This is a genomic window from Streptomyces sp. NPDC004065, assembly GCF_044903565.1.
Taxonomy (GTDB): Bacteria; Actinomycetota; Actinomycetes; order Streptomycetales; family Streptomycetaceae; genus Streptomyces.
In genome coordinates, this window is record NZ_JBJDQT010000021.1 from 24,274 (window position 1) to 81,761 (window position 57,488).

Here is a 57,488-nt window from a genome sequence, read left to right on the forward strand (position 1 = left end):
CCGGGCCAGGCGGGCGGGCCGGGCGAGGCCGGGCAGGGGGCAGGCGAGGCGGGCGAGGCCGGGCAGGGCCAGGCCGAGGCCGGACGGGGCCAGGCCGAGGCCGGACGGGGCCGGGCGGGGGGGCAGGCGAGGCGCGGGCGCCCGGAGCCGGGCCAGGCGGGCGGGCCGGGCGAGGCCGGGCAGGGGGCAGGCGAGGCGGGCGAGGCCGGGCAGGGCCAGGCCGAGGCCGGACGGGGCCAGGCGGGGTCAGCGAAGGGCTTCCGCGACCTCCCGCGCCGCGTCCACGACGCGCGGCCCCACCCGCTCCGGTACGGAGTCCGCCAGCATGACGACGCCGACGCTGCCCTCCACCCCGGTCACCCCGATCAGCGGTGCGGCGGCACCGCAGGCGCCGGCCTCCAGTTCGCCGTGGGTGAGGGTGTAGCCGGGGTCCACCGAGGGCCGGCGGCGGGCGGCGAGGATCGCCTTGCCCGCGGCGCCCCGCTCCAGCGGGTGCCGGAAACCGGCGCGGTAGGCCACGTGGTAGTCGGTCCAGGTCGGCTCGACCACGGCCACGGCGAGTGCCTCCGAGCCGTCGACCAGCGTCAGGTGGGCGGTGGCTCCTATGTCCTCGGCCAGCGACCGCAGGGCCGGCAGCGCGGCCTCGCGCACCAGCGGATGCACCTGCCGGCCCAGCCCCAGCACACCGAGCCCGACCCGGGCGCGCCCGCCCAGATCACGGCGCACCAGTGTGTGCTGCTCCAGGGTGGCGAGCAGGCGGTAGACGACGGTCCTGTTGACGCCCAGTTTCTGGGAGAGTTCGGTGACGGTCAGCCCGTGGTCCGTGTCGGCCAGCAGCTTGAGGACCCTGAGTCCCCGGTCGAGCGTCTGGGAGGTCTCCGCGGTCACGACGCCCACTCCTTCAGTGGTGAGGTCGGCGGACCCTCCGCGCGGCGGTGTACGTCACCGAGTCCCGTCAGTGACGCGCAACAGAGGCCGCCGATCGGCCGGCGGTCCGGGCGGCGGTCCCGGACCCAAGTCGCTTCACGGCTGCGCTCCGCGGCGGCGCTGCCACGGGGCGTGTGCGTAGCGGGACAGTAGCGAAGCCGGTTCGCTGAGCGGAAGCCTTCGTCCAGAATCCGGTCACCACCCCGCATGGATCACCAGCGTTTGTCCCGAAACGCCCTGGCGAGACCATCACTTCGGGACAGGGCGAAGTGCCGCGGGGGCGGAGCCCCGCCCGGGGTCCGGGGTGAAGCCCTGCGTGGGGTGCAGGGGCGCAGCCCCGCCGGGGTGCAGGGGCGCAGCCCCGCCGGGGTGCAGGGGCGCAGCCCCGCATGGGGTCCGGGGCGCAGCCCCGTGGCGGTGCCGTCTTGGCCCACCGAGTCGGGCGGGCCGGATGGGGCAGAGGGGGGGTGCAGGGGGCGCAGCCCCCGCCCGGGTCTGGGGCGGAGCCCCAGGGACGGGAGCCCTCACCCCACCGAGTCGGGCGGGCGGGTGGGCAAAGCCGGATGGGGCAAAGAGGGGTGCAGGGGGCGCACCCCCCTGCCGGGGTCCCGGGGCGGAGCCCCGGGCAAAAGAACCCTCACCGCATCCGCGTAGCCCACTCCCGCACCTTCTCGATCCGCTGCCGCAACTGCCCCGCCGTGGCCTCCGCGCTCGGCGGCCCCCCACACACCCGCCGCAGCTCGGTGTGGATCACCCCGTGCGGCTTGCCGCTCTGATGGACGTACGCCCCGACCAGCGTGTTCAGCTGCCGGCGCAGCTCCATCAGCTCCTTGTGCGTGACGACCGGCCGCCGCTCGGCGGGCAGTTCGAGCAGGTCGGCCTCCGCGTCCGGCTTCCTGCGGCTGTGCGCGATCTGCCGCGCCTGCCGCTTCTGCAGAAGCAGTTGCACCTGCTCGGGCTCGAGGAGCCCGGGGATGCCGAGGTAGTCCTGCTCCTCCTCGCTGCCCGGGTGGGCCTGCATGCCGAACTCGGCGCCGTCGTAGAGGACGCGGTCGAAGACGGCGTCGGACTCCAGCGCCTCGAAGGGCAGCATGTCCTGCTCGCCGGTGTCCTCGTCCTGTTCCCGGTTGGCCTCGTCCATCTCCTTCTCGGACTCGGCGTACGGGTCCTCCTCGCCGTCCTTCTTCGGCTTGTCGAGGGCGTGGTCGCGCTCGACCTCCATCTCGTTGGCGTAGGTGAGCAGGTCCGGGATGGTCGGCAGGAACACGGACGCGGTCTCCCCGCGCCGCCGGGACCGTACGAAGCGGCCGACGGCCTGGGCGAAGAACAGCGGGGTGGAGATGGTCGTGGCGTACACCCCCACGGCCAGCCGGGGCACGTCGACGCCCTCGGAGACCATGCGGACCGCGACCATCCACCGCTCGTCGCCGTGGCTGAACTCGTCGATCTTCTGGGAGGCGCCGGCGTCGTCGGACAGCACGACGGTGGCGGCGCTGCCGGTGATCTCGCGGATCAGCTTGGCGTAGGCGCGGGCGGAGTCCTGGTCCGAGGCGATGACGAGGGCGCCGGCGTCCGGGATGGCCTTGCGGACCTCGGTCAGCCGCTGGTCGGCGGCGCGCAGCACGGCCGGCATCCACTCGCCGCGCGGGTCGAGGGCGGTGCGCCAGGCCTGGCTGACGGCGTCCTTGGTCATGGGTTCGCCGAGCCTGGCGGCGACCTCGTCGCCGGCCTTGGTGCGCCAGCGCATGTTGCCGCTGTAGGAGAGGAAGATGACGGGGCGGACGACGCCGTCGGAGAGCGCGGAACCGTACCCGTACGTGTAGTCGGCGGCCGAGCGCCGGATGCCGTCGGCGCCCTCCTCGTACGCCACGAAGGGGATGGGGTTGGTGTCGGAGCGGAACGGCGTGCCGGTGAGCGCGAGCCGCCGGGTCGCGGGCTCGAACGCCTCCAGGCACGCCTCGCCCCACGACTTGGAGTCACCGGCGTGGTGGATCTCGTCGAGGATGACGAGGGTCTTGCGCTGCTCGACGCGGTTGCGGTGCAGCATGGGGCGGACGCCGACGCCGGCGTAGGTCACCGCGACCCCGTGGTACTGCTTGCCGAGCGGGCCGGCGCTGTACTCCGGGTCGAGCCTGATGCCTATCCGCGCGGCCGCCTCGGCCCACTGCTTCTTCAGGTGCTCGGTGGGCGCCACCACGGTCACCTGCTGCACGACGTGGTGGTGCAGCAGCCAGGAGGCGAGCGTCAGCGCGAAGGTGGTCTTTCCGGCGCCGGGGGTGGCGACCGCGAGGAAGTCGCGCGGCTGCTCCTGGATGTACTTCTCCATCGCCCCCTGCTGCCAGGCACGCAGCTTGCCGGCGGTGCCCCAGGGGGCACGCCCGGGGAAGGCGGGCGACAGGTGATGCGAGTGGGACGAGCTGGCGGCGGTGGTAGTCACGGTCTCCGGTTCGCTGTGCTGGGTGCTCGGCTACGTATGACAACCGGGCCACCCTACCGGTGCGCCCGCCCGTCACCCGGACCGACGACACAGCGCCGGCCCGGGTGCGACAGGCGTCACAGTCAGCGCGCGAAGTGCGGCAGCTGGGCGGCGATCTTGGGTACGTCCAGAGCGCCCTGGCACACGTCCAGCACGAAGCGCTCGGCCTCGTCCACGTCGAAGGCGTCGTCCAGCGGGTGACCGTTGAGGTGCAGGAACACCCGCGTCGCGTACCAGGCGATGCGCTTGTTGCCGTCCACGAGTCCGTGGTTGCGCGCGAGGGACTCCATCAGCGCGGCGGCCTTCTGCCGGACGTCCGGGTAGGCGTCCTGGCCGAAGACGCTCGACCGCGGGCGCGCCCGGGCCGAGTCCAGGAGTCCGTAGTCACGCACCTCCTCCGCCCCGAGCCGCTACCGAGTCCCGGCATGGACCCGCCGCGTGACCCACGCGCCCAGCAGCGCCACTCCCGCCATCGGCAGGAACACCGCCGCGAAGGCGGCCGGGTGGGAGGTGGAGCCGGAGGCCGTCGCGGTCGTGCGGGCCACCGTGCCGCCGCCCAGGGCGGCGAACGCGGCGCCGCCCACCGCGAGCAGCAGGACGTTGGACAGGGCGTCGGAGATCTGCAGGGCGGCGGAGTTGGCGCCGGCCTCCTCGGGGGCGGACAGCCGCAGCAGCAGCACGCTGGTGGAGGCGATCACCAGGCCCATGCCGAAGCAGCCGAAGCCCCAGGCGACGGCGACCGTCCAGACGGGGACGGCGTGCACCAGGACGCTGGGCGCGGCGGCGATCGCGGCCGCCACCAGCACCATGCCGAGGGTCATCAGGCGTTCCCGGTACGGCGCGACGCGCGGCCGGGACTGCACCCAGGAGCCCAGCGCCCAGGTGGCGCCGCCCGCCGCGAGGGAGAACCCGGCGAGCGTCGGGGACAGGCCCCGCTGGGTGACGAGCATCAGCGGGACGAAGGATTCGGCGGCGATGAAGGAGCCCGCCGCCACCCCGCGCAGCAGCACCACGGACGGCAGCCCGCGCACCGCCCGGTAGGTGCCGCGCGGCAGCAGTCCCCGTACGGCGGGCACCAGCAGCACCGCTCCGGCGAGGCCCGGCGGCAGCGAGGCCCACCGCAGGTCCTGCGCGGCGTACTGGAGCAGTCCCGCGCCGAGCGAGATGCCGAGGGCGAGCCGGATGCGGCGCGCGTCGAAGGACGGCCGCGCGCCGCCCTCCTGCGCGCCGCCCACCGGTCCGGACGCCCGCCGCCGTATCTGGGGCAGGGCGAGGGCCAGCGGGAACACCACGAGCACGGGGATGCCGACGAACACCCAGCGCCAGCCGAGGTGCTCGGTGACCGCGCCGGAGGCGAGCGGGCCGACGATCGACGGGACCACCCAGCCCGCCGCGAACGCCGCCATGATCGCCGGGCGCAGCCGCTCGGGGTAGGCCCGCCCCACGACTACGTACAGCGCGACGATCACCAGTCCGCCGCCGAGGCCCTGTACGGCGCGGCCCAGGATGAACACCCACATCGCGCCGGCGGTCCCGGCCAGCAGCAGCCCCGCCGCGAACGCCCCGATCCCCGTGGTCAGCGCCCCGAGCGGGCCGCGCCGGTCGGACCACTGCCCGGCGAGCACCATCCCGAACAGGCTGGTGGTGAAGTATCCGGAGAAGGCGAACGCGTACAGCGGGACCCCGTCCAGTTCCCGCGCGGCCACCGGCATGGCGGTGCCGACGGCGGTCGCCTCGAAGGCGATCAGCAGGACGACGGAGACGATCCCGACACTGAGCGCCCGGTGGGGCCGGCTCAGCACGGTGTCGGTGGCCGGGTCGTGCTGCTGTGCCTGGCCGGGGGCGTCCGCGACGCCGGTGTCGCGGGGTTCAAGGACGGTCATGGCCGCCAGCGTAAGGCGCGCAACCGCCTTTGACCCCTGTCAGGAGTCCCCCGCCGCCTGCGACCTTGGTCGTACGACCCCCCGTTCGTGAACGGCGTATGGCAGTCCCGTTGCGGCCCGGCCCCTTTCCTTGAGCCTCCCCCGCCGCCCGCCCTACGGTCGTTCTCGACACGGCCGTGTGCCCGAGTGGTTCAGGGACTCGCCTGCAAAGCGAGTTACGCGGGTTCGAATCCCGCCACGGCCTCAAGTGCCTTGACCAGGGAAGTAGAAGGGGCGCCCGGCTCATCGAACCGGGCGCCCCTTCGGCTTCCGTCTCAGTTTCCGTCGCAGTTGGTCCACGCGAAGGCCAACGACGCCGCATCCGCCTCGTCTCTCGACCTTGTTTGGCGAACCGCCCACACCCGCCCGGCGGGCCCCCTAGGCTGCCATCGGGTGGCCGTACGCCATGCCAACCAGTCCCTCAGATCACGCCGTTGCCCGACTGACGGGCTTTGATCTGGAGGTGACTCTTGGAAGGCAAGCCGTGCGAACAACCCCCCTCCGAACCGGACCGGGAGACCGAGACGGCCAAGGAGGAGGCGCCCGAACCGTCTCAGAAGACTGAGACGACGAAGGGCGGGACACCGGAGCGGTCTCGGGAGACCGCGACGGTGAAGGAGGAACCCGAACCGTCTCAGGAGACCGAGACGGCGAGGTGGAAGAAGGGCCCAAGCTGGGCCGTGGCCTCATTCGCGATCAACCTGTTGCGCTTCTTGCACGACTGGTGGAACGGCAAATGAGTAACCACGACCTCAGCTCAGGCCCTACCCACATGACTGCGTGAGCAGTCTTCCTGCCCAGAGGCAGGGTGGTGCGTCATAGCCCGACGCACCGGAGGCCGCACGCCGAATGGCGCTGCGGCCTCCGTCTTTGGGGGAACAGCGTCTGAGTGAAGTGAGGCTCCGGCCTGGTGGCGGTCCAGTGCCGGCCTGTTCTGGTGTTCCTTCGCTCCGTGGTCTTCTCTGGTCGCTCTCCAGAGATCTTGCAATCAGGTGCCTTGGCGGGTGACACGAGGTTTGCACGGTCAGCGTAGCGGTCCTTCCTCCCTCGCGAGGGAGGAAGGACCCACAAAGTTGATACGAGACCCGCGCGGCCGCGACTCATCCACGAGTCACAATGACGCTCTGCCCAGCACAGACAGGAGGTCTGTGAATCGTTTTACGCACCTTCGTCCAGCCGCACGCTGCCCAACAGTGTCAGTGTCCAGTGCCCTCGTCTGAAGACCAGATGAGGCCGTCGACCTGTCGGGCGACATCTCTGCGGACTGTGTCGACCATGTGCTGATATCGCGCGGCCATGGCCGTGGTCGACCAACCCATGAGCCCCATCACCGCCCGTTCGGGAACGCCGAGGATGAGGAGGACCGTCGCGGCCGTGTGGCGCGCGTCGTGCAGACGCCCGTCACGGACGTTCGCCTCTGCCAACAGCGCCTTCCACTCAGCCCAGTCCCGACGGTGGGACGGGCTACGACCGTACTCATCCGGGAACACCAGGCCGTTTTCCTCCCAGCTCTTCCCGGCCGCCTCTCGCTCTGCTTCCTGAGCCTTGAGATGAGCCCGCAGTAGGTCAACGAGCTGTTCCGGGAGACCGACCGCACGGCGGCCGGCCCGTGACTTGGTGGTCGAGATCTCCGGGTTGGTGCGTCGCCTCTGCGGGCAGTAGCCTGCGGCCTTGCGTCCGCAGGGTTCCACGCACCCGTGTGCGTACTGCGGCCGGTGGCGACTACGGCGGACTACCAGGAACCCACCGTCAAGGTCCACGTCTTCCCACTTCAGGGCCAGCACCTCTCCTTGACGCAGTCCGAGGGCGAGGGCGACAGCCCAGCGTGCGGAGTTGCGGTGCTGGGCGGCGGCCTTCAGCAACCGCTGTACCTCTTGGACGCTGTAGGGCTCCACCTCGTACTCGCCCGTCTTGGGGGCCTTGGCCAGCAGGACCGGATTCTTGCCGAGATGACCGCGCCGTACGGCCTCGTTTAGGGCGGTCCGGAAGGTGCGGTGCACCTGGTGGGCGGTTGCGGGCTTGCTGCCGTTGGCCTGCATCTTCGCGTAGAACGCCTCGATGTGCTCGGGCTTGAGCTTGTCGAGCCTGTGAGCGCCCAGCCCGGGGATGAGGTGCTTCCGAACGGCGACGCCATACCCCACCATCGTGTTGTCGTTGACCGCGAGGGGGGCAACGTTCTCAATCCAGTGCGTCAGCCAGGCCTTTACCGTCCAAGGCTTCCCCGGCTTACGCACAGTGCCGGCGTCGCGCTGACGCTCCAGCTCCCGCACGGCGGCGACGACTTCCCCCTTGGTCTTCCGCTCGACGTGGCGACGGTCTGGCTTGCCGTCGTCGCGGACGCCGACCGTGACCCGACCGTGCCACTTGCCGTCCTTGCCGAAGTAGATGGAGCTGCGTCCGTTCGGCTGTCGGGTGCGCTTCTCTTTCTCTGCCACAGGCAGGCTCCTGTTCATGGTGTCGGGATGGAGGCCGGGGCGGCAGGCTGTCCTTGTCCGGGAGTGCCGCCGCCCCGGTCGGCGTCAAGCTGCGCGCTGGGCGGTGCGGAGACGCGTGACGAATGCGGGTACGGCGTCGGCCGGCACCCGGCGCAGATGGCCGACCTTTACGGACTCCAGCGCGCCGGAGCTCACGAGGTTGAAGCACGTGGTCCGCCCGATGCGGAGTCGGCGGGCGGCCTCTTCGACCGTGAGGAGAACCAGCGTCGGGTCGTCGTCGGTGGGCGCCGCGAGGGTGCTGTGCTCGCTCAAGGCTCACTCCTCTTGTGCTGCGTTCGCGGGAGATGCCGCCGCACAAACCGCGTTATCCGCAGAAACCCCGGCCCGGGCCGGTGACCTGCGGTGATGCGGTTCGCGGTCGGCATCGGCGTGGGGCTCGCAAAAATCCGCGATATTCCGCAAAAATCCGTGGCGCCCTGCGCGCAGCGGTACGCGAGTCCACGGACGCGGGTTTGTGCGGAATATTGCGGGATAGTGCGGCGGGACCTCGCCAGGCACTGCCGAGAGGTCCCGCCGTTGGTCAGCGGCCCCGTCGAGGTTTTTTGCGATTTTGCGGTTTGTGCGACGGGGTCGGGAGGGGAGACCGGCTCACCGGCCGCCCTGCCGCAGGACGGGGTGCACCTGCAACCGGGGCGCCGGCGGCCTACCGCGCTTGCCGGTGCGCTCCGGCTGATAGGTCCGCAGGTACCCGTGGTCTTCCAGCAGAGCGAGGGCCGGTTCCAGGTCCGCGATGGTGGGCACCTCAGCGCGCGACAGAACCGCGAACAGGTCGCGTCGGCTCACGTCGTCCCACCCGTTGTCCCTGAGCGCTTCCAGCACGCTGCGGGCGCGGGACAGGACAGGGTCGGCACCCATGACGTCGAACACGGCAAGGGCGTGGGCCGTGTAGTACTCCCCCAGCTCGATGGCCGCGCGCATGGTGGCCTCTGAGACCGGGCGGGCGTAGCCGTTGCCCAGGTGCTCGGCAAGGTGCAGCAGCGCGGCCATGCGGGCGGTCGCTCCGGCGAGCTTTCCGGCCCAGTTCGAGATGTGACCAAGCTTGCCGCCGCGCGCCTTGAGCTGCGGTTCGACGTGCTCTTGGTACTCGATCAGTGCCGCGTCCGCCTCGGGGCTGAGCTGGATGACGGCCGGGTCGGTCCACTCCGCCAATGCCAAGGTGAGGTTGATGACGTTGGCGGTGTAGGTGGCGGCCGTCTGCTCCGGGACCGGGTCGGTGATGACCTTCCGCTCACCGACCGTGGACGGGGGCAGGGAGTACAGGAAGCGGGCCAGCAGTCCGCGCCCATCGAACCCCTTCACCTTGCCGATGTCCCGCAACACGTCCGGCTGGACGGCGAGGCCGATGGTCAGGGCGGGGGTGTCGATGTACTCGCGGCGGGTCTGCCGGTTGACCCTCAGCCGGTCCCCGGCGTGCCCCTTGAGGAACACTTCCATGTTCGGGGCGCCGGAGTAGCGGCCGGCGATGATGTCGAAGATGCCGCCCTCGGCACTCATCACCGACAGCCGACCGCCCTGCTCAGCCATGAGCGAGGTGACCGTCTCCGGGGTGGAGTCGTCCGCCAACAGGACCGGTTCGGCCGGGACGGTAAGCGTGTCGGCGGTCTGCGCGAGACCGACGGCGGTGGCCACCATCTCGTCACGCTTGTCCGCGTCGGCGGACGCGGCCTTGGCGGCGGCCTTGTCGGCCGCTTCCTTGGCGAGGCGGGCGGTCAGCTCAGCCTCGACGATGACCGGCTTCATCGCGGCCTTGAGCTGCTTTTCCGCCTCGTACAGCGGGTCCGTCAGCAGGGCGAAGACGGCGGACTTGCGGTTGGCCGGCGGGAGCGCCACCACGGTGTAGAGGTTGGTGGGCTCACGCCAGTTGCCGCGCACGTGGACGACGGACCGGCCGCCCGCGGCCGTGGCGAGCACGGCGAGGGCGATCGATCCGGCGAGGTCTACCGGGGTCTGCGTCTCCTCGGCGACTGCCGCCACAAAGTCGTGCAGCCACGCGGGGAAGACGTGGACCGGGAACGGCGGACGCTCGCGCCGGCCGGTGAGGGGAATGGGGTCTTCCCACACGTCCGGTGCGGTCTCGCCCTCGGGCGGTGCTTCGAGGGTGGACAGTCCGGCCCACAGGTCGGGGCTGTCCACAGGCTGTGTGGTCATGCGGCTGCCCTCCCTTCGGCGGCGGTGGTGGTGTGCGGGCAGATACCGACGCGGGCCGTGAGCTTCATGACGGCGGCGCGGCCACGGGCCCGCTCGTGGTGCCCACAGCAGCAAAGCCAGTCGGCGACGGGCGGTTCGGTAAACCGGACTTGCAAGCCCGGCTGAATGCCGGTGATGGTGACCGGCTGCGGGTCAAAACGAACAGCAGAAAGGACGCCCTTACGGGCGACGCCCTTCGGTTCGCCCACGGACGTCCGTGGCGCGACCCGTACGGCGCCCTGCGGCCCGTTCGCGTGATTACGGGATGCCTTGTTCATGCCGCTCGCTCCGAGGCCGCCTCAAGGCCGTTGGCGACCGCGCGGCGCGCGTACGCCTCGGGGACTCCGACGGAGACGGCGGCGGCCACGATCTCTTCCCCGATGGCTTCCAGCCCGCACGGCCCCGGGCAGTCCGCGTGCTGAGCCGCGAGGAACCGGGCCACCCCGAACGCCTGTGATCCAGCGCCCGATTCGATGCGGGAGCGCACCTTGGCGAGGCCGCGTTCCAGACCCGTGCGTACGTAGCGCTCGGTGTGGCGGCACCCGGTGGCAACCGTCCGGTCCCAGGTGGCGGGGAGAGAAGAGACCACCTCGCCCGGCGCGGGGGTGGTCTCTTCCTTCACCGCGAGGGCACGGACGACCCTCGGCAGGTCCGTCATGGTGCCGCTGCCGGGCCCCAGCCACCGGGCGTAGGACATAAGCGACTTGACGTCCACACCGGGCCGGACGGCGTTGTGCGAGGTCATGGCACCCCGGTAGATCCAGTGCTGACCGCGTGTGGTCGGCACGGTCCGGGTGCAGGGCAACGTCTCGCGGGCCCACGAGACGGCCGCCGCGTTGTCGAGGTCCACCACGGTAAGCCCGGCCCCGCCGGGGTGGTAGCCGACGCAGACGGCCTCACGCCACGCCGACGCCCACGCGGGCGAGAGGATCACCTGCGGGTCGGTCGTGGCGGCGGCCCACGCGTGGCAGGGAGCGGGGCACCGGCAGGGACCGGCGTTCTTCATGTTCGGCCGCCCACCACAGGCGCCGCCCGCGCACGCACGGCAGTTCCCGAACGGCACCTTCCCCTCGCGCAAGGGCAGCACGGGCACGCCCGCCGCCGCGAGGTCCAGCGCGGTTCGCAAGGCGTTCCCGTCCGGGTGATTCCCGCCGCCGGGGCGCCGGGTCTTGCAGTCAGGTGTCATCCTGTAGGTCTCCTGTTCTGCTTCGTCGGGATTGGGAGACCGAGGGCGGCGGGCTGTCCTTGTCCGGGAGTGCCGTCGCCCTCGGGCGTTGCTAGTGGTCGGGGTCGGGGTGCATCAGGCAGTCCCCCTCGCCGAAGTCGTCGCACACGCAGCAGGCGCGCAGGGCGTACTGCTCGCGGACGTAGCCGCGCGGGTCCCTCTCAGCCCGTTCCACTGAGAGCGGTTCGAGGTGATCGCGGTCGGTGTCCAGCAGGAACACGGCCGCCGCTTCGGCGGCCTCGGTGGCGTCACCGAACGGCGGGGCCGGTTCGTCCATGAGCGCGATGCGATCCAGCAGGGCGGCCTTGCGTAGGTAGTAGTCCCGGTGCAGTTCCGTGAAGCACTCCGCCGTGGCGATGGTGTTCGTCACCCACGCCATCTCGCGGAGGACGCTCGGGGCGAGCGCGTACGCCCGTTCCGGGCTCGGGAACGGCTTGGGGGCGGGGCGGTGGTGGGCGGTGACGTACAGGCGGGTGCGCTTGCCGTCGCGGGCGGAGTACTGCCGCACGTCCCCGGTGATGAACGCCGCGTTGAGGGCGCTGGTGATGCGGTCGGTGTCGGCCGGATCGCAGATGACGCGGATGTCGAACACGGAGGTTCCTCCTTCGTCAGCTGTGGAAGTGGCTGCGCTTGATGACGGCCTTGCGGATGTTGACCGTGGTCCCGCTCCGGTGGCCGCTCGTGCTGAACACCTGCACCGCCACCCAGCCGCCGAAGATGACGGCGGCGAGGATGACGAGCTGCGTGATCAGCGCGGTGAAAGCGGTGATGAACGCCGTTAGCAGGAACAGCCCGCCGCACACGGCGAGGAAGCCGACGCCCCCGAGGGCGATGTTCACGGCCGCGCGGGAGACGGGCGGCTTGGTGGCGACCGGGTCGGGCTTGGCGGGCTCGATGGCGTAGCCGGTGACGAGGCGGCCGTCGGGCAGGACGACGCTCGCCACAGCCGGGATGCTGTCCGGCTGTACGGGCAGCAGCGGCGCCGTGGGCGCGAGCGGGGCGGGGTGGTGGACTTCGACGGCCGTGGCGTTGAGCATGGCCGGGTGGCGGTTGGGGTGCTTCATGACTGGGTGTCCCCTTGTCAGTGGCCGAGTTGGGCGATGGCATCGGCGGACGCCTGCACGAGGTTGCGGATGGGCTCGTAGGCGCCGGTCCCGGCGGCGAAGAAGCCGAACAGGAACAGGACGATGGCCGCGCCGCCGCCGGCCGACTTGGTCTTGACGGCGAGGGCGGAGGCCGCGCCGAACAGCAGCACGGCGGAGATGCTGAGGACCACGTGTGTCTCCTTCGGGGTTCAGTCGGTGGTGCCGGCGCGGTAGATGCGCGCCCAGCGGTTGTAGAGCCAGCGGCCGACGCGGATGCGCTTGCCGGTGGCGCGGCAGCGGCGGCAGTCCTTGCCGCGCTTCATGCGGCCCTTGCGGTCGGTCTTCATCTCGAAGCCCCAGCCGTGGCACTTGCGGCAGTTGCCGAACGGCGAGGCAGCACACACCGCGACGTAACACAGCGTGACACCGAACAGCAGGGTGATAGCGAGCAGGATGGGGGTCATGAAGGGCCCTCCGGGGCGGTTTCCAGGGGTTTCCGCAGTTGGGCCGCTATCCGCTAGCTGCCTGATCAGGAGCCGTTTGGGGCGCTAGCGGGGCCGCTAACGTTAGCGGGGCTTGCCGCTATCGTTAGCGGCCCCGGAGCCTCAGCCCGCGTCCCGGTTTCCGTCACGCTCCGCAATCGCGGTCGTGATGTGGGCGCGGGTGATGCCGCGCCGGTTGACGACCTTGCCGTCGACCCGGCGGCCCACCTGCACCGTGCTCACGCCGTGCGGCTTGAGCGCGGCGGCCAACGCGTCGGGGTCCCAGCCGTCGTAGACCTCGGGGCGCAGCTCGGCGAGCCGGGCGACGACGGTTTCGGACCACACCTTGGCCTCGCTCGCAGGGACGACGGCGAGGATGTCGGCCAGCAGGTCATAAGCGGAGCCGGTGACTTCCTCCGGTGCCTCACCGAGCGCGTAGCCGGACAGGAGTCCACCCTTCTCGCGCGCCTTGCGGGCGCGTGCGGCGATCGCCTCGGCGCCGGGGGCGTCGACGTAGACCGAGGCGACGATACGGGCATCGGCGCCCTCGCCGACGAAGTAGTGAATGCCCTTGTCGCCCCAGGCGAACATGGTGGCGCGTACCCCGCGCTTGTACTGCGAGGTGCCTAGCACCATGTCGTTCTCGGTCTGGCCCATGACCTTGAGGCACCACCGGGCCGACGCGTTCGCGCTGATCCCGGTGGGCAGCGACTTGGCGTCCGGGCGCTGCGTGGCCAGGAGTACCACGATGCCGGTCGCCGGGCCGCGCTTGACCAGGTCGGTGGCGATCTCCTCGAACTCCTTGCCGTGGTCGGGGTGCTCGAACAGCACCTGGCACTCGTCGACCCCGACCACGATCGGGTGCAGCCCGAGCGAGCGTTTGTCGGCGAGCTGGCTGGTCACCTTGGACTCGGGGCAGATGTCCCGGGGCAGGGAGCGGATCACCTTTGTGCGGCGGCGCAGTTCCTCGCGCAGGGCGCGGAAGTCGGCGAGTGCGTAGGCGATCGACTCGTCGTCGTCGTCGCCGGCGGCGTGCCGGTGGGAGACGGCGTTGCCGACCGGGTCCAGGTCGCCGGTGCCCTTCATGTCGTAGGTGTGCAGCTCGGCGCGTGGGTCGAGTGCGGCGATGAGCAGCAGCAGACGCAGGAGGAACGTCTTGCCCATGCGCGGGATGGCGCCGATGACGCCCGCGATGTACATGAGCGTGACTTCGACCCAGCGTCCGCGCTGGTCGGTGCCGTAGGCGACGGGCTTGAACAGGTCCACCGTGCCTGACTTGGCCAGCGGCCACGCGGGCTTCTTGGCCTTGTTCATGTCCTGATCGCCCACCCACAGCACCAGGTGCCCGGTGTGCTCATCCGGCACCGCCTCGGGCCACACACAGCCCAGCGGGCGGCGCAGACCCGAGGCGAGGCGTTCGCGCCGCTCGATGATGTCCGTCACCGTCACGCCGAACGGCAGGTTGCCCTCGGCGCGCCAGCCGGGGCCGTCGCGGGTGATTGGGGCGGTGAACTCGAACCCGTCCCGGCCCTTGGCCTGGGCTTGGCTGATGGCGGAGATACCGAGCGAACCGAGCGCGCGCAGGACGATGTCCGACGTGAGCTTGGTCGCCTTGGGCAGTTCCACCGCCCGGTGGATGACGGGGTCATCGGCCTTGCGGCCGGCGGCACCGAGGGCGAGCACGACCGCGCTCACCGAGACCGCCTGCAGCCAGGCGGGGGCGAGTACGTAGATGGCGAGCGCCGTGGCGAGGCCGACGAACAGCGCGAGCACGGTCACGAGGATGCGCAGCCGTACCCGGCCGTCGCGCTGCCGGGAGAGCTTGAGGTATTCGGCCGCGTCCTCGCGGCGCACCGCGGCGAGGCGGACCGGCTCGCCCTCGCGGTCGGCCACCCACCGCATCGTGCCGCCGACGAATCGGGCCGCGCCGGTCGGGGCCTGGAAGGTGAGCCGGGCTGCGTACACCGGGGCACGCAGGGCGTGGTAGGCGATCGTGTGGGCGTAGTGGCGGGCCACCCATGCCGACGCGGTCCGCAGCTCAGCCACCGACCGCAGCCAGATCGGGATGACCGGTCGGCGCCGGGCGGCGGCGAGTCGACCCAGGTAGCCGGGACCGGTCGCGGTCGGGGTCGGCTGGTCGACCATGACGGGGGCGGTCGGGTCGTCCGCCTCGGGGCCGGTCGACTCCCGCGCCGCGCGGGCCTTGTCGAGGTCGACCACGTCGGCCCCGCCTTCGGCGGCCATCTCGGCTTCCAGCCGGTTGAACAGTTCGTCGTCGTCGGGATGCTTCACTGAGAGTCCCTTCCAGTGGGAGGAGAGGCGGGACCCGACCGGCGCTGTGGAAGGTGAGCGGTCGGGCCCCGCCGGGTTCAACGGGGGGCTCGCCGGGCGAGCGGCGAGGCTCAGGCGGCGCGCTGTTCGGGGTAGGCGCAGGTCCCGCACATGCCGAGCGAGAGCGGGATGACGTATCCGGCGTCCGCGCCGCACTCGGGGCAGCGGCGGCGGGCGCGCATCATGGCCGCGTGCGCACGCCACCTGCCCGGCGTCATCGGCCGCACGGGAAGTGCCCGATCGATCCGGTAGAGGTAGGCGGTCAGCGGCTCGCGCCGGCGGCGCGGACGGAGGATCTGCGCCGCCACGTCCTGACCGCCCGGCCGTAGCCCCCGACTGCGCAGTTGGCGGCGGGTGGCCAAGCCATCGGGAGCGCAGCGCCACGGATAGGTGGGGATGCCGAACCGCTCGCCGTCGGGGTCGAAGCAGTCGGCGAGGGTCAGCCGCGTCACGCGGCCACCGCTCCGGCGTCACCGTCGGCACGGTCGGCGCGCTCGGCAAGGAGCGTGTCCCGCAGCATCCGGGCGTTCGCCGGCGAGGTGCGCACCGTGCGGCGGATGCCCTCGGCAGTGATCTGCGCGTCCGGCCAATCCGCGGTTGCGGCGCGTGCCTCATCGAGCAACTGCGCCGCCGTGCGCTTCGGTCGGGGCGACCGGGCCACCTCGGGAACCCTGCCGGTCGCCCGCCGGGGGCGAGGGGAGTCGGCCGACACCGCCCGAGGCTTGCTCGACTCGACCGGCGCCCGATCGGCCTTCACCAGGTCGACCGGAGCAGCGATCGCCGGGGCGGGCTTGAGCGGGAGAGTCGACTTGGCGAAGTCGACCGGCACCGGATCGGGGATCGGCAGTCGAGTCAGCACTACGGAGGGTGCCGGGGTCGATTCCGGCAGGTCAGCCGTAGACCGATTCCTCATGATCTCGGTAGATTCCTCCGCATTCGCGATCCCGCCGAACATGGTGGACAAGGCGGCGTTCGCGCCGTCCGCCACCCGATCGCGCTGCACGTCCAGCAGCCTCGATCCGAGCGCCACGTCACCGACGCCGACCCTCCGCGCGAGCCGCCACGACTTCCGGTCCGACCGCTTCCGTACACGCGTGTCCGGGTGGTTGGCCGCGCGGGCGCGGTGGTAGGCGAGCGCCTGGACGACGGCGGCGGCCTTGCGCTCGGCCTCGGCGTCACGGCCGTCGGTGTGCACGACGATGCGCCGCGCGAGGAACGCCATGCCCTCGGCGGACACGCACATGCCCATGGGGGTCACGGCGTAGATGACGGTACGGCCGGCGTCGGGGCCCGCCATCGCGGCCATGACCGAGGCGGCGGCCGGCAGTGCCCACAGCCCGACCCTGATCGGCCACGGGGACGACTGCCCGAGCATGGTCAGTCCCAGCAGGACCAGACCGAGAACGGCGGTCGCGCCCTCACCGGCCGCCACCGCTCCCAGCGCGGTGCCCTTGCCGTAGGCGTGGCCGATGTTGCTGAACGTGCCGATACCGCCGGCCACGCCGGTCAGCAGCATGGGCACGAACGCGGCCGTCAGTACGGTCTTCTGCGTCTTGGTCAGCGGCTTGCGTCCGGTCATCACGCGGCCTCCCTTCGAGCCGTTCCGGGGCGCCCGGTGCGGCGGCCCGCCGTGGTGGTGTGGGTGAGCGCGGGGCCGTCTGCGATGCGCCATCCGCCACCGCTGCGCTTGGCCTCGTACATGGCCTCATCCGCCCGTCGCAGCGCCAGCGACAGGGAGGGCGCCGGGAGGTCAGCGGTCACGCACGCGCCGATCGAGGCGCCGACGGCGAGCGTCATCCCCTGGTAGGCGAACGGGGCAGTCACCTCGCCGTGCAGACCGCTCAGCAGCCACGGCAACGGCGCGGGGTCCGGCAGCGGCACGGCGGCGGTGAACTCATCCCCGCCAAGCCGGGCGGCCACGCTGCCGCGCCGGTCGCTGAGAGCGTCGGTCAGGCTCGCGGCCGTGGCGAGGATTGCCGCATCTCCAGCCGCGTGCCCGAACACGTCGTTGAGGTGCTTGAACCCGTCCAGGTCCATCACGATCACGCCGTGCGGGCCACGGGACAGCGCACGTTCCGCCCGCCGCTCGAACGCGGCCCGCGTCGGCAGACCTGACAGCGGGTCCCTGCGTGCGGCGGCCAGCCGGCGCCGCATCGCCACACCGTGCCAGGCCCACCCCGAGGCGAGCGGGGCCGCCGAAGCGATTGCTGTCAGAACGTCGTTCATGCCGCACCTCCCAGCGTCAGCAGGATGGCGATGACGAGCAGGGCGCCGCCCACGCAGGTCAGATCGACAGCACGGCGCAAGCCGGTGAACTTCGCCACCGCAAGCCGGGACGAGCCCGCGATGTCGGCGGCGAGGTCACCGGAGACTGCGGCGGGGATCTCCTGCGGGGTGAGCGTGGCCCACAGCGGGAAGCCGTGCCGGCCGCTCAGGTTCGGACGCACCGAACGCAGCAGCAGGACGGCGGCGGCTACCAGCAGCGCCATCCCGAACCCGCCGACGATGCGGGTGGGGAGAGTCAGGGTGACGTCATTGGCGACCGTCCAGGCGCCCGCCAATACCGCGCCGACGAACGCCAGCAGCAGCGCGGTCTTGTTGTCGGTCCGCGCGATCTCCGCCTTCACCTCGGAGTGCGCAGCCCTCAGAGCATCGGTGTGGCTCATGCCGCTTCCCCCGTTCCCGGCCGGTGGCCGCGAGCGGCGCGCAGGAACGGCACCGTGTGGGTCAGGGCGTCGGCGTACAGGGCGTCCCAAGCGGCGATCTCGTCACCGGCCTCGCCCTGCTCCCGCAGGTCGGCGAGCACGTCACGGGCCGCATCCTCGCGGGCGGCGCGCTCGGAGTCCGTCTCCGGCTCCAGCGGCCCGCGGAACAGCTCGATGTCGATGCCGAGCGCCAGTTCCGCGAACTCGGCGTGACTGACGGCCTCTTGGCCAGCGACGAAGGTGCGCATGCGCATGGTGGATCTCTCCATTCGGGTTCGTCGGGAAGGTGCGGGGCGGTCGGCTGTCCTTGTCCGGGAGTGCGACCGCCCCGCGATGCACGGGGAGGAAGACCGGGAGCGGCGGGCTGTCCTTGTCCGGGAGTGCCGCTGCATCGGTGTTGATGGCCGCCGCGAGTAGCGGCCGGCCAAGTGCCCCGGGCCGGATTCGATCCGGCGCCCTCGCGGCGTGATGCCGGGGCGAGATGTCTCCTTCGGGGGTGCCGCGCCCGTATCAGGTAGCGCGGCATGACCCCGTTGTAGGCGTATGGAGACGTGACCTTTCGGCCTAAGCCCTCCCGAATGCCCAGGGTCGGGTGCGCCCTCGGCCCGCTCTGTCCCGGGCCCCTTGGGGTCGCGTCCGGTGGACTTGGCCCCCATTGGTCGTGCTTCGGTGCCACACACCGCAATGCGTGGTGTGTATTACCTACCACTCACGTTGGCAGAAGGATTCCGCGCCGTCAACCCGTGGCTTTCGACTCGGACCCGCCGACCTGTCCCGTGCGGTGGTGATTCAACTGTCCCCATCCGGGGCCCGGTTCGGGAGCGAGTACTGGGGGGTGCACTCGTGCACTCCTAGGTGCGAACCCTCTGCACCCCGGGGCTGACCTGCGTAGAGTGACGATGAGTCAAGCTGGTACTACGGCCGCACTCTGGGGGTCCCATGGCAGACCGGAACGCCAGACTGGCCGCGCTCATGCAGGAAGGCGACTTCTCGCACAAGTCCCTTGCTCGCGCGGTGGTCGCCGCTGCCGCTCGGTCGGGTGAAGACATCACCTGCGATCACACGTACGTCTCGCGGTGGCTCAAGGGGGCGATCCCGCGTGGGAACATGCCGCAGTTCATCGCGGATGCCATCGGACAGAAGGTTGGGCGCCGGCTCACCCTGGACGACATCGGCATGGGCGACGCGGCAGTGTCCTCCGTACAGCCTGACCTCGGACTTGAGTTCGTGGACAGGCCCGAGGCGACAGTCAAGACCGTCGCTGACCTCTGGCGTGCCGACCTTGCCGAGGTTGAGGTACTGGTCAGAGCACAGCCGGACTCGGCCGCCTGGAACACGGCTTCCCTGCGCTGGATCGTCGCCCCGCCGGACGGGGAGCTGACGCGCGCGGGCAACCGCGCGATTGGCACGGTGGACGTAGAGATGATCCGCTCCACTGCCGACGCGTTCAGCATGCTCGATGGCAAGTTCGGCGGTGGCCACGCCCGGCGCGCGCTGATCCAGTACCTGCACACGGACGTCCGGCCGATGCTGGACGGCAAGTACTCCGACGCCGTGGGCAAACAGCTCTACTCGGCCGTGGCGGAAGCGCTCTTGCTCGCCGGGTGGATGTCATACGACAGCGGCCTTCACGGCATCGCTCAGCGGTACTTCATCCAGGCACTGCGCATGACGCAAGCGGCAGGGGACCGGCTTCTTGGCGGCAGCATCCTTTCCGCGATGAGCCACCAGGCCACGTTCCTCGGGCGCTATCAGGACGCGGCCACCCTGGCTCGGGCCGCCTACACAGGACCGGCCGGCGTGCTGGGTCCCACAATGTCCGCGCAGTTCCACGCCATGGAGGCGCGGGCCTTGGCCCGTCTCGGCGACGAACGAGGATGCGACCTCGCCTTGGTAGAGGCAGAGCACAAGCTCAGTCAGCGGACCCCGGACAGCGATCCGCCGTACATCGCGTATTTCGATGAAGTGGAACTTGCAGCCGAGATCGGCCATTGCTTCCGAGATTTGGGCCGGTCCGCAGAAGCGGCAGAACGGGGCGCGGGGTCGATCTTCGGCGACGGCCTAAACAATCGGAGCGACTTCTTCGCGACGATGGTGCAGGCCGAAGCCTATATCAACCAAGGCGAAATTGGACGCGGCTGCGAAATCGCCAAGAAGGCGCTACAACTCGGCGAGGGGTTGAAGTCTGCGCGCTGCGTTCAGTACGTTCGAGAATTCTGCGAACGCGTTTCGCCCACGATGCGAGGCGCTGTCGAATTCCGCACCTTCATGGAAGAAGCACGTACCTTCCGCCTGTGGCAGCAATGCGGCTTGACGCCCTAGAAGGGCGCCCAGTCTCGGCGAGATCCTCCTGACCGGAGACTCGCCACCCGCTTCTCAACCTCGTCAGCGGCCCGAGGGTTCGCGCCAGCGTTCTGCGAGAGCCACGTAACCATCAGAAGTTCTCGCACACTCCGCAGTACGGCGTATCCGTCCCATTCACGCACGTCGAAACCGTAGCCAGCCACGAAATTCGCATACTCCGCTTCCGTATGCCACCCAAAGCTGTCGTAGTACATGGCTGTTTGCATCAGGTCCCACTCGCGGGGACCCGTGGCGAATCCATCCAGGTCAATTACGCGCGGATCGCCTGCCGCGTCGCGCAGGACGTTACCCACGTTGAAGTCACCGTGCAGATGCCCCGATGGAAGCGAGAATTTGAGGCGCCCATACTCTGCCTCCAAATCCCTCGCCATCGAGCGAAGGAATGCACGGGTACTCTCCTGAATGGCGGCACGCTCCAATCGGCTCGCGACCTTTTCGAACGGCTGGAGTCGCGGCAGTGGAAAAGGCGGCGACTCCAGTTCGTGGAGCCGCCGCAGTAGCACGCCCATTTCTGCCGTACTCGCGTACGTGTCGCCGTCGGCGAGCCCTTCCCAGAAGGTGACGGGGTGGTCTTCGATCACGATCGGCTGTTCGGCGTCCGTGACGAGACGCGCGGCTGGGTACCCCCTGTCCGCGAGCCACCGGGCCACGGCCACTTCTCGCCGCACCGAGGCAAGGCGGTCGGCACCCCGCCCCACCCGCGAGATGATCCGGCCGCCGTCGATACGGAACACGGCATGGTCGCCTAGCCGAAGGATCTCGATGCCGTCCGGGTCCAGGTCGGCGACCGCGCATGCCCGGCGCAGGATGGCCTCTGCCGCGTCCGCGTCGAACTCCGTGCGCTCCGTCGTCGTCATGCCGTCTGCGTCTCCCGTCCGGTCGGCAGGGTGAGGACTTCCCGCCCACGCCCTGCCCCCTTGCCGATCAGCCCTTGACCTTCCATCTGCGCGATGGCGGAGCGCACGGCGGTCCGAGACGCGCCGAACCGCTCGCACAGCTCCTTCTCGGTGGGGAAGCGGTCGCCGACCTTCACCCCCTCGCCGCGCAACAGGTCGGTCACCCGCTCGACCAACGGCCGGCGGTCGCCGGTCCCCGCCACGAACCATCCGGCGCCTTGCACCGACTCGATCAGTCCCTCGGCCTTGAGCGCGGCAAGCGCCCGCTCGATGGTGCTGCGACTCACGCCGTACTCGCTCACGAGTGCCGACTGAGACGGGAGCGCCTCGGTGATCTTTCCGTCCCTGATCTTCTCGCGGAGAGATTCCGAGACCTCCCGGTACGTACCTCGCGGACTGCCCTGCGGCACGTGGCCTCCCCTTCTCTGTCGAGCATGCCTGCGCCTTCCGGTGACCTCGCTTCGACTCCAGCTTCCCACGTCGAGGCCACACGCGACCCCATGCACCCCGAATTCAGACCTCCGCTATCCCGCTGCTCCGGCCACAGGTGTCAGATGCCTGCTTCGCGTCGCTTTCTTTTTCGGTCTATTGCGAATCCAATGAACGTGATGAGTAGCAGTTTCTCACCAAGGGAAGGAACAAGCACTCCAGCCCAGATCCAAAACGTTCCCCACCAACCGCGGTCTCCGTCAGGATCCATCACAGGAAGCCAGAAAAAGTTGACAGCGATCAACCACAGCCACTTTCCGGTTTCGATGGGGGATCGACCAGCCCTGAACTCAAAGAATACGGTCAGAGCCATCATGAACATGAATACGTAGAGGTTGGAAACCCACAGCACAGGACTCATGTCCGAGGAACCCTCAACGAAGCGGATTTGATACGGCCATGCCCACAACATGAGCACGATCACGATCTGCAACGGTAGGGACCTAATTAGATTCCTGCGAATGACTTTAAGGCGTTCCTCATATCGAAGCGCCAAGTCCGCTAGACCCTCGTACAAGGGGTTGGGCGCAGTTAAAGGGTCCAGCCCCTGTCGAGCACGAACCGCTTCGGCCAGCGCTCCTTCTTCAGTCGCCGCACGGATACGCATTCTCTCGTCGCCAGCGTAAGTAGCTACTTCCGCAGAGAAGTCCTCGATTGTCTCGGAGTTGAGCGGAGAGGCACTTGCTACTTGAACCCATCCGGGACTTCCATCTACAGACCTCAACTGTTCAGTGAGGTTCACCCAGAATAATTCTCTCTTCTTCATGTCGTAAACGACACCAAGAATTGGGATGCGACTCTGCCGCCAATCTTCGAAGTGGTCCTCGACAGGAATCGCATACCCGTGGGCCCGCTTGTACTTCTTGCCGCTCTTCACCTGAATGGCGATCCAGTACGGCGTTCTCTTGCCAGCGCGGGTGAAGTTGACGATCATGTCCTCGCCGTGATCATTCCCTCCATCGATCTCCTGGACGATGTGGTCGTGCTCCTCAAGGAGTGAACGCAGGGCGTTGACGCCCGCCCTCTCAATCTTGCGACTGGCACGAACAGTTGACACCCAGCCCCCCTGAAGTCAGTGTTCGTCAGAATAGCGGCAGGCACTGACAACCTGGGTAGGTCGCAACCGCCCGGCCGCTCACTGACCGAGTCGGTTACATGTCGCTCGTTGTCCTGCTCTTTGTCCAGTGCACCGACGGCCGTCACCGTTCACCGCCGGACGCCTACCCCGCCTGTCCCGCCCGTTGAACCCTGGCGAACGCCCCCGGACGCCCCCGCACACCCTCGGCGGCAGGTTTCCTTGGGACGACTGTCGGCGTGGCCGCAGGGACCTAGGCTTCGCGAAGCGTGGGCGGCCAGGGTGGCGCGAGCCGCCTCCGGTCTCGGGAACGTACAGGTCGGTCAGGAGCCGGTGGGGCAAGCAGGGCAGGTTTTGAAAAGAGGGGCGTTCGTGGGCTCTTGAGTGGTTCTATTGTCGTCTGGTGGTGTCGGGGCGGCGTCCGATGTTCGGCAGCAGGACGAACACCTACGCGGATACCCTCCGGTGCACTTCAGCAAGGCTCGGGGCGGGGCGGCTAGGACTTCGTGCCTCGATATCGAAGGTGACGCGCAGTCCTTCGGGGAAGTGGAGCGGGAGCAATGGCAACAGTAGAACAGCAAGTGAAGAGCGCCGACGACGTCATCTGCCGGAACCTTGCCAACCCAGTAGGCGACCGAGGCTTCCTCTCGCAGAACGTGCTGGGCCAGCTCCGAAATCTTGTCGAGGGGCTTACTGTCTGGGCGCACCTTAATGATCGCTCGACTGAGTTTCACTACAACCAGGTCGGGCCAGCTCTGGATGCTGTTAAGGCGCTCGCCAAATTCAGGATCCTGAGTAGATTCCATGGCCTACTTCAGGCCAGCGTCTCGCACTACACGCTGGATCGCGACCCGTCCGAGCGATTGATGCTGAAGTACTACGAGTACCTACTCCGCACCCGCGACCTCGCAAAGAATCAGCTCGGAATAACGATCCTGACCAACATCGAACAATTCCCGATCGACCTCGACCCCTCATTGCGGGAGTACTACGAGAAGATTGCTGCTTGCATCGAGCAGGAAAAGACGAGGCTGTCCTCAAGTCCACGTCGCGAGCGATACTACATTCACAGCTCGCGACCATTCTTCATCGCCGGCCGCATCTACTACGAGGTAACTTTTCATCTTGCCCACGACCGAACGAGCAAGTTCGATCGCATTATTGGGTTCACCGACATAGACGTCACCGACAAGTACGCGGCCAGTCTGGAGCTGGCGAGCGACACGATCGATGTATTCGGAAAGAAAATGCCGATCACGCTGATCCGCTCATGGGAGGTGTCAATCCGACCATGTGAGTTCGATAACTTCGCGCGCCTCTTCGACGCCTCGCACGGAAAGGTTCGTGGGTCGCATTCCGAGTACCGCAACCTGATGAGGTATCTCACAACAACCCGATCAAGTCTGCTTGATCTCATGGATATGACCGACGCTGCTTACGCCTCACTCCGCTCCTGGGCACTAGTCGGCACTCAACGAGATGAGGTTATCTTTCCTGTCCTTGACCGCGCGCGGTCACTCATCCGCAACAACCGGCCAGGTTCTCGCCTGTTGCGATACCTCATGCTGCGGATGAACAACCGCGTTCTCAAGGCGCAGTTCGATGTCGACCAGTGTTCTGCACTCTCCGGGCTGCGCGTATCTTGGGGTTGCAAGCCCTTCGACACGATGCCGTTCTGCACATCACCACGCGGACATAACCCGCGCTTTGGGGACCTTGCCGAGAGTCTGGACGCAAGGACTCGGCCTCACGAACTGCTGGCTAGACGAGTCAGGAGCAATGTCGAGCAGCACGGTGTGATCTATACGCCTGCAGCTGAGCTGGAGGACCTCGGTGACCTCGACGAGCTGATCGCGCGCCACAACCGCATGCTTCCACCCACAGAACGGCACGCGCGAAGGAAGCTGGCTCAAGCAAATGGGCATGTGTTCATCGTCGGGTACGAGGACGACACGGTCTCGATCATCAACAAACTCCGGGAAATTTCTGCTAGTGGCGTCCCCCAACACAGCAGCGACGTGCAGGCATGGCTTGACGTGAACCCGGGTATTATCGATGACCCTTTGAAGGCTGAGGCTCTGACAAAGTTGTTCGAGCACTCGAAGGTCGCCCTCATCTACGGCGCGGCCGGTACGGGAAAATCGACGATGGTGAATCACATCGCGAACTACTTCGAGGGCGCGCGGAAGCTCTTTTTGGCGCACACCAATCCGGCCGTCGACAACCTGAAAAGGCGAGTCCAGGCGCCGAACTCCGAATTCAGCACGATCAGCAAGCACGTGCGTAACGGTACGTCGTTCGGAGCAACGTACGACGTATTGGTAATTGACGAGTGCAGCACCGTGAGCAACGCAAGCCTGCTCGATTTACTTGAGAAGACATCCTTCGATCTGCTCGTGCTTGTTGGCGACGTATACCAGATCGAGTCGATCGAGTTTGGCAACTGGTTCAGCATCATCCGGTCGTACATCCCGAGCGAGTCTGTATTCGAACTCACAGAGCCCTTCAGAACGACCGACCAGGGCCTTCTCACGCTGTGGAGCAGGGTGCGAAACTTGGACGACCACATCGAGGAGTCGCTCTCCAAGAATGGCTACTCGACGGTTCTGGGAGACTCACTCTTTCAGCCTCGAAGCGACGACGAGATCGTGCTCTGCCTTAACTATGACGGCCTGTATGGCATCAACAACATTAACCGGTTCCTGCAGGCAAGCAACCCGAATCCAGCTGTGACCTGGAGCGAGTCCACCTACAAGGTCGGAGATCCGGTACTTTTCAACGAGTCTGATCGGTTCAGCCCAGTCATCTTCAACAACCTGAAGGGAAAGATCGTCAAGATCGATCGCGTGCCCGGCCGTATCACTTTCGATGTGAATCTCGAACGGGATGTCACTGCAGACGATGTGCTCTTCACAGGTCTGCGCTGGGTGGAAGGCTCGACTGTCCAGTTCGACGTATTCGAGCGCGGCAACAGCGACGATGACGACGACTCCGTCACCACCATTGTGCCGTTTCAGATCGCTTACGCCGTATCGATCCACAAGGCACAGGGTGTTGAGTACGAGTCAGTGAAGGTTGTCATCACGGATGCCAACGAGGAGAGTATCTCCCACAGTATTTTCTACACCGCGATCACGCGCGCTCGGAAGCGTCTCGAAGTGTTCTGGACTCCGGAAACGCAGCATCGAATCCTGAGCCGTCTCGCAGTGGGCGAGAACACGAAAGACGAGCATCTGATGAAGATCCGCCGAGGTTTGGTCCCTGTGGAGAAGCGACCGAAGCGCCAGAAGACGCGCCAGCTGCCGTAGACGCCGGCAGCGATAGCAACTGCGGCGCCTAGTGGCACCTCCCAGTCGACACGAAAGGTGTAGGTCGGAGGTGCCTCATCGGTCTACTGACTCTGAGCCGCTCGTTGTCGTGGTCTTTGTCCAGTGCGCCGACAATCGCCGCCGTTCATCGTCGTACGCGCTCCCCGTCTGACCTGGCCTCCGAACTCGTATGGACGCCCCTGAACGCCCACGCGGACAGATGGAAAGCGTGTTGGGACGCCTCACACGCGGCTCACTCTCGGAGCCTCCTGATTCCCCGGACGCTTCGGCGGCCGAGGGCTTAGGCACGTCTTTGCTGTCGGGTCAGGTGCCGGTGTTGATGCGCTTCAACCACTCGGCGTACCGCCACGCCAGAGCGTCGCGGTGTGGAAGGCGAGGGAGATTGAGCGTCGGCTTGACGATCCCGAGCTCGTCCAGCGTCGGCCCATCCGGCCGCACTTCCGCGGTCAGCGTGTCCGGGTTGATCGCGAACAGGTGGGCGTCGAAGGCACGGTGTAGGGCCGCGTTCATGGGTAGGCCGTTCCTGGCGTCCGAGCTTCCGCCGTCGGCGTCCCCGCGCAGGTGAGCCGCCTCGATCATCTCGGGAACAGCGATGCCCGACAACGGGCAGTAAGGGCCGTACCGGCGGAATACTTCGATCTTGAAACGCGCTTGATCCGGGCGTACCGTCACCGAGCCTCGCCGCTTCCGGCTGCGGTTGCCCTCCAGCGAGAACGGCTCTTCGTCGGATCGGTCCCGGTCGATAATGCGCTCGGGCGGAGCCTCGCCGAACCTGACGAGGAACAGGTGACTTTCGTCTTCCCACCCCTCGACCCAAGCCAGCCGTACACCACGGTAGTCGCCAACCTCGTTGATGACGAAGACAGGGAGCTTGAGTTCGGCGGCGGCCTTGGTGGCGTTCACCTCGGAGAGGTCCTGTCCGGGGCGTCTGGTGATGGGGTAGTGGTAGAGCGCGCCCGTGTCGCTGAATTCGTCCGGGTAGTGCTGCCCGGTGTGCTTGAGGCCAACGGCGACGCCGGCGGGATGGACCTTCTTCGTGCGAGCGGAGTCAACCCAGATGCCGCGGAAGCTGCCGTACGCTCCGACAGAACGTACGGCGTCCGGAGTGACGAGGCCATCCTCGTTCCGGCGATTAGTGAGGTCCGCCCACACCAGGAGTCGCCAACTGCGCTCCTCGTCCACGGTCTTGGACTGATTGTCAACGATGGTAAATCCGAGCCGGCGAAGAACCTTGTTCGTTGCCGCCTCGCCGCCGTCGAACTGCTTGTTGTTGAGCGCTCCGGTGGCAGGGTGCTGGTAGCCGTACGCCACGCCGGCGATGGCCTTAGCGTCGTACAGGCGGCCGGCATGGCTGAGGTAGTACCGAGCGGAAGGGCCGAACTCGTACCGCTTGCGGAACGCGAGCCCGCCGCGGTCGTCGAACTCGGCAAGGGCCTTCTCAACGGCTCCGGCATCCGTAAGGTCCTGAATCTTCAACCTGTACCCCCTGTGTGGTTGGCGTTGGCCAGAGCGTACGCAACGGCACTGACAACGACCTCTCCCGTATCACCGTTCTCTCGTCCAGGCGAGGCGTACACCCCCTGCCTGGGGCAAAGCGGCCGCCCTCCGCGCGGCTACACGCCCGCGGCTAGCGAAGAGGCTCGATTCCGTCCTTCGTTACATGAGCGATCCTCTTCGAGACGCGCACCTTGCGTGTACGGTGGCCGATCTTGACGTGAAGTCGCCACGTGTTGGGGGCCATGTTGATGGCTGTTTTCATCAGTTCTGTTGCGGGACATGACCACTGGACCGGTGTATGTCCTTCCAGCCGGTACGGGAAGGTCTCGGGAAACACCGGCCACAGGGTGCGATGAGTGTCCTTCGCAGGGTTGTAGTCGTACTGCCAACTGACGTCGAGTTGCCCCACGTCGATGGTCGTAGCTGTCCGCCCGCGGTTTGACATGACGAGGCGGAGGAAGTACTCGCCACTGGGTTCCTCCGCTATGTAGCACTGCGCGCTGACCTTCGGCCCGCCGGCCCGAAATGAGTAGAACGCCAGGGCAAGCGAGATGATCGCCACCGTGAGGGACGCAGCGGCCACGGTCGGCGCCACGTCTGGGTTGATGAGTGCCATTCACGCACTGTATCCACCTTGTTTCACAGAGGCGTCACCGTGCCGTAACTGCTCAACAGGGAGAAAGCATTGGCCGTCTCAGTTTCCGTCTCGTTCATCGCCGTACGCGACCGTCCGGACCCGTTCACTCAACCCCAGTGATCGCGGCATCCGTACGGGATTGAACGCCCTCGAACGCGTCCGGATCGGCCCCTGACCAGGACTGACGAACCTGCAAAGCGAGTTACGCGGGTTCGATTCCCGCCACGGCCTCCATCCGCCGGCCAGGCGGAAGGCAGGGCGGCACCCCCCGGAAGGGTGCCGCCCTTCCGGCCGGGGACGCGGCGGCTCCGTCCTCGGGAACCGGCCTTCGAGGCGGCTGCGGAAGCCGTCCGAGGGCGGCCTTCACGTCCGCTCTGGTGGGCGCTGCCGTATGACGGGCATGACTGGCATGACGGACATGACGGGCATCGTGCGGTGGAGCAGGACGAGGGTGTGGGCGAGGGTGGAGATGTCCTCGTCCAGAGGGTGGAGGGTGGCCTCCTGCTCGTTCCAGTTCCAGATCCTGCCCGTGGCGCCGTCGAGCAGCGGGGTGCTGCCTGAGGCCAGGCGGCCCAGGCGTATCCAGTGGTGGGCGTGGGCCGGCAGGGCGGCGGGCGGGAGGGTGCCGGGCCGCTCGTCGGCGTAGTACTCGGCGACGGTGGGCAGGGGCATGTCGGTGTCCAGCTGGAACAGGCGGCCGTCGTCGGGCAGGCCGGTGTCGCGCAGGAAGCGGCGGGTCGGCCCGTGGGTGAGCGCGGCGGGGAAGTCGACGTCCTCGAAGCGGGCGACGCGACCCCGGCCGAACTCCTCCTCCAGCATCCGCCCGGGCAGGTCCAGGGCCAGGCCCGACCGTCCCGGGCGGCCCGGGTAGGGCGCGAACCGGACGGGGCGGTCCCCGCCCTCGCCGTCGCCCTCGCGCCGGGTGATCACCGCCGTGGTCGTGCAGGTCGTGCTCATCTCGCCCCCGTGTGTGTCCATGACGCCGTCGTCCCCACCGACCGGAACACTACGCGGCACCACTGACAACGCCCCCGGCCCGCGTGCACGCCCGGGGGCGCCGGCTCACTGGCCGGTGACCACCGCGGCCTGCGGGCGGATCGGCAGCCGGTTGACCGGGCGGCCGGTGGCGGCCCGGACCGCCGAGGCGATCGCGGCCGGCGAGGCGACCACGGGGACCGCGCTGACCGCCTTGGCGCCGAACGGGGCGACCACGTCCCGCTCCTCGACCAGCCGGACGATCCGGATGTCGGGCGCGTCCAGGGCCGTCGGCAGGGCGTAGCCCGTCAGGTCGGGGTGGCGGATCAGGCCGCGCGGGGTGCGCAGGTTCTCGGTGAGGGCGATGCCCACGCCCTGGGTGACGCCCGCCTCGATGCGGGCGGTGAGCTGTGCCGGGTTGAGCACCCGGCCGACGTCCTGGGCCACCGCCAGTTCGACCACGCGTACCGAGCCCAGCTCGATGTCGACGTCGACCACCGCGCGGATCGCGCAGAAGGCGAGGCCGACGAAGGCGTCGCCCTGGCCGGTCGCGTCCAGCGGCTCCGTGGGGTGCGGGCGGCACTGGGCGGTCGCCCACAGCTCCTTGCCGTCCAGCGCCTCGGTCACGGTCGTGGACAGCACCCCGTCGTACGAGGTGATCTTGCCGTCGGTGATCTGGAGCAGCTCGGTGGACATGCCGAACTTGTGCGCCAGGGGCTGCAGCAGCTGGGTGCGGACCATCTTGGCGGCCCGCTCCACCGCGCCGCCCGAGACCCAGGTGTGCCGGCCGCGGCAGCCCGCGCCGGCCGGGGGCTGGTCGGTGTCGACCGGGGCGACGTGCACCTCGTCGACGCCGAGGGTCTCCTGGACGATCTGCCGGGCCAGGGTGGCGAAGCCCTGCCCCGTCTCGACGGCCGCGCACAGCACCGTCGCCACACCGCCCTGCACCTTCACGGTGGCCGTGGACACCTCGTCGGCGCCCTCCGCGCCGAGCATGTGCACCATGCCCAGGCCGTAGCCCACGCCCCGGCGCACCGCGCCGGGCTCGCCCGCGCCCTCGGGGCCGCCGGGCAGCAGCCACTCGTCCTCGGGGGTGTCCTTGGGCAGCGGCGGCAGCGGGTGGTCCTGCACCGCCTGGAGCAGCTCGGCGACCGGGGCCGGGCAGGTCACCGTCTGGCCGGTGGGCAGCACGTCGCCGGTGGCCATCACGTTGCGCAGGCGCAGTTCCGCCGGGTCGAGGCCGAGCTTCTTGGCGAGCTTGTCCATCTGCGCCTCGTAGGCGGCGCACACCTGCATGGCGCCCTCGCCGCGCACATGGCCGGAGGGCGGGTTGTTGGTGCGCACCGCCCAGCCCTCGATGAAGGCGTTGGGCACGACGTACGGGCCGCAGGCGAAGGCCACGGCGGCGGCCAGCGCGTCGGAGGAGGTGTCGGCGTAGGCGCCGGCGTCGAGCAGGATCTGCGCCTCGACCTTGACCAGCCGGCCCTCGGCGTCCGCGTGGTGGCGGTAGCGCAGCAGGGTGGGGTGGCGGTGGGCGTGGCCGAGGAAGGACTCCTCTCGGGTGACCGTCAGCTTCACCGGGCAGCCGGTGCGCAGCGCCAGCAGGCCGAGCGGGAGCTGGAAGCCGCGGTCCTCGCGGTCGGCCGTGGCGCCCGGGACACCGGTGACGACGATCTTCACGCGCTCGGGCTCGAGGCCGTAGCAGGCGGCGAGGGTGTCGCGGTCGGCGTGCGGGTCGGTGGAGGCGAGGTACAGCTCGACGCCGCCGTCGGGGCGGGGCACGGCGAGGCCCGCCTCGGCGCCGATGGGCGCGGGGTCCTGGCGGCCGATGCGGTACAGGCCCTCGACGATCACCTCGCCGGCCGCGTCCGGGTCGCCGTGCCGCAGCGGGATGTGCCGGATCAGGTTGCCGTCGGGGTGCAGCGGCTCGGCCTCGAAGGCCTGTTCGGGGTCGGTGACGGGGTCGAGCACCTCGTACTCGACGATGACGGCCGCGGCGGCCATCCGCGCGGTGTCCGGGTGGTCGGCGGCGACGGCGGCGATGGGCTCGCCGTGGTGCCGTACGACCTCGGAGGCGAACACGGGGCGGTCGGCGGTGCCGCGCCCGTACACGGGGCTGCCGGGGACGTCCTCGTGGGTGACGACGGCCCGTACGCCCGGCATCTCGCGCGCGTGGGTGGTGTCGATGGACACGATGCGCGCGTGCGGGTGCGGCGAGCGCAGTACGGCCGCCCACAGCAGGCCCTCGGCCCACAGGTCGGCCGCGTACGGGAAGGTGCCCTCCGTCTTGGCGCGGGCGTCGGCGGCCGGCAGCGGGGAGCCGATGCCGTGCGGCAGCGGCTCGGGGGCGGCGGACGCCTCCGTGGCGGCAGCGGTGGCGGCTTCGTTGCTCACGCCTGGCCTCCGTCCTGGCCGTAGGGGTCGTGCGGTGCCGGGGAGTCGAACGCCGAGGGGTGGATCCCGCCGGCGCCCGGGCCCGCCTGGTGCGGGATCCGGGGCTCGTCGGCGTCCGGCTCGGTGCCCTCGCCCGCGGCGTGCGCCTCGCGCTCGGCCACGACCTCCTTCACCGCCTCCAGGACGCCCCGGTAGCCGGAGCAGCGGCACAGGTTGCCGCACAAGGCCTGGCGGGTCTCCAGTTCGGTGGGGGCCGGGTTGCCCTCCAGCAGGTCGTGCAGGGTCATCGCCATGCCGGGCACGCAGAAGCCGCACTGCACCGCGCCGCACCGGGCGAGCGCCCGCTGCACGTCGGAGGGCTGCCCGTCGGCGGCCAGGCCCTCGACGGTGCGGACCTCGCTGCCCGCGGTGGTGACCGCGGGCACCAGGCAGGAGGCGACGAGGCGGCCGTCGACCTGGACGTTGCAGGCGCCGCACTCGCCCTGCGAGCAGCCGTCCTTGGCGCCCGCGAGCCCGAGCCGCTCGCGCAGCACGTACAGCAGCGACTCGCCGATCCAGGCGTCGGTGACGGGCCGGTCGGCGCCGTTGACGCGCAGCACGTACGAGGCGAGGGGGTGCTCGTCCTGCGGGGGCGCGGGGGCGGCGTCCGGCGCGTCGGGCGCGTCCGGCGCCGTGTCCGCGGCGGGCTCCCGTGCGGTCCCGGGCGCGTGTGCGCCGTCCTCGGGGGTTTCGGGAGCCCCGGAGGCGGCGGGCCGTGCGGGGGGCTCGGTGGCCCCCTCGGGGGGCTCCTCGCCGGTCCCGGCGCCCGTCTGCGCGCCGCTGTCCGCGCCGGTGCCTGCGCCGGCGGCCGCGCCGGACTGCGCCGCGGCCTCCGTGGCGGCCGGGACCGGGGACGAGGGGCTGGACGGGGACGTGCGGTCTCCACCCTGTGGTGCGCCGTCCCGGGTGACGTCAGGGGTGTCGTCCGGGGTGCCGCCGGGGGCGGAGGAGGCCCGGGCGGCCCGCGGGTCCGGCGCCGTCCGCGGCGCGGGGTCCGCGCCGTGGCCGACGGGGTCCGCGCCGTGGCCGGCTGGGGCGTAGTGGCCGGGGTGCCGGTCGTGCGCGCGGTGCTCGTCGTGCGCGGGGCGTTCGCCGTGCCCGGGGTGCTCGTCGTGCCCCGGCGTGTACGCCGTCGGCCGCGCGGGCGCGTGCTCCGGCGCGTGTCCGCCGGGGTGCGCCCCGGGGCCCGTCTCCGGCCGCCCGCCGGGCCCTGACGGCCCGTGGGCGCGGTCGGCGTCGCCCGCCCGCTCCCCGTCCGCGCCGCCGCGCTGCCGGTGGTCCTGGTCCTGGTGCTGGTCCTGGTGCTGGTCCTGGTGCCGGCCCCAGGGGTGGCCCGCGGGGTCCGCCGGCTCGGCGGGCTCCGTCGCCCACGGGGCGGGCGCGCCACCGGGGAGGGTGGCCGGCGGGGTGCCGCCCCACTGCTGGACCAGGGACGAGGTGGTGAACTCGCCGGACTCGTCCGGAAGGTCGCCCCCCGCGACGGGAATCGACCACTGCCCGGTCACATCGTGTCCGGGTGCGGGCCGGGCCGCGTCGCCGTGCCCCTCGGCGTGCGGCTGTCCCGCCTGCGTGTCGTCGAAGGTCCACTGCTGGGTGGCCCCCGGCCGGTAGGTGAACCGGTCGTCGGCGTCCGCGCCCGCGTCCTGGGGCGCGGCGTTGGGGTCCGGCCACTGGGTGCCCCCGGCGGGCGCGCCGGGGGCGGCCCAGCCGCCGGTCGCCGCCGGGTCGGTCGCCGCGGGCGAGGCGGACGTCACCGTTATCTGCGGGGGCACGTATCCGTGCCCGGGCGCGGCCAGGAGGGCGTCGATGCCGCCCTCGGGGAGCTTCACGAAGGCGGTCGCGCCGTCGTCGTAGTCGCCCTGCGGCAGCGGGTCCCAGCGGCCGCCGCTTCCGGGCGCGCCCTCACCGTGCTGGTCGTCGGTCACGACAGTGCCCTCCCCAGTGCTCGTCGGGCCAGCGCGGCGACGGTGCGCCGCAGGTGCAGTACGGCGGGCGGAAGCGCCGGAACGGAGCCGTCCTCGGCGGGCGCCGGATCGGGGATGCAGGCCGCGGCGACGTACTCGCCGAAGGCGCTCAGCGCCTCGGGCACGACCGCCCGGCCGTTGTCCCAGTCGATCAGCCGGCCCACCCACTGCTCGGCGTCCAGCGGCCTGAGCGGCATCGGCGCTATGGCGCCGACCGCGCAGCGCACCCCGCGCCGGGCCGGGTCGAGGACGACCGCCACGGAGGCGATCGCGCGGCCCGGTCCGGTGCGGCCGGTGGCCTTCAGGAAGACCTGCGGCGCGTGCAGCAACGGCACCCGTACGAAGCCGATGAGCTCGCCCGCGCGCAGCATGTCCACGCCGGCCAGCAGATGCGACACCGGGATCTCCCGGCGGCCACCGCCCGGGCCCGCGATGATCAGGGTCGCCTCCAGGGCGGCCAGCACCGGCAGCGCGTCCCCGGTGGGGGCGGCCGAGGCGATGTTGCCGCCCAGGGTGCCGGCGTTGCGGATGTGCGGGGGGCCCGCGGCGCGCGAGGCGGCGGCCAGCGCCGGGATCAGCGCGGCGAAGTCGGGGCGCCCCATGCGGGCGTGGGTCAGGCCGGCGCCGAGCAGCGCGTGGCCGTCCTGGTACTGCCAGCCGCGGATCTCGCTGATCCGGCCGAGGCCGACCAGCGCGGCGGGCCTGAGCTGCCCGGAGTTCACGGCGGCCATGAGGTCGGTGCCGCCGGCCACGGGGACGGCGGCGGGCATGGCGCCGAGCGCCGCCACGGCCTCGTCCAGTGTCGTGGGCAGCGTGACGGCCTGCGCCGCCTGCGGTGCGTGCGTGGTCAAACCGGCTGCCCCTTCCCGCTGCCCCCACTGGTCCCACCTGTGCTGCCGTACGGTACGTGCTGACAGGGCGGACGTGGCAACTCTGGCACATCTTCCCAGCACCCGAAGACAGGGGTCCGCTAGGAGGCATTCGCCCACCTCATCGGGGACATGGCCCGATTTGGCACGGCATCACCGATGCGGGGGAATTCCCACTCTTCGCTGACTCTTGCGGATTTCTTCACCTGTGTGTTCGAGCCAGGGGGTGCCGGCCAGACGGGCCGGCGGGGCTCGGCCGGGCCCGGTGGGCCGTGGCGGCGGGCGGCGGGCGGCGGGCCGCGGACCCGAGCGGCCGACGCGGAGGCGAAGGGCGGGCCGAGTGGCCGTACCGGCGGCGAGGGGGCGGGGCGACGCGGCGGCCGCCGCGGCCCGGACCGCTGCCGCGCGGCTGCCGCCTCGCCCCCGCTACCGCAGCGGCGGTCTCCCCTCGACGGGACGGCCGGGAACGCCGGGGCGCCGCTGCCAGGGGTGCGGTCCGGCGGGCGGACGGTAGCCGATGCCGAGCGCGTCCAGGCGCCGGTAGTGGGTCTCCATGCGGCGCTGGAAGTCCGCGAAGTCCCGTTCCGCCGGGGCGGGCAGGGCGCTCCAGGCGACCTCGGCGAAGGCGGCCAGCCTGGGGAAGGTCTGGTAGTCGACGCGCCCCTGGTCCTCCATCACCTCGGTCCACACGTTGGCCTGGGTGCCCAGCACATGGCGGGACTCGGCCTGGTCGAGCTCGGGCGGAACCGGCTCGAACCGGTAGACGTCCTCCAGGGTGCGCACGTAGCCGATCGGTACGGGTTCGTCCTCGCCCGGGGCCTGCCGGTGGTCCAAGTACACCTGCTGCTCGGGGCACATGACGACGTCGTGACCGGCCCGCGCGGCGGCGATCCCGCCCGCGTAGCCGCGCCAGGACGACACCGCGGCGCCCGGGGCCAGGCCGCCCTCCAGGATCTCGTCCCAGCCGATGAGCCTGCGCCCGCGCGCGGTCAGCCACGTGTCGAAGTGGCCGACGAACCACGCCTGGAGCCCGTCCTCGCCGGCGAGCCCGAGTTCCTTGATGCGGGCCTGCGCGGCGGGCGAGGCGCGCCACTGGTCCTTGGGGCACTCGTCGCCCCCGATGTGCACGAACGCCGAGAACGGGGCGGCGTCCGGCGGGAAGAGTTCGAGGAGTTCCTCGAAGACGCCCTCGTAGAAGCGCAGGGTGCCGTCGCCGGGAGCGAGCACGTTCGGGTTGACGCCCCAGTCGTCCCAGACCGTGAGGGCGGAGGTGTCGACGACGTCGGTGTTGCCGAGTTCCGGGTACGCGGCGATGGCGGCCTGCGAATGGCCGGGTACGTCGATCTCGGGGATCACGGAGACGTGCCGCTCGGCGGCGTAGGCGACGATCTCCCGGATGTCGTCCTGGGTGTAGTGACCGCCGTGCGGTCTGTCCTCCCAGAGGGTGGACGCCCCGTGGCCGATTCTGCTGCGTGCCCGCCAGGAGCCGACCTCGGTCAGCCTCGGGTACCGCTTGATCTCGACCCGCCAGCCCTGGTCGTCCGTCAGGTGCAGGTGGAGCACGTTGAGTTTGTGGGCCACCATCTGGTCGATGCGGCGCAGGACGCCGTCCTTCGGCGTGAAGTGCCGGGCCACGTCCAGCAGGAGACCGCGCCAGCGGAAGCGGGGCGCGTCCTCGACGACCTGGGCCGGAACGACGTGGGCGGCGCCGGGCCGTACGGGGGCGCGGCGGAAGGCCTCCGGGCCGAGCAGCTGACGCAGGGTCTGCGCGCCCCAGAAGACCCCGGCCGGGTCGCCGCCGCGGATCTCGGCGCCCTGGCCGGCGGTGACGGTCAGCCGGTACGCCTCCGTCCCGAGCGTGTCGTCCAGGGTCAGCCGTACGCAGTCGCGGGCGCCCGGGGCGGCCGCCGCCGGGAACGGCAGGCCGAGCGCCGCGCCGAGCGTGGCGCGGATCCAGCGTTCGGTGGTGCCGGTGCCCGGGGCGGCCCACAGGGTGGTGTCCCGGTCCAGCCGGAGGCCTTGACCCGTCGGGCCCTCGACGGCGCGCGGCGCCGGAATCACGTCGGTCATGTGTGCCCTTCACTGCCTTCGCGGAAAGGAGCGGCCCCGGGAGGGGCGCAGGGCCATGGTCGGCGGCGCACACGACACAGCGCAACGGGCGTTGCACATGCTGCGTACGCCCCGACACGCGAGGCCCCTGGGCGCGCCCGCGTCACGGCGCGGGCGCCCCCAGGGGCCTCGTGAGTGGTGGTGCGCTCGAAGGTCGTACGGCGGCGGGTGTGTCCGTCACCGGCTGGGCGGCGGGTGTGTCCGTCACCGGCTGGGCGGCGGGTGTGTCCGTCACCGGCTGGGCGTGCGGCCGAACGGGTGGGTTCCTGCGTACCTGACGTGCGTGCCCGGCGTACATGACCGACATACATGACCGACGTACGTGCCCCGACCCCGTGCACGACCGCCCGGGCGTCGGACCGGCGGCTCGCCCCGCGGCGGACCGGCTGGCGGCCCCGGCGGCCGGAACGGGCCGCCGTCGGCGTCTCCCGCGCACGGGCACACACCCGCGCACCCGCACCCACGTCCGGCGGCCGACGGGCCGACGCGCCGCCCGATCGCCTACTTCTTGTCGTCGCCGCCCTCGCCGCCGCTGCCCATGGACTCGTAGATCTCCTTGCACAGCGGGCACACGGGGTACTTCTTCGGGTCGCGTCCCGGCACCCACACCTTGCCGCACAGCGCTACGACGGGCGTCCCGTCGAGGGCGCTCGCCATGATCTTGTCCTTCTGGACGTAGTGGGCGAAGCGCTCGTGGTCGCCGTCGCCGTGGGACACCTGCGGCGTCGGCTCTACGAGGGTTCCCGTACCAGTCCCGCGCTCGGGCTCGAGAGTGCTCATATGCCCCAGGGTACTGAAGCCGTACTGAACCTCACACGCGTCAGTTGAGCGTGGGGTCGTCCGGATACGTGGCGACCATCGCCAGCTCGTTGCGCTGGCGCCGCAGCACCTCGCGCCACAGCCGCTCCGGGGACGGGGAGGAGACGTCGCCCGGCTCGGACTCGACGACGTACCACGCGCCCTCCACCAGCTCGTCCTCCAGCTGACCGGGGCCCCAGCCGGCGTATCCGGCGAAGATGCGCAGGGAGCCGACGGCGGAGGCCAGCAGCTCGGGCGGGGCCTCCAGGTCGACCAGACCGATCGCGCCGTGCACCCGGCGCCAGCCCAGCGGGGCCCGCTCGCCCGCGCCGCCGCCCGGGATGACGGCGACCCCGAGCGCGGAGTCCAGGGACACCGGGCCGCCCTGGAAGACCACACCGGGCTCCCCGGCGAGGTCCGCCCAGCCCTCCAGGATGTCGCCCACGTCCACGGGGGTGGGGCGGTTGAGGACGACGCCGAGGGAGCCCTCCTCGTCGTGGTCGAGAAGGAGCACCACCGCACGGTCGAAGTTCGGGTCCGCCAGGGCGGGCGTTGCCACGAGCAGCCGCCCTGTGAGCGAGGACACCTCGGTCATGCCAGACATGATCCCGCATCTTCCCGGTGTGTGGGGAGCCAATCCGGCTACGGGAGTGAGGGCAGCTCACGGCTGCCGGGAGCACGAGGGGCGCACGGGCGCGCCGGTCACCCCTCGTGCCCGGCGGGGAACGGTTCGTGTTGTGACACAGCTATGACGTAGCTGGGTGGTCCTCGGGCTTACTTAAGGGGGGCACACGGCGATTACTCTGTCTCCCGGCCCCCCGACCGCAGTCCCGGCCGCCCCCTGACCAACTCATCGGAACGCGAGATACATGACCGTCAACGGCTCTGACGACGTACTGCTTGTCCATGGCGGAACCCCGCTGGAGGGCGAGATCCGTGTCCGCGGTGCGAAGAACCTCGTGCCGAAGGCCATGGTCGCCGCCCTGCTGGGCGGTGAGCCGAGTCGGCTGCGCAACGTTCCGGACATCCGTGACGTGCGGGTCGTACGCGGTCTGCTGCAACTGCACGGTGTGACGGTCCGACCGGGTGACGAGCCCGGTGAGCTGGTGCTCGACCCGACCCGCGTGGAGAGCGCGAACGTCGCCGACATCGATGCCCACGCGGGTTCGTCGCGCATCCCCATCCTGTTCTGCGGTCCGCTGCTGCACCGCCTCGGGCACGCGTTCATCCCGGGCCTGGGCGGCTGCGACATCGGCGGCCGGCCCATCGACTTCCACTTCGACGTGCTGCGGCACTTCGGCGCGGTCATCGAGAAGCGGGCCGACGGGCAGTACCTGGAGGCGCCGAAGGGCCTGCGCGGCACGAAGATCCGCCTGCCCTACCCGTCGGTGGGCGCGACCGAGCAGGTGCTGCTGACGGCCGTACTGGCCGAGGGCGTCACGGAGTTGTCCAACGCGGCGGTGGAGCCGGAGATCGAGGACCTGATCTGCGTCCTGCAGAAGATGGGCGCGATCATCGCGATGGACACCGACCGCACCATCCGCATCACCGGTGTGGAGAAGCTCGGCGGTTACACCCACCGCGCCCTGCCGGACCGGCTGGAGGCCGCGTCCTGGGCGTCGGCGGCGCTCGCGACCGAGGGCAACATCTACGTCCACGGCGCCCAGCAGCGGTCGATGATGACCTTCCTCAACACCTACCGGAAGGTGGGCGGCGCCTTCCAGATCGACGACGAGGGCATCCGCTTCTGGCACCCCGGCGGGCAGTTGAAGTCCATCGCGCTGGAGACGGACGTGCACCCCGGCTTCCAGACCGACTGGCAGCAGCCGCTGGTGGTCGCCCTCACCCAGGCCACCGGTCTGTCGATCATCCACGAGACGGTCTACGAGTCCCGCCTCGGCTTCACCTCCGCGCTGAACCAGATGGGCGCGCACATCCAGCTGTACCGCGAGTGCCTCGGCGGCTCCGACTGCCGTTTCGGGCAGCGCAACTTCCTGCACTCCGCGGTGGTGTCGGGACCGACCCGGCTGCAGGGCGCCGATCTGGTCATCCCCGACCTGCGCGGCGGCTTCTCCTACCTGATCGCCGCGCTCGCGGCCCAGGGCACCTCCCGGGTCCACGGCATCGACCTGATCAACCGCGGCTACGAGAACTTCATGGAGAAGCTCGTGGAGCTCGGCGCGAAGGTGGAGCTGCCCGGGCAGGCGCTCGGCTAACGGCGTACCGAACGCCCGGCGCAACGGCCGTCCGGCGCAGCCGACGGCCCGGCGCACCGGCGGCCCCGGGCCGTCGGCTCCGGGCGGCCGGACAGCCGGACGTCCCCGGCAGCTGGACGCCTCGGCAGCCGGGCAGCCGCGCGCCCGGACGGCCGGCACGAGGCGCGTACGCGCCCGCACACGGCGATGGGGCGGCCCCCCGAGGAGGGGGGCCGCCCCATTGACGTTGGTGTGGGCCCTAGCGGGCCCCGTACGCCTTCGCGCGGCGTACGGGAGACAAGGTCACTTGCCCTTGGCGGCTTCCTTGAGCTTGCTGCCCGCGGAGACCTTCACGCTGTAGCCGGCCGGGATCTGGATGGGCTCGCCGGTCTGCGGGTTGCGAGCCGTGCGAGCGGCACGGTGGGTGCGCTCGAAGGTGAGGAAACCAGGGATGGTGACCTTCTCGTCGCCCTTGGAGACGATGTCGCCGACGACGTCGGCGAACGCGGCCAGCACGGCGTCGGCGTCCTTGCGGGTCACCTCGGCGCGGTCGGCCAGCGCGGCCACCAGCTCACTGCGGTTCATGTTGTTACTCCCATGTTCTTCTTGCCGTTGAGGCGTCCACGCGGCGGAGCCGCATATCGGGCACAGCGCGGCCGATGCTGCCGGGTTCCGCGGCGGGTTCCCGGCCCGGGTCCGTCGCCAGACCCTCGCGCCCAGGGAGGCATCCTGCCCCCACCTGCGGCGGTAATGCCAATCCGGCACCCGCAGGAGTCATGAGAACACCCTTGGGAGTCACACGGAGACAGGGCGTGGACCCGGCCGTCACCATAGAGGGCGCGCGGCGGTGCCCGGTTCCGCGACGCGCCGGGCGCCGCCCGTGGTGATCGTCACAGGCGGTCACGGCGTCACCGGGCCGTCATGAGGCTCTCACAAGGCCGGGGCCGACGCTCCGGCCGCCCTGGCCGCCTCCCGCACCGCACCGGCCACCGCGCCCGCGACCTTGTCGTTGAAGACGCTCGGGACGATGTAGTTCGGGTTCAGCTCGTCCTCGGTGACGACGCCGGCCAGGGCCTGCGCCGCGGCCAGCATCATCTCCGTGTTGACGGTGCGCGACTGCGCGTCCAGCAGGCCGCGGAAGACGCCCGGGAAGACCAGCACGTTGTTGATCTGGTTGGGGAAGTCGGAGCGGCCGGTGGCCACAACTGCGGCCGTCTGCCGGGCGATCGCCGGGTCCACCTCGGGGTCGGGATTCGCGAGCGCGAACACGATCGCGTCGTCGGCCATCGCGGCCACGTCGTCGCCGTCCAGGACGTTGGGCGCCGAGACGCCGATGAAGACGTCCGCGCCGCGCACGGCCTCCTTCAGGGTGCCGGTGAGGTTCTCGGGGTTGGTGTTGTCGGCGATCCAGCGCAGCGCCGACCCGGGCGCGGCGTCCACGAGGTCCTCGCGTCCGGCGTGCACCACACCGTTGATGTCGGCCACGACGGCGTTCTTCACGCCGGCGGCCAGCAGCAGCTTGAGGATGGCCGTACCGGCGGCGCCGGCGCCGGACATCACCACGCGGATGTTCTCGATCGCCTTGCCGGTGCAGCGAAGTGCGTTGGTCAGGGCGGCGAGTACGACGATCGCGGTGCCGTGCTGGTCGTCGTGGAAGACGGGGATGTCGAGGGCCTCGCGCAGCCGCGCCTCGATCTCGAAGCAGCGGGGGGCGGAGATGTCCTCGAGGTTGATGCCGGCGAAGCCGGGGGCGATCGCCTTGACGATCTCGACGATGGCGTCGGTGTCCTGGGTGTCCAGGCACAGCGGCCAGGCGTCGATGCCGGCGAACCGCTTGAACAGGGCCGCCTTGCCCTCCATGACCGGCAGGGCGGCCTTGGGGCCGATGTTGCCCAGGCCCAGCACGGCGGAGCCGTCCGTCACGACCGCAACGGAGTTGCGCTTGATGGTCAGGCGGCGGGCGTCCTCGGGGTTCTCGGCGATGGCCATGCAGACCCGGGCGACACCCGGGGTGTAGACCATGGAGAGGTCGTCACGGTTGCGGATGGGGTGCTTGGACTGCATCTCGATCTTGCCGCCGAGGTGCATGAGGAACGTACGGTCGGAGACCTTGCCGAGCGTGACGCCCTCGATGCCGCGCAGCTTCTCGACGATCTCGTCGGCGTGCGCGGTGGAGGTGGCCGCGATGGTCACGTCGATGCGCAGCTTCTCGTGGCCCGAGGCGGTGACGTCGAGGCCGGTGACCGAGCCTCCGGAGGACTCAACGGCGGTGGTGAGCTGCGAGACGGCCGTTCCGCTCGCGGGCACCTCCAGCCGGATGGTCATCGAGTAGGAGACGCTGGGCGCCGTTGCCATGGCCGACTTCCTCTGCTTTCACCGTGACACGTTGTTGTGCCGTCCGATCGTCGCACCTACCCCCGAGTACGCGGTAGCCGCACGGGATTGCGGACGTTTTGTTCACGGGCATCCATTGTTCGCGGAAAACGGATTCCACCATACGAGAGACCCCGGGGCACTGAAAGAGGCCCACGTCACACTGGGTGACGTGGGCCTCTCGCAGGCTTGATGACACCGACCCGCCATGCTCGCCTCGCGGCAAGTGGTCGCTCGTAGCGACGAAGGTTGGGCCCGGGGGCTTGGATCGAGCCGGTGTCACACCCAGGCTAACAAACGGATGCCCGTGCGCCATTCCCCTCCGCGCGATCCGCACCCCGGTCGCGCGACCGGCCACGCGACCGGCCGCGCGACCGGGTGTCCCCTCGGCGCGACCGGGTGTCCCCTCCGGCACGACCGGGGTGCGGATCAGTCCCGCAGCAGGTCCGGCACCCCGGCGGAGTCGGGTTCGTCGCGCTCGCCCGAGACCACGGTCAGCTGCTGGGTGGCCCGGGTCAGGGCGACGTAGAGGACCCTCAGGCCGGCCGGGGACTCGTCGGCGATCTCCGCGGGCGAGACGACCAGCGTGGCGTCGTACTCCAGGCCCTTGGCCTCCAGGCTGCCGAGGGCGACCGCCCGCTCGCCGAGCCCGGCGATCCAGCGCCGGGCCTCCTCCCGCCGGTTCATCGCGACGATCACGCCGACGGTGCCGTCCACCCGGTCCAGCAGCCGTTCGGTCTCCGCCCGCACGGTCTCGCCCAGGGAGCTCCCGGCGACGGCGAAGCGGGGGCGTACTCCGGTGGAGCGCACCGCCGACGGCGCCTGGACGCCGGGCATGGCCAGGGCCAGCACCTTCGCCGCGAGTTCGGCGATCTCCGCCGGGTTGCGGTAGTTCACCGTCAGCTCGAAGCGGCGGCGCGGCCTGGTGCCCAGCGCTTCGTCGCGCGCCTCGGCCGCCTCGTCGGGATCGGACCAGGACGACTGGGCCGGGTCGCCGACCACCGTCCAGGTGGCGTGCCGGCCGCGGCGGCCGACCATGCGCCACTGCAGGGGCGTGAGGTCCTGCGCCTCGTCCACGATGACGTGCGCGTACTCGGTGCGCTCCTGCGCCAGCCGCTCGGCCCGCTCGCGCTGCGACTCCTCGCGCACCGGCATCAGCTCCTCAAGACCGGTGAGCTGGTCCAGCGGGTCCAGCTCGCGCTTCTTGCGCGGGCGGGCCGGGGTGCCGAGCAGGGCCTGCAGCTCGTCGAGCATGGCGATGTCGTGCACGGACAGGCCGTCGCGCCGCAGTGAGCGGGCCACCCTGCGCACCTCGCCGGGGTTGAGGACGCGGCGCGCCCAGCGGCCCAGCCGCCGCTCGTCGGCCATCGCGGTGAGTACGGCGCGCGGGGTCAGCTCGGGCCACCAGGCGTCGAGGAAGGCGGCGAAGGAGTCCTCGCCGGCGACGTCCTCGTCGAAGGAGGAGCGCAGCTCGGCGGCCAGCTCGGGGTCGGTGTGCCGGGCGCCGGCGCCGGACTTCTCCCACAGCGCGTCGAGCAGCAGCCTGCGGGCGCGCGGGCGCAGCAGGTTGACCGGCGCGGTGCCGCCGAGGACGGCGCGGCGGATCCGCTCCAGCTCGGCGGCCTGGAGCTCCAGGCGGCGGCCGAAGGCGACGACGCGCAGCAGGGAGGGCGGGTCGTTCACCTCCAGGGCTCCGCGGGCCGCCTTCCGCAGCACCTTCAGCATCCGGTACGACCCCTTCGCCCGCGCCACGGCCGGCGCGTCGTACAGGGTGGCCTCGGCGCCGTCGACGAGCGAGCCGATGGCGCGGACGGCGACCTGGCCCTCCTCGCCGAGCGAGGGCAGCACGCCCTCGGTGTAGGCGACCAGCAGCGGGGTGGGCGAGACGATCAGGATGCCGCCCGCGTAGCGGCGCCGGTCCTGGTAGAGCAGGTAGGCCGCCCGGTGCAGGGCGACCGCGGTCTTGCCGGTTCCGGGGCCGCCCTCGACGTAGGTCACGGAGGCTGCGGGGGCGCGGATGACGAGGTCCTGCTCGGCCTGGATGGAGGCGACGATGTCGCGCATGGTGTGGCCGCGGGCGCGGCCGAGCGCGGCCATCAGGGCGCCGTCGCCGACGGCGGGCAGTTCGCGGCCGTCGAGGAAGGCCGTCAGCTCCGGGCGCATCAGGTCGTCCTCGACGCCGAGCACGCGCCGCCCCTTGGAGCGGATGACCCGGCGGCGCACGACCCGGCCGGGGTCGACCGGGGTGGAGCGGTAGAAGGGCGCGGCGGCGGGCGCCCGCCAGTCGATGACCAGCGGGGCGTAGTCGGCGTCGAGCACGCCGATCCGGCCGATGTGCAGGGTCTCGGCGATGTCGGCCGTGCCGTCGGCGCGCACCGCGCCCTCGGCGGGCTCCACGGCGGTGTAGGCGCCGTCGGGCCCCTTCTTGCCGTCCTTGCCGCGCAGCAGGTCGATACGGCCGAAGAGGAAGTCCTCGAACTCGTTGTTCAGGCGGTTGAGGTGGACGCCCGCCCGGAAGACCTGGGCGTCGCGTTCGGCGAGCGCGCCGGGCGTGCCGACCTGGCCGCGCCGGGCGGCGTCGCGCATGAGGAACTCGGCCTCGTGGATCTTCTCCTCGAGGCGCCGGTACACCCGGTCCAGGTGCTCCTGTTCCAGGGCGATCTCGCGTTCGCGCACGGAGTCGTGCACCTCGTCGTGCGCGTCGGCACGCGCCTCGCCGTGTGCCTTCTCGTGCGCACCGGTGCGCGCCTGGTCCTGCGCGGTCGGGTGCTCCGCGGCGGGCGAGGCGTCGTGCTGGACCTCGTGCGGGGCGTCGTGCGACACCTCGCGCGAAGCCGGGTGCGACGCCTCGTGAACCGATTCGACCGCGGAATCCTGCTGAGCCTGAGCGGCCACCGGGCCCCCTTCTGACGTGCTGGGCAGCCGTCAACCGTACGCGAAGGGGGCCCGTCGGCGGAAGCGCGCGCCCGAGGTCAGGCGTCGACCTGGACGATCCGCTTGCCGTCGAAGGTCATGACCTCGAAGTGGTCGATCTCGTTCGGCTTGAAGGCCGCGCCGCCCCGGACGTAGAGGGGGTTCTTGGCCTCCTCCGTCTTGGCGTTCGGCACCCCGTAGCCCCAGTTCGGGACGGACCAGGAGGTCAGCGTCTCGCGCTCGCCGTTCTTGCCGACGGCGATGAGCGAGCAGCGCTCCGGGCCGGTCACGTTCTTCAGCTGCAGGACGGCGTTGGTGCCCCAGTCCTTCTTCTCCAGCGCGACGGTCGCGGTGGCGTGCGTCGTCGGGTCGGTCGCCGTGACCTTGTCGGAGATCTGGTCGAAGGCCGCCTTGGCGGGGCTCGCGGCCAGGGTGGTGGGGCCGCCGCCGTCCGAGCCGCCGTTCGCCGCGAGCACGGCCACCGGGCCGCCGATGATCAGCGCCGCCGCGGCCGCGACCAGGTAGAAGCCCTTGCGCCGCTTCCGCGCACGCCGCTCGGCGACCTCGTCGACGAGCCGCTCCACCAGCCGGGGGCTGGGCTTGGCCGACAGGGACTCGCCGATCGCGGCGGTGCCGGAGCCCGGCAGGTCCGCGAGCGCGGCCAGCATCGGCTCCATTCCGGCCAGTTCGTCGAGCTGCTGCGCGCACCACTCGCATCCGGCGAGGTGGGCCTCGAAAGCGGTGGCCTCGGCGTCGTCGAGGATGCCGAGTGCGTAGGCGCCGACGGTCTCGTGCTCGTTCGGGGCCGGTGATCCCTGCATGGAGCCAGACATACCCGAACCACCCGTTCCGAACCCCCCGTACATGCTCATCACGCCGTCACCCCCCGCTCCTCCAGAGCCAGCTTCATCGAACGCAGGGCGTAGAACACCCGGGAGCGGACGGTGCCGCTGGGTATGCCCAGGGTCTCGGCCGCCTCATTGACGGTACGCCCCTTGAAGTACGTCTCGACGAGGACCTCCCGGTGGGCAGGGGTCAGGTCGTCGAGCGCGTCCGACAGCGTCATCAGCCACAGCGCCTTGTCGATCTCGTCCTCCGCGGGGATGACCTCCAGCGGCGACGGATCGACCTCCTGCGGCCGGGCCTGCCGGCTGCGGTGGCCGTCGATGACGATGCGCCGGGCGACCGTCACCAGCCAGGGGCGTACCGAACCGGTCGCTCGATTGAGCTGGCCGGCGTTCTTCCAGGCACGGATGAGCGTCTCCTGCACCACGTCCTCGGCACGCTGCCGGTCTCCGGCGACCAGCCTGAGGACATACGCAAGGAGAGGTCCGGCGTGCTCGCGATACAGGGCACGCATCAGCTCCTCGTCAGGTTCCGAGGGCTGGGACATGCGATGTCGGGCCCTCGATCCACGTTCATTGGCCACGACGGAATCCTTGCGCACGCCCACCTCCGATGTCCGGGGGTTCCCCCAGTCGGTCGCTCGCCGACGGGTACGGACGCGGGACGCCCGGCGTTCAAACCTCGTCGACACTTTTCTCCGGGGTGACGTGACGAGGGGGGACATGGGAGCACTTTTCCCCCGCGTGTTCTTTACATATCCGACACGTTGGCAGGGGCACGTAAGTTGGGCGGGCGCCGCCCTGACGCAAACCCGATGTTGCCCAAATCACTTCGGCCGTGCCCGGACGCCCTCTTCACAAGAGCCGCATACCGGGCTCCCGGTCCGCTCGCGGGCGCGGACGGCGGACCGGCGCGGGGGATGTGGGAGCGGTCTCACGCGCGGGTGAGGGCCGCCGCGCGACGGCGGTGGCGGGCGACGCGTTCGCGGTTGCCGCACACCTCGCTGGAGCACCAGCGCCGCCGGCGCCCGCGCGAGGTGTCCAGGTACACGATCGGGCAGTTGTCGCCCTCGCACTGCCGCAGGCACGCGCGGGCCACCGGGTCGGTGAGCAGTTCCACCGCGTCCCGGGCGACGGCCGCGAGCAGTGCGGCGCACTCGGGGGGCGCGGCCAGTTCGCGCACGAGGACGCCGTTCTCGCCGGGTACGGCACGGGGGGCGGGCGGCGCGGGGCGGGCGAGGTCGTTGACGCGGGCGAGCGCGAGGCCGTACGAGAGGCCGTACGAGCGGACGTCCCTGGCGAGGCACCCCCGCACCAACTGCCCCACGTGTCCCCTCAGTTCCCGGAAGGCGACGAGCCAGGCCGCGTCGGCGTGCCCCAGCGGGGTGCCCGCCGGCACCAGGCCGGAGCCCGTGATCCAGGCCCGCAACGGGGCCGGGGAGTGGAGCCGTTCGGCGGGATGGGTGGTGGCGAGGAGGTCCAGGCAGATCCGCCCGGCGTCGAAGCGCAGCTCGTACGGGACCGTGGCCGTACCCAGTGCCATGTGCCTGTCACCGCCTAGGCCACCCCTGTCCCCCGGGCCGGCCGGGAGAGTGGGTGGGACGCTCGTCAGGGCTGGGAAAGCGTTCCCTCCCACAGTGCCTGCCCGCTTCCGCGGCCGGTACCCCTCCGACAGCGGGTCGCGGCCGGTCGCCGCCGGCGAGGGGCGCCGCGCGGACGGCCGAGCCGGAGGAACCGGAGGAGCGGGGCTACGCGTCGGCGTACTTGGTCACGCGTCGGCGTACTTGGTGTCGGCCGCCGGGTCCAGGGCGAGGCGGTAGCCCCGCTTGACCACGGTCTGGATCAGCCTGGGCGCGCCGAGCGCCGTACGCAGGCGGGCCATCGCCGTCTCCACGGCGTGCTCGTCGCGTCCCGTCCCCGGCAGGGCGCGCAGCAGCTCCGCCCGGGAGACCACCCAGCCGGGCCGCCGCGCCAGCGCCCGCAGCAGCGCCATCCCGGCCGGCGGTACGGGCCTGAGCTCGCCGTCCACCAGCACGGCGTGCCCGCGGACCTCCATCCGGTGTCCGGCGACCGGCAGGGCGCGCGCCCTGCCCGGCAGTTCCTGGCACAGCAGCTGCACCAGCGGCCCCAGGCGGAACCGCTCCGGCTGCACGGTGTCGATGCCGCGCGCCTGCAGCGGCAGCGCGGTGACCGGCCCGACGCACGCGGGCAGCACGTCATGGCCGAGCGCGGCCAGCAGCTCCGGTTCGAGCCCCCGCTCCTCGGCGCGCGCCAGCAGGGACGCGGCGGCCGGCGCGCTGGTGAAGGTGAGCGCGTCCAGTCCCCGGGAGACGGCCGCGTCCAGCAGCCGGTCCAGCGGTCCGGCGTCGTCCGGCGGCATCCACCGGTACACGGGCACGGGAACGACCTCCGCCCCCGAGGCGCGCAGCGACTCCACGAACCCCGGCAGCGGCTCACCGTGCAGCTGTACGGCGACCCGGCGCCCGTCCACGCCCTGGCCCAGCAGCCGGTCGAGCACCTCCGCCATGGACTCCGAGGAGGGCGACCACTCCTCGGTCAGCCCGGCGGCCCGGATGGCGCCCTTGACCTTGGGCCCGCGCGCCAGCAGTTCCACCTGCCCGAGGCCGGCGAGCAGCGCCTCGCCGAGTCCCCATCCCTCGGCCGCCTCGACCCAGCCGCGGAAGCCGATCGCGGTGGTGGCGACCACGATGTCGGGCGTCCGGTCGATGATCTCCTTGGTGGCGGCGAGGAGTTCGCCGTCGTCGGCGAGCGGCACGATGCGCAGGGCGGGCGCGTGCACGACGGACGCGCCGCGCCGCTGGAGCAGCGCGATGAGCTCGTCGGCCCGGCGCGCGGCCGTCACGCCCACGGTGAACCCGGCCAGGGGGCCCTGCGCGGGCCGCTCGGGCCCGTCCGGCCGCCGGGGCCGTTCCGGTCGCTGCTGTTCGTCGTACATGGCTCTCGTTCCGCACTCGAGTCGTCGTACCGCCGGGTCACACCTGCGCCTGCGCAGCCCGCGTCGGCGTACCGCACATCCGCCGGAACGAGCCTGTCAACGCCGCGTGACAGGCTCGGTTCGGCTGGATGTCACCAGTGTTACGTCATACCTCGGCATAGCTGAGCTGCGGGTTCGCCTCCGACACGGTGGCCGTGGCGGCCACCTGCCCGGCCGGGCGGCGAAGGTATACGAGCCAGGTGACGGCGAACGCCACCGCGTAGAAGGCGAGGAAGGCGACGAAGGCGCCGGTTCCGGAGCCGTAGGAGAGGTAGGACTGCCGGAAGGCGAGGTTGATCCCGACCCCGCCGAGCGCGCCCACCGCTCCGATCAGTCCCATGGACGCCCCCGACAGCCGCCGCCCGTACGCCACGGCCTCCTCCCCCTGGAGTCCCTTGGCGAGAGCCTTGGTGTGGAAGATGCCCGGGATCATCTTGTACGTCGACCCGTTGCCCAGCCCGCTGAGCACGAACAGCACCACGAACGCGGCGACGAACAGCGCCAGCGACTTCTGCATCCCGGCGACGACGAGGACGGCCGTCGCGGCGGCCATGGCGACGAAGTTCCACAGGGTGATCCGCGCGCCGCCGAACCGGTCGGCGAGCCGGCCGCCCACGGGCCGGATCAGGGAGCCGAGCAGCGGGCCGACGAAGGTGAGGTAGGCGGCCTGGAGCGGGGTCCGGCCGAACTGGTTGGTGAGCACCTGTCCGAAGGCGAAGCTGTAGCCGATGAACGAGCCGAACGTGCCGATGTAGAGGAACGACATGATCCAGGTGTGCGCGTCCTTGGCGGCGTCCACGGCGGCGCCGGTGTCGTTCTTCACGGAGGCGAGGTTGTCCATGAACAGCGCGGCGAGCACGGCGGCGACGACGATCAGCGGGATGTAGATCCCGAGCAGCAGCCGGGGCCCGCCGCTCGCCCCGATGATGGCGAGCGCGATCAGCTGGATGACGGGCACGCCGATGTTGCCGCCGCCCGCGTTGAGCCCGAGCGCCCAGCCCTTCTTCCGCATCGGGAAGAAGGCGTTGATGTTGGTCATGGAGGAGGCGAAGTTGCCCCCGCCGATGCCGGCCAGCAGCCCGACCAGGAGGAACGTCGAGAACGAGGTGCCGGGGTGCATGACGGCGAACGCGGCCACGGTCGGCACCAGCAGCAGCCCCGCGGAGACGACCGTCCAGTTCCGCCCGCCGAAGACGGCCACCGCGAAGGTGTACGGCACCCGGACGACCGCACCCACCAGCGTCACCAGGGACGTCAGCAGGAACTTGTCGGCGGGGGTCAGCCCGTACTCGGGTCCCATGAACAGCACGAGCACGGACCACAGGGTCCACACGGAGAACCCGATGTGCTCGGAGAGCACGGAGAACAGCAGATTCCGCCGGGCGATCCGCTCCCCGCCCTCCGCCCAGAACCTCTCGTCCTCCGGATCCCAGTCCCTGATCCAACGCTTTCCTGACATGACGCCTCCACGGTGCGCTGAGTGGCTGGTCACCGAAGGTAGGGAGACGGCGTTTCGCCCCTGTGGCTGCGAGTGACCGCCAGGGAACGTTGCTCTCACCCCGTGGGGCGGAGGGGTGAGAGGTCGCTGGGACGCGCGGCCGTACATCTCGTCCATCCCGACCAGCAGCACCCGCCCGTCCTCGGCCGCCGCGACGAGATCGGGCGCGGGCTCGCCGCGCACGTAGAGGGCAAGCGTGCAGCCGTCCGCGTCCCGGCCCTGGGCGCAGAGCAGGTCACGGATGTGCTCAAGACGCCGGAGATCGGCGGACGTTCGCGGCTTGCTGGTCGCCTTGGCCTCACCGAGCAGGGTGAGCGGATGAAGGCGGCCGCCTACAACTAGCCTGACCCCAGTTGGCCCGACTGCACTCAGGCTGTCCGCAACCGCGTAACCGGCCGATCACTCCCGCCCCCGAGCCCCACCCACCTCGAACCACAGCAGCTTGCCCGCTCCCCGCCCGAGGAGGTCGCCGCCGAGCGGCCAGCCGCCCCAGGAGTCGGCACACTGCTCCACCAGGAACAGCCCCCGCCCGCTCTCGGCACCGGCCGGCACCGGCGGGACGCGATCGCGGGGAGAGCGGCCGAACGGTGCGGGGATGTGCGGATGGCTGTCCCAGACGCCGACCCGCAGCCGCCCGTCACCGAGGGCGGTCAGACGGAGCGACGCGGGCCCCCGGGTGTGCCGGTAGGCGTTGGTCACCAGCTCCGAGGCCAACAGTTCGACCCTGTCGAGCACTTCACCCATGCCGTGCCCGACTTCGGCGGCTCCTCCGTCGCGCGCGGCCAACTGGAGCACCTCATCGAGATGAGCGAGCTGCCGCATGTCACCGTCCGGGTGATCCCCTTCGGTACGGACCACTTCCCGAGCACCGGCCAGTCCTTCGACTACGTCGAGGGTTCCGTACCCCAGCTCGACACCGTACAACTGGACACGCACCACGGCGGCTGCGGCTTCCTGGACGCGGACGCCCAGTTGAGCAAGTACCGAGCCGTGTTGAACCACATGGAGTCCTGCGCACTCGATCCCGCCGAGTCACGCGACTTCATCCACCGCCTCACGCACGAAATCTGAGAGGACCAGCCGTGCAACCCCTCCACTGGCGAAAGTCGAGCTACAGCGGCGACAGCTCGAACTGCGTCGAGACAGCCCGCACACTCCAAGCTGTCCACGTCCGCGACTCGAAGGCCCCCACCGGCACCCCTCTGACCTTCCCGCCCGCCGCCTGGGCCCGATTCATCTCCAGCGCGGCGAGGCAAGCGCTCTGAGGGCCGCTGTAGACGCCGAGGTAGTCGCCCTCGCGTTCGGTGAAGGTCACGTCGAGTCTGTCGGCGAGCGGGCCGGCACGGGGCGGTTGCAGCATGGCGACCGCCCGGCGTGTGACGTGGCCCGTCACCGAGTGCATTGCGCCTGGTGACGGGCACCGCGGTCACAAGACCCTGCTCCCCCGCCTCCCCCTCCCGTTCGGCCACAGCCGGGGACTTCTTCTCGCCCCCAGGTCCTCGATCCAGCCGAAGGTGATGACCGCGAGGGCGATCAGGGGCCAGATCAGGAGGACGGTCCAGAAGGCGTACGTCCTGTCCAGGAAGGACGACGCGGTGCCGGACTGGAGGAACGGGAGGGCGTACGACTCGTCGAGGAGGGGGACCAGGGCCGCGATGAGGAAGTTGTGCCAGAGGTAGATCGTGACCGCACGGTTGTTGGCGAGGGTGATCAGGCCGTCCCAGCGGCTCAGGCGGGCCGGGAGCCGCTCCCAGGACGGGGCGTACTGGAGCAGGATCACCACCGCGCCGAAGGACCAGGTGGCCTGGGCCAGCGGGATGTCGTTGAGGTCCCAGGCCTCTTCGGGGCCCTGGTGGCCCGACGCCCACCACAGGGCGAAGGCCATCAGCAGGCTCGAGCCGGAGACCGCCGCATAGCGGGGCACCCGCGCCAGCACGCCCTCCTGGTGGGCGAAGCCCAGGACCCAGCAGCCGCCGTACACCGCGAAGTCGGTGACCGCGTTGCCCGTCTCGCCGGGGATCGTGACCACGCCCGTGCCGACCACCCCGGTCAGGGCCAGCGGGGCCAGCAGCGTCGGCCACGGGGCGCGGCGGAACGCCCACAGCAGGAGGGGGGAGGCCGCCACGAACCACAGGTAGGCGCGCAGGTACCACAGGGGGCCCGCCGCGTCGTCCGGCCACGTCATGTCCAGCAGGCCCGAGTCCGAGCCCAGGTGCTCGGGGTAGGGCGGGGCGCCCACCGGGAGGAGATAGTCGAGGAGTTGGGGCAGGCCCGCCGTACCGCCCAGGTCCGGGTCCTTCAGCGGGTTCCAGCCCGCCAGCAGCATCAGCGGGAGCAGCACCGCGGCGAACGCCCACAGCGGGGGCAGGAGCCGCCTCAGCCGCCCCCTGATCACGCCGAGTGCCGGCCGGTGGAGGCTGCGCGCCATCAGCGAGCCGGCCAGCGCGAACATCACGCCCATCGACGGGAACAGCACCGTCAGCCAGCCCCAGCCGAAGAGGTGGTAGACCACGACCCGGACCAGGGCCAGGGCGCGCAGGAGGTCGAGGTAGCGGTCCCGGCCCGCGGGTTTCGGGGCGGCGTCGGTCCGCGTGGTGGCGGTGGCCTGCGTCGTCATGTCACCGGGCTCCGATCGCTCCTGCCGGTGCCGGGGGTTCCGGCCGGCTCGTCCGTCCCGCCGGGCTCGTCCGTCCTGCCGGGCTCGTCCGTCCTGCCGGGCTCGTCCGTCCTGCCGGGCTCATTTGCGCGTTCGCGCTGTACCAAGCCTCCCGGGGCCTCCACCACGCCCGTGCGGCGCAGTTTCTGCCAGCGCAGGCGGCCGCCGGTCAGGGCGGTGATCCAGGACTGGAGCAGGACCACGTACATCAGCTGGCGGTAGAGGATCTGCTGGAGGGGCAGGGAGATCAGGTGCGTCATGCGTTCCTTGTCCAGGCGGAAGGCGTAAGCCGCGCAGACCGCCTGTACGGCCAGTACGCCCAGCCAGGCCAGGACCGTCCTCCGGGTGGGGCCGAACAGGACGCCGTAGAGCAGGAAGACGTCGATGAGCGGGGCCAGCAGGGGCGCCACCACCATGAACAGGGACACCAGGGGCAGGCCCACCCGTCCGAAGCGGCCGGACGGGCCGCGGTCCAGGAGCGCGCCGCGGTGCTTCCAGATCGCCTGCATGGTGCCGTACGACCAGCGGTAGCGCTGGGACCACAACTGCTGGACGGACTCCGGCGCCTCGGTCCAGGCGCGGGCCCTCTCGGCGTAGACGACGCGCCAGCCGGCGCGGTGCAGCGCCATGGTGATGTCGGTGTCCTCGGCGAGGGTGTCGTCGCTCATCCCGCCGACCTGCTCCAGGGCGGAGCGCCGGAACGCCCCGACCGCGCCGGGGATGGTCGGCATGCAGCGCAGCATGTCGTACATCCGCCGGTCGAGGTTGAAGCCCATCACGTACTCGATGTGCTGCCACGCCCCGATCAGCGAGTCGCGGTTGCCGACCTTGGCGTTGCCCGCGACCGCGCCGACCTTCGGGTCGCCGAAGGGCTGTACCAACTCGCCCACCGTGGACGGTTCGAAGACCGTGTCGCCGTCCATCATCACGATCAGGTCGTGCGAGGCGTTGGCGATGCCGCGGTTGAGGGCGGCCGGCTTGCCCGCGTTGGCCTGGCGCACCACCCGTACGCCCGGCAGGCCCATGGCCTCCACGATGTCCGCCGTGCCGTCGGCCGACCCGTCGTCGACCACCACGACCTCGACCGGATGCTCGCTGGCCGTCAGCGAACGCACCGTGTTCTGGATGCACTTGGCCTCGTTGTACGCCGGGACCAGCACCGACACCGGCTCGGTCACCGGCGGCCCCCAGCGGAACCCGCGGCGCCGCACCCGGCGGGAGTGGGCGCCCGAGAGCAGCAGCATCAGCCCGAACCGGGCCAGGACCAGACCGCCGACCACGGCCAGGCACACCGCCAGCGCGTCGGTGAGGTCGTCGGAGGCCTGGACCAGCACGATCCACGCCCGGCCCTTCCACAGCTCGGCGCCGGTGACCGGGGTGAGCGCGCTGGGCGCGCCGAGCGCCTCGGTGAGGTTGTCGAAGCGGTAGCCGCGCGCCCTCAGTTCGGGGATGTACCGGTCCAGGGCCCGCACGGTCTGGTGGCGGTCGCCGCCGGAGTCGTGCATCAGGACGATCGCGCCCTTGCCGCCCCGCGGGGTGGCGCGGCGGATGATCTCGCCGACGCCGGGCCGCTGCCAGTCCTCGCTGTCGGCGGTGTTGACGACGGTGATGTAGCCGCGCGCGCCGATGTACTGGGTGACCGGCCAGGAGCTGTTGTCCATGGCGTCGGCGAAGGAGGAGTACGGCGGCCGGAACAGCGAAGTGCGCACACCGGCCGCGCCGGTGATGGCGAGCTGGTTCTGGGACAGCTCCCAGTCGATGCGCTCCTTGGACTGGTACGACAGGTCGGGGTGGTTGAAGGTGTGCAGGCCCACCTCGTGCCCCTCGGCCACCATGCGCTTGACCAGTTCCGGGTGGCGCGAGGCCATCGTGCCGGTGACGAAGAACACCGCGTGCGCGTGGTGCTTGCGCAGCACGTCCAGCACCTGGGGGGTCCAGGTCGGGTCGGGTCCGTCGTCGAAGGTGAGGACCAGGCGGTGGTCGGGCACGCGCAGGCTGGTCGCCCGGCCGCCGCGGGTGTCGATGACCGGGCCGCCCTCGAGGATCTTCTCCGGGACCCGGTCGGTCGCGGCCTCGGGCCGGACGCGGTGGTCGGCGAGGATCTCGCTGTGCACGTATCCGCGCAGCATCAGCATCGCCATCAGGGCGGCGAGGACGAGCGTGGGCAGCAGCAGGCGCAGCGGCAGACGGCGGGGGCGGCGGGGCCGGCGGGTGCGCCGGGGGCGTCCCGGCCGTACGGGTCCGGCCGTACGGCGGCCCGGACGGCCGGAACGGCCGGAACCGCCGGAACGGCCCGCGCTCGCGGGCGTGTTCGTACGGCGGGGGGTGCGGGAGCCGTCATTCGGCTCGGCGCGGTCGCGCCGGTCACGGCGGTCACGGCGGTCACGGCGGTCACGGCGGTCACGCGGACCGTGCGCGCCGCTGTCGCCCTGCGCGCCGCTGTCGCCGTGGGTGCCGCCGTCCTCGCGGGTGCCGCTGTCGCAGCGTGCCTCACTGTCGTCGTTCTCCGTGGTGAGCCCGGGCTCTCCGGTGCGGGGCGCCATCAGGACACGACCTCGATCGCCACCAGCACGCGCGGACCGGAGACCGTCTGCCCGTCGGCCGGCTCCGGCGAACCGGGCGCGAATCCCGCACCCGGGGTGCCCGCCGTGCCCGGGGTCCCCGGGGCCTCGTCCGAGGCCGGCGCTTCCGGTGCGGCCGTGACGGCAGGGGCCTCCGAGGAGCCCTGGGTCCCCGTGCCACCCGGCGCACCGGTCGCGTCCGAGGACCCGTTCGAGCCCGACGACCCGCTCCGCGGCGGTTCGCTCGCCACCGGCACCGAGTCGTTCCTGCCGTCGGCGACCGTGCCCGGGCCGCCCGGGCCCGAGCCGCTTCCGCCGCCGTTTCCGCCGCCGCTTCCGCCCGCCGACGGCGACGGGTCGGACGGCGTGGGTGAACCGCCGCCGCTGGGGCTGGGGTCGGGTGAGGGAGAGGCCTGGGACGGGGTCGGCCGCACGACCGGGCCGGTCGAACCGGGACGCGGGGGCCTGGTGCTCCCGGAGGCGCTCGGCCGGGGAGTGACGGAGGCGCCCGGCTTGCTCGGCCCGGCCGAGCCGGGCGGCGCGCTGGGGCCGGTCCCCGGGGCCTGCCGGACGCCGCCGGGGGTGTTCACGGGCGCCCCGGGCAGGGCGCCGCCACCGCCGGTGCCGGGCGGGCGCCGCGGGTCGGACGGCGCCGGGGAGGTGTCCACCTTGTTCGACGGCCGGTGCTCGGCCTGGCCGGGCACCGGCAGCCAGGGCGCGTTGGAGTTGCCGGACACCAGGGTGACGACGATGACGACGCCGTAGACGGCGCAGGCCAGTCCGACGGCCATGCCGAACCGCCGGAAGCGGCGGCTGCGGCGGCCCGACATGTCGACGAAGACGGGCCCGCCGTCGGCGCCGCCGTCCCGGCCGAACCCGCCCCCGCCGGCGCCTGCGCCCCCGCCGCGCGCGGCGGCGTTCCCGCCGCCCGTGCGGTCGCCGGTGTCGCTCCCGTCGCCGCCCGCCCGGGCGGACTTCTTGTCCCGCCGTCCGGTCTCCGGGTGCTCTCCGGCGGCCCGGTCGAGCCGTACGGTCAGCTCCTCCGACTCCTCGTCGCCGAGGGCAACTTTCGGACCGCGGAAGTCACCCGGGGCGGGGGCGCCTCCCCTGCCGCCCGCGCGGGCGGCACCCGCGCCGGCCTCGTCCGGGCCGGCACCACTCGAGCCCCTGTCCTCCGGCCCGCCGGACCCCGCGGTCCCGCCGGACCCCGTGGACCCGCCGGGGCGCGTCGCCGCGCCGAGTCCGCCCGGCTCGGGCTCTCCCCACGGGTCCTCGGCCCGCAGCCTCTCGGACGGTCCGGTGTCCGGGAACGACTGCGGCCGTCCGCCACCGCCCTCGGCGACCTCGTTCTCCCCGGTCGCCGACGCGGCCTCGGGCCACTCGGGTCGGTCCTCTTCCGGCCGCCTGCGGCCCTCGTCCGGTCCCTTTTCCACGCGCACGCACTTCCCCCCATGGGAATGTTCCGGGTGCGCATACGACTCCGAGCCCGCGTCGCCGGACCAGGCCCCCACCTGCCCCGAGCGCCCCCCTAGTCACACCGTGCTCGGCGCGACGAACGTAGCGTGAGGAGGGAGTGACGGTGCGCGAAGATCAATGGTGACCGGAATTGACCGTTTCGTCGATGGCCGGAACCCATCCGGTTTCGGGTCGCCTCAACCATCCCTCCGACACGGCCAGTTCCGCCGCCGCCCGGCGCAGCGCGTCGAGCGCGGGATGCGTGAGCCCCCTGCGCCACACGAGCGAGACCGGGGACAGCGGCACCGGGTCGACGAGCGGCCGTACGACGGTCCGGGGCAGAGCCGGGAAGCCGACCACCGCCAGGACCGGGTGCCCGTGCCGGGCCATCAGCCGCTCGAACTCCTCCACCCCGACGGCCAGCGGCGCGGGCGGCGCGACCTCGATGCCGCGGCCCTCGAAGAGGCGGTGCGCGAGGTCGGTCCACTCCGGGGTGCGCGGATTGCCGGCCCCGGCGTAGACGGTCTCGCCCGCGAGCGCGTCCAGCGGCACCTCGGCCAGCGCTGCCAGCCGGTGGTCCTCGGGCAGGACGAGCGCCATCGGCTCGTAGCGCACGAACTGGTGGTCCAGCCGGGCCCGCAGCCCCGCGTCCAGCCCCGCGAACCGTCCGAAGGAGGCGTCCAGGCGGCCCGCGAGCAGCTCGGCCGCGGCACCGGTCAGCCCGCTC

The 57,488-nt window shown here is 71.1% G+C and carries 50 protein-coding genes, 1 tRNA gene and 1 pseudogene (1 of these 52 running past the window's edge); 8 read left to right on the plus strand and 44 right to left on the minus strand.

Annotated features, from left to right (window positions below):
- Positions 1-246: 246 nt before the first annotated feature.
- From ACI2LW_RS21805 to ACI2LW_RS21820, 4 genes are all read right to left on the minus strand, one after another.
- Positions 247-888: an IclR family transcriptional regulator gene (locus ACI2LW_RS21805; protein WP_404732869.1), complete on the minus strand. Its 642-nt coding sequence runs from the start codon at positions 886-888 to the stop codon at positions 247-249.
- 676 nt (positions 889-1,564) lie between these two features.
- Positions 1,565-3,364, minus strand: coding sequence for a DEAD/DEAH box helicase (locus ACI2LW_RS21810; RefSeq protein WP_404732870.1), 1,800 nt, complete (start codon positions 3,362-3,364; stop codon positions 1,565-1,567).
- A 122-nt stretch (positions 3,365-3,486) separates the two neighbouring features.
- Entirely contained in the window at positions 3,487-3,795 is a 309-nt protein-coding gene (locus tag ACI2LW_RS21815; RefSeq protein ID WP_404732871.1) for a type II toxin-antitoxin system death-on-curing family toxin, read from the minus strand.
- 18 nt (positions 3,796-3,813) lie between these two features.
- Positions 3,814-5,286, minus strand: coding sequence for an MFS transporter (locus ACI2LW_RS21820; protein WP_404732872.1), 1,473 nt, complete (start codon positions 5,284-5,286; stop codon positions 3,814-3,816).
- A 172-nt stretch (positions 5,287-5,458) separates the two neighbouring features.
- On the opposite strand from ACI2LW_RS21820, the gene ACI2LW_RS21825 reads away from it, so the two are divergent.
- Together ACI2LW_RS21825 and ACI2LW_RS21830 are read left to right on the plus strand one after the other, a co-directional pair.
- A tRNA-Cys gene (locus tag ACI2LW_RS21825) sits at positions 5,459-5,530 on the plus strand.
- 265 nt (positions 5,531-5,795) lie between these two features.
- Positions 5,796-6,065: a hypothetical protein gene (locus tag ACI2LW_RS21830; RefSeq protein WP_404732873.1), complete on the plus strand. Its 270-nt coding sequence runs from the start codon at positions 5,796-5,798 to the stop codon at positions 6,063-6,065.
- Between the two features lie 456 nt (positions 6,066-6,521).
- On the opposite strand, the gene ACI2LW_RS21835 is transcribed toward ACI2LW_RS21830, so the two are convergent.
- The 15 genes from ACI2LW_RS21835 to ACI2LW_RS21905 form a co-directional block, all read right to left on the minus strand.
- Positions 6,522-7,760 (minus strand): tyrosine-type recombinase/integrase, encoded by a 1,239-nt coding sequence (locus ACI2LW_RS21835; protein ID WP_404732874.1) that lies wholly within the window; start codon positions 7,758-7,760, stop codon positions 6,522-6,524.
- Between the two features lie 84 nt (positions 7,761-7,844).
- Positions 7,845-8,072: an excisionase family DNA-binding protein gene (locus ACI2LW_RS21840; protein ID WP_404732875.1), complete on the minus strand. Its 228-nt coding sequence runs from the start codon at positions 8,070-8,072 to the stop codon at positions 7,845-7,847.
- A gap of 336 nt (positions 8,073-8,408) precedes the next feature.
- A complete protein-coding gene (locus ACI2LW_RS21845) occupies positions 8,409-9,968 on the minus strand; it encodes a YfjI family protein (protein WP_404732876.1) in 1,560 nt (519 codons plus the stop codon).
- A complete protein-coding gene (locus ACI2LW_RS21850; protein ID WP_404732877.1) occupies positions 9,965-10,285 on the minus strand; it encodes a hypothetical protein in 321 nt (106 codons plus the stop codon). The genes ACI2LW_RS21845 and ACI2LW_RS21850 overlap by 4 nt, the downstream gene beginning before the upstream one ends.
- A complete protein-coding gene (locus tag ACI2LW_RS21855) occupies positions 10,282-11,193 on the minus strand; it encodes a bifunctional DNA primase/polymerase (RefSeq protein ID WP_404732878.1) in 912 nt (303 codons plus the stop codon). The genes ACI2LW_RS21850 and ACI2LW_RS21855 overlap by 4 nt, the downstream gene beginning before the upstream one ends.
- A gap of 91 nt (positions 11,194-11,284) precedes the next feature.
- Positions 11,285-11,824, minus strand: coding sequence for a hypothetical protein (locus ACI2LW_RS21860; RefSeq protein ID WP_404732879.1), 540 nt, complete (start codon positions 11,822-11,824; stop codon positions 11,285-11,287).
- A 16-nt stretch (positions 11,825-11,840) separates the two neighbouring features.
- Positions 11,841-12,296, minus strand: coding sequence for a hypothetical protein (locus tag ACI2LW_RS21865; protein ID WP_404732880.1), 456 nt, complete (start codon positions 12,294-12,296; stop codon positions 11,841-11,843).
- Positions 12,297-12,313: 17 nt separating this feature from the next.
- Positions 12,314-12,508: a hypothetical protein gene (locus tag ACI2LW_RS21870; RefSeq protein WP_404732881.1), complete on the minus strand. Its 195-nt coding sequence runs from the start codon at positions 12,506-12,508 to the stop codon at positions 12,314-12,316.
- 18 nt (positions 12,509-12,526) lie between these two features.
- Positions 12,527-12,781 (minus strand): hypothetical protein, encoded by a 255-nt coding sequence (locus tag ACI2LW_RS21875; protein ID WP_404732882.1) that lies wholly within the window; start codon positions 12,779-12,781, stop codon positions 12,527-12,529.
- A gap of 141 nt (positions 12,782-12,922) precedes the next feature.
- Positions 12,923-15,091, minus strand: coding sequence for a cell division protein FtsK (locus ACI2LW_RS21880; protein WP_404732883.1), 2,169 nt, complete (start codon positions 15,089-15,091; stop codon positions 12,923-12,925).
- Between the two features lie 110 nt (positions 15,092-15,201).
- Positions 15,202-15,582, minus strand: a complete 381-nt coding sequence (locus tag ACI2LW_RS21885) for an RRQRL motif-containing zinc-binding protein (protein WP_404732884.1) — start codon at positions 15,580-15,582, stop codon at positions 15,202-15,204.
- Positions 15,579-16,709 carry a conjugal transfer protein gene (locus ACI2LW_RS21890; RefSeq protein WP_404732885.1) on the minus strand — a complete coding sequence of 377 codons (1,131 nt, stop codon included), beginning with the start codon at positions 16,707-16,709 and terminating at the stop codon, positions 15,579-15,581. Before ACI2LW_RS21890 ends, ACI2LW_RS21885 begins: the two co-directional genes overlap by 4 nt.
- Positions 16,709-17,356 carry a GGDEF domain-containing protein gene (locus tag ACI2LW_RS21895; RefSeq protein ID WP_404732886.1) on the minus strand — a complete coding sequence of 216 codons (648 nt, stop codon included), beginning with the start codon at positions 17,354-17,356 and terminating at the stop codon, positions 16,709-16,711. The genes ACI2LW_RS21890 and ACI2LW_RS21895 overlap by 1 nt, the downstream gene beginning before the upstream one ends.
- Entirely contained in the window at positions 17,353-17,796 is a 444-nt protein-coding gene (locus tag ACI2LW_RS21900) for a Pycsar system effector family protein (RefSeq protein WP_404732887.1), read from the minus strand. The genes ACI2LW_RS21895 and ACI2LW_RS21900 overlap by 4 nt, the downstream gene beginning before the upstream one ends.
- On the minus strand, positions 17,793-18,083 hold the full coding sequence (locus tag ACI2LW_RS21905; RefSeq protein ID WP_404732954.1) for a hypothetical protein: 291 nt from the start codon (positions 18,081-18,083) through the stop codon (positions 17,793-17,795). Before ACI2LW_RS21905 ends, ACI2LW_RS21900 begins: the two co-directional genes overlap by 4 nt.
- 691 nt (positions 18,084-18,774) lie before the next feature.
- On the opposite strand from ACI2LW_RS21905, the gene ACI2LW_RS21910 reads away from it, so the two are divergent.
- Positions 18,775-20,157 (plus strand): hypothetical protein, encoded by a 1,383-nt coding sequence (locus ACI2LW_RS21910; protein ID WP_404732888.1) that lies wholly within the window; start codon positions 18,775-18,777, stop codon positions 20,155-20,157.
- On the opposite strand, the gene ACI2LW_RS21915 is transcribed toward ACI2LW_RS21910, so the two are convergent.
- From ACI2LW_RS21915 to ACI2LW_RS21925, 3 genes are all read right to left on the minus strand, one after another.
- The gene (locus ACI2LW_RS21915; RefSeq protein ID WP_404732889.1) at positions 20,154-21,056 is read right to left on the minus strand and encodes a phosphotransferase enzyme family protein; all 903 of its coding nucleotides are present in this window, start codon (positions 21,054-21,056) and stop codon (positions 20,154-20,156) included. The two genes, ACI2LW_RS21910 and ACI2LW_RS21915, sit on opposite strands and share 4 nt — an antisense overlap.
- On the minus strand, positions 21,053-21,505 hold the full coding sequence (locus tag ACI2LW_RS21920) for a GntR family transcriptional regulator (protein WP_404732890.1): 453 nt from the start codon (positions 21,503-21,505) through the stop codon (positions 21,053-21,055). Before ACI2LW_RS21920 ends, ACI2LW_RS21915 begins: the two co-directional genes overlap by 4 nt.
- 140 nt (positions 21,506-21,645) lie before the next feature.
- Positions 21,646-22,641 (minus strand): DUF4365 domain-containing protein, encoded by a 996-nt coding sequence (locus ACI2LW_RS21925; RefSeq protein ID WP_404732891.1) that lies wholly within the window; start codon positions 22,639-22,641, stop codon positions 21,646-21,648.
- A 578-nt stretch (positions 22,642-23,219) separates the two neighbouring features.
- Here ACI2LW_RS21925 and ACI2LW_RS21930 point away from each other — a divergent pair.
- Positions 23,220-25,967 (plus strand): ATP-dependent RecD-like DNA helicase, encoded by a 2,748-nt coding sequence (locus ACI2LW_RS21930; protein WP_404732892.1) that lies wholly within the window; start codon positions 23,220-23,222, stop codon positions 25,965-25,967.
- A 324-nt stretch (positions 25,968-26,291) separates the two neighbouring features.
- Here the strand turns inward: ACI2LW_RS21930 and ACI2LW_RS21935 are convergent, their stop codons facing one another.
- From ACI2LW_RS21935 to ACI2LW_RS21975, 9 genes are all read right to left on the minus strand, one after another.
- A complete protein-coding gene (locus ACI2LW_RS21935) occupies positions 26,292-27,464 on the minus strand; it encodes an HNH endonuclease (RefSeq protein WP_404732893.1) in 1,173 nt (390 codons plus the stop codon).
- A 151-nt stretch (positions 27,465-27,615) separates the two neighbouring features.
- Positions 27,616-28,101 (minus strand): hypothetical protein, encoded by a 486-nt coding sequence (locus ACI2LW_RS21940; RefSeq protein WP_404732894.1) that lies wholly within the window; start codon positions 28,099-28,101, stop codon positions 27,616-27,618.
- Positions 28,102-28,485: 384 nt separating this feature from the next.
- Complete coding sequence (locus ACI2LW_RS21945) at positions 28,486-29,100, minus strand: SUKH-4 family immunity protein (RefSeq protein WP_404732895.1); 615 nt, start codon at positions 29,098-29,100, stop codon at positions 28,486-28,488.
- An 84-nt stretch (positions 29,101-29,184) separates the two neighbouring features.
- Entirely contained in the window at positions 29,185-31,491 is a 2,307-nt protein-coding gene (locus tag ACI2LW_RS21950; protein ID WP_404732896.1) for a xanthine dehydrogenase family protein molybdopterin-binding subunit, read from the minus strand.
- Positions 31,488-33,455, minus strand: a complete 1,968-nt coding sequence (locus ACI2LW_RS21955; protein WP_404732897.1) for a 2Fe-2S iron-sulfur cluster-binding protein — start codon at positions 33,453-33,455, stop codon at positions 31,488-31,490. The genes ACI2LW_RS21950 and ACI2LW_RS21955 overlap by 4 nt, the downstream gene beginning before the upstream one ends.
- Entirely contained in the window at positions 33,452-34,345 is an 894-nt protein-coding gene (locus tag ACI2LW_RS21960; RefSeq protein WP_404732898.1) for an FAD binding domain-containing protein, read from the minus strand. Before ACI2LW_RS21960 ends, ACI2LW_RS21955 begins: the two co-directional genes overlap by 4 nt.
- A 444-nt stretch (positions 34,346-34,789) precedes the next feature.
- The gene (locus ACI2LW_RS21965) at positions 34,790-36,433 is read right to left on the minus strand and encodes a beta-N-acetylhexosaminidase (RefSeq protein WP_404732899.1); all 1,644 of its coding nucleotides are present in this window, start codon (positions 36,431-36,433) and stop codon (positions 34,790-34,792) included.
- 540 nt (positions 36,434-36,973) lie between these two features.
- A complete protein-coding gene (locus ACI2LW_RS21970) occupies positions 36,974-37,252 on the minus strand; it encodes a DUF3039 domain-containing protein (RefSeq protein ID WP_313748543.1) in 279 nt (92 codons plus the stop codon).
- Between the two features lie 40 nt (positions 37,253-37,292).
- Positions 37,293-37,865: a YqgE/AlgH family protein gene (locus ACI2LW_RS21975; protein WP_404732900.1), complete on the minus strand. Its 573-nt coding sequence runs from the start codon at positions 37,863-37,865 to the stop codon at positions 37,293-37,295.
- A 274-nt stretch (positions 37,866-38,139) separates the two neighbouring features.
- On the opposite strand from ACI2LW_RS21975, the gene murA reads away from it, so the two are divergent.
- On the plus strand, positions 38,140-39,486 hold the full coding sequence (gene murA, locus ACI2LW_RS21980; RefSeq protein WP_404732901.1) for a UDP-N-acetylglucosamine 1-carboxyvinyltransferase: 1,347 nt from the start codon (positions 38,140-38,142) through the stop codon (positions 39,484-39,486).
- Positions 39,487-39,768: 282 nt separating this feature from the next.
- Here the strand turns inward: murA and ACI2LW_RS21985 are convergent, their stop codons facing one another.
- The 8 genes from ACI2LW_RS21985 to ACI2LW_RS22020 all read right to left on the minus strand — a co-directional run bounded on the left by ACI2LW_RS21985 (position 39,769) and on the right by ACI2LW_RS22020 (position 50,050).
- Positions 39,769-40,050: an HU family DNA-binding protein gene (locus ACI2LW_RS21985; RefSeq protein WP_003990598.1), complete on the minus strand. Its 282-nt coding sequence runs from the start codon at positions 40,048-40,050 to the stop codon at positions 39,769-39,771.
- A 345-nt stretch (positions 40,051-40,395) separates the two neighbouring features.
- Complete coding sequence (locus tag ACI2LW_RS21990) at positions 40,396-41,820, minus strand: NAD-dependent malic enzyme (RefSeq protein ID WP_404732902.1); 1,425 nt, start codon at positions 41,818-41,820, stop codon at positions 40,396-40,398.
- Between the two features lie 447 nt (positions 41,821-42,267).
- Positions 42,268-44,526 carry a HelD family protein gene (locus ACI2LW_RS21995; RefSeq protein ID WP_404732955.1) on the minus strand — a complete coding sequence of 753 codons (2,259 nt, stop codon included), beginning with the start codon at positions 44,524-44,526 and terminating at the stop codon, positions 42,268-42,270.
- A gap of 284 nt (positions 44,527-44,810) precedes the next feature.
- Positions 44,811-45,623, minus strand: a complete 813-nt coding sequence (locus ACI2LW_RS22000) for an anti-sigma factor family protein (RefSeq protein ID WP_404732903.1) — start codon at positions 45,621-45,623, stop codon at positions 44,811-44,813.
- Positions 45,623-46,144, minus strand: coding sequence for a sigma-70 family RNA polymerase sigma factor (locus ACI2LW_RS22005; RefSeq protein ID WP_010039908.1), 522 nt, complete (start codon positions 46,142-46,144; stop codon positions 45,623-45,625). Before ACI2LW_RS22005 ends, ACI2LW_RS22000 begins: the two co-directional genes overlap by 1 nt.
- Positions 46,145-46,530: 386 nt before the next feature.
- Entirely contained in the window at positions 46,531-47,139 is a 609-nt protein-coding gene (locus ACI2LW_RS22010) for a CGNR zinc finger domain-containing protein (protein ID WP_404732904.1), read from the minus strand.
- A 225-nt stretch (positions 47,140-47,364) separates the two neighbouring features.
- A complete protein-coding gene (locus ACI2LW_RS22015; protein ID WP_404732905.1) occupies positions 47,365-48,552 on the minus strand; it encodes a uroporphyrinogen-III synthase in 1,188 nt (395 codons plus the stop codon).
- Positions 48,553-48,697: 145 nt separating this feature from the next.
- Positions 48,698-50,050 (minus strand): nitrate/nitrite transporter, encoded by a 1,353-nt coding sequence (locus ACI2LW_RS22020; protein ID WP_404732906.1) that lies wholly within the window; start codon positions 50,048-50,050, stop codon positions 48,698-48,700.
- 102 nt (positions 50,051-50,152) lie between these two features.
- On the opposite strand from ACI2LW_RS22020, the gene ACI2LW_RS22025 reads away from it, so the two are divergent.
- Positions 50,153-50,431: a hypothetical protein gene (locus ACI2LW_RS22025; RefSeq protein WP_404732907.1), complete on the plus strand. Its 279-nt coding sequence runs from the start codon at positions 50,153-50,155 to the stop codon at positions 50,429-50,431.
- A 57-nt stretch (positions 50,432-50,488) separates the two neighbouring features.
- Here ACI2LW_RS22025 and ACI2LW_RS22030 read toward each other — a convergent pair whose 3' ends face one another.
- The gene (locus tag ACI2LW_RS22030) at positions 50,489-50,833 is read right to left on the minus strand and encodes an ATP-binding protein (protein ID WP_404732908.1); all 345 of its coding nucleotides are present in this window, start codon (positions 50,831-50,833) and stop codon (positions 50,489-50,491) included.
- 9 nt (positions 50,834-50,842) lie between these two features.
- Between ACI2LW_RS22030 and ACI2LW_RS22035 the strand changes: the two are divergent.
- Together ACI2LW_RS22035 and ACI2LW_RS22040 are read left to right on the plus strand one after the other, a co-directional pair.
- Positions 50,843-51,160: pseudogene (locus ACI2LW_RS22035) on the plus strand (Scr1 family TA system antitoxin-like transcriptional regulator); the annotation flags it as partial.
- Between the two features lie 11 nt (positions 51,161-51,171).
- Positions 51,172-51,354 carry a DUF397 domain-containing protein gene (locus tag ACI2LW_RS22040; protein ID WP_404732909.1) on the plus strand — a complete coding sequence of 61 codons (183 nt, stop codon included), beginning with the start codon at positions 51,172-51,174 and terminating at the stop codon, positions 51,352-51,354.
- A gap of 161 nt (positions 51,355-51,515) precedes the next feature.
- On the opposite strand, the gene ACI2LW_RS22045 is transcribed toward ACI2LW_RS22040, so the two are convergent.
- From ACI2LW_RS22045 to ACI2LW_RS22060, 4 genes are all read right to left on the minus strand, one after another.
- Entirely contained in the window at positions 51,516-52,706 is a 1,191-nt protein-coding gene (locus ACI2LW_RS22045) for an acyltransferase (protein ID WP_404732910.1), read from the minus strand.
- The gene (locus ACI2LW_RS22050) at positions 52,703-54,886 is read right to left on the minus strand and encodes a glycosyltransferase (RefSeq protein ID WP_404732956.1); all 2,184 of its coding nucleotides are present in this window, start codon (positions 54,884-54,886) and stop codon (positions 52,703-52,705) included. The genes ACI2LW_RS22045 and ACI2LW_RS22050 overlap by 4 nt, the downstream gene beginning before the upstream one ends.
- A 401-nt stretch (positions 54,887-55,287) precedes the next feature.
- The gene (locus ACI2LW_RS22055) at positions 55,288-56,739 is read right to left on the minus strand and encodes a hypothetical protein (RefSeq protein WP_404732911.1); all 1,452 of its coding nucleotides are present in this window, start codon (positions 56,737-56,739) and stop codon (positions 55,288-55,290) included.
- 157 nt (positions 56,740-56,896) lie between these two features.
- On the minus strand, positions 56,897-57,488 hold the 3' portion of the coding sequence (locus ACI2LW_RS22060) for a LysR family transcriptional regulator (RefSeq protein WP_404732912.1). The gene runs 389 nt beyond the window's last position; only the last 592 of its 981 coding nucleotides appear in the window; its start codon lies beyond the right edge, outside the window; it ends in the stop codon at positions 56,897-56,899.

Bases quoted from the DNA above. Each gene is read 5' to 3' on its own strand.
- ACI2LW_RS21820 (WP_404732872.1), bottom strand. From the start codon at position 5,286: ATGACCGTCCTTGAACCCCGCGACACCGGCGTCGCGGACGCCCCCGGC.
- ACI2LW_RS21845 (WP_404732876.1), bottom strand. From the start codon at position 9,968: ATGACCACACAGCCTGTGGACAGCCCCGACCTGTGGGCCGGACTGTCC.
- ACI2LW_RS21850 (WP_404732877.1), bottom strand. From the start codon at position 10,285: ATGAACAAGGCATCCCGTAATCACGCGAACGGGCCGCAGGGCGCCGTA.
- ACI2LW_RS21855 (WP_404732878.1), bottom strand. From the start codon at position 11,193: ATGACACCTGACTGCAAGACCCGGCGCCCCGGCGGCGGGAATCACCCG.
- ACI2LW_RS21865 (WP_404732880.1), bottom strand. From the start codon at position 12,296: ATGAAGCACCCCAACCGCCACCCGGCCATGCTCAACGCCACGGCCGTC.
- ACI2LW_RS21875 (WP_404732882.1), bottom strand. From the start codon at position 12,781: ATGACCCCCATCCTGCTCGCTATCACCCTGCTGTTCGGTGTCACGCTG.
- ACI2LW_RS21890 (WP_404732885.1), bottom strand. From the start codon at position 16,709: ATGACCGGACGCAAGCCGCTGACCAAGACGCAGAAGACCGTACTGACG.
- ACI2LW_RS21895 (WP_404732886.1), bottom strand. From the start codon at position 17,356: ATGAACGACGTTCTGACAGCAATCGCTTCGGCGGCCCCGCTCGCCTCG.
- ACI2LW_RS21900 (WP_404732887.1), bottom strand. From the start codon at position 17,796: ATGAGCCACACCGATGCTCTGAGGGCTGCGCACTCCGAGGTGAAGGCG.
- ACI2LW_RS21905 (WP_404732954.1), bottom strand. From the start codon at position 18,083: ATGCGCACCTTCGTCGCTGGCCAAGAGGCCGTCAGTCACGCCGAGTTC.
- ACI2LW_RS21910 (WP_404732888.1), top strand. From the start codon at position 18,775: ATGGCAGACCGGAACGCCAGACTGGCCGCGCTCATGCAGGAAGGCGAC.
- ACI2LW_RS21915 (WP_404732889.1), bottom strand. From the start codon at position 21,056: ATGACGACGACGGAGCGCACGGAGTTCGACGCGGACGCGGCAGAGGCC.
- ACI2LW_RS21930 (WP_404732892.1), top strand. From the start codon at position 23,220: ATGGCAACAGTAGAACAGCAAGTGAAGAGCGCCGACGACGTCATCTGC.
- ACI2LW_RS21940 (WP_404732894.1), bottom strand. From the start codon at position 28,101: ATGGCACTCATCAACCCAGACGTGGCGCCGACCGTGGCCGCTGCGTCC.
- ACI2LW_RS21945 (WP_404732895.1), bottom strand. From the start codon at position 29,100: ATGGACACACACGGGGGCGAGATGAGCACGACCTGCACGACCACGGCG.
- ACI2LW_RS21965 (WP_404732899.1), bottom strand. From the start codon at position 36,433: ATGACCGACGTGATTCCGGCGCCGCGCGCCGTCGAGGGCCCGACGGGT.
- ACI2LW_RS21970 (WP_313748543.1), bottom strand. From the start codon at position 37,252: ATGAGCACTCTCGAGCCCGAGCGCGGGACTGGTACGGGAACCCTCGTA.
- ACI2LW_RS21975 (WP_404732900.1), bottom strand. From the start codon at position 37,865: ATGACCGAGGTGTCCTCGCTCACAGGGCGGCTGCTCGTGGCAACGCCC.
- murA (WP_404732901.1), top strand. From the start codon at position 38,140: ATGACCGTCAACGGCTCTGACGACGTACTGCTTGTCCATGGCGGAACC.
- ACI2LW_RS21985 (WP_003990598.1), bottom strand. From the start codon at position 40,050: ATGAACCGCAGTGAGCTGGTGGCCGCGCTGGCCGACCGCGCCGAGGTG.
- ACI2LW_RS21990 (WP_404732902.1), bottom strand. From the start codon at position 41,820: ATGGCAACGGCGCCCAGCGTCTCCTACTCGATGACCATCCGGCTGGAG.
- ACI2LW_RS22000 (WP_404732903.1), bottom strand. From the start codon at position 45,623: ATGAGCATGTACGGGGGGTTCGGAACGGGTGGTTCGGGTATGTCTGGC.
- ACI2LW_RS22005 (WP_010039908.1), bottom strand. From the start codon at position 46,144: ATGTCCCAGCCCTCGGAACCTGACGAGGAGCTGATGCGTGCCCTGTAT.
- ACI2LW_RS22010 (WP_404732904.1), bottom strand. From the start codon at position 47,139: ATGGCACTGGGTACGGCCACGGTCCCGTACGAGCTGCGCTTCGACGCC.
- ACI2LW_RS22015 (WP_404732905.1), bottom strand. From the start codon at position 48,552: ATGTACGACGAACAGCAGCGACCGGAACGGCCCCGGCGGCCGGACGGG.
- ACI2LW_RS22020 (WP_404732906.1), bottom strand. From the start codon at position 50,050: ATGTCAGGAAAGCGTTGGATCAGGGACTGGGATCCGGAGGACGAGAGG.
- ACI2LW_RS22030 (WP_404732908.1), bottom strand. From the start codon at position 50,833: ATGGGTGAAGTGCTCGACAGGGTCGAACTGTTGGCCTCGGAGCTGGTG.
- ACI2LW_RS22045 (WP_404732910.1), bottom strand. From the start codon at position 52,706: ATGACGACGCAGGCCACCGCCACCACGCGGACCGACGCCGCCCCGAAA.
- ACI2LW_RS22050 (WP_404732956.1), bottom strand. From the start codon at position 54,886: ATGGCGATGCTGATGCTGCGCGGATACGTGCACAGCGAGATCCTCGCC.